Below are 57671 nucleotides of genomic sequence, written 5' to 3' on the forward strand. Positions count from 1 at the left end.
CCCAAGAGAAAAAAAAATAACCAGCTCCACTAAAAAAGTGGCTTAATAACTTGTAATTTATTAGAGTATATGAAAAAAGGGTCAGGCTCTAGAAAAGCCCAACCCCCGTTATTTTCAACTTACACACTTATTGGGATAGTGTCAATGGAGAAGAAACATTCCGTAAGCGAATCGACTATTATCCAAAATACGAGTTAATTTCCAGTCATATTTGTAGAAGGTCATTTGCAACAAACCACTATGGTAAGATACCCAACAAGACCATCAGAGCCATTACGGGCCATAGCTCTGATAGTATGTTGGAACGGTATCTTAAACAAAGCCACCTTGAACATGTTATTGAACTAGAGGAATATTGGGCTAAGCAATTTTCTGAACTTTAGTGCTTTCCTCAGTAACTTGAAACCATGGTTCAAAAACTATATTTGGTGCAATGCCAAGCATTCCGATAAAAATATCCATCATCGTATCATGAACATATTTCATATTATCAACAGTACAAATTATACTATCATGAATAGTTAGCATAAATAAGTCAGGTCTTTCTTCTGCGATTGTTTTGGTGATTATATCAATAATGAAGTAGGCCTCAATATTCTGTAGGATAAGTGCAAAATCATTTCTGTTGAATTTCTTCTCTTCGTCCTTGAATTTTAGCATGTTAACTATTCTATTTACGCTATCTGGAAAAATTCTACGTATCTCCTTGATTCTCTTTTCATGAGAGTTTGGAGAGCAGTATAAGTACTCTAAAACAGCTTTTTTACAATAATCTCTAAGTGTTTTAAACTGTTTACGTTGCTTATAACCCTTGCTTAAAACATAGAATTTATCCTGTATATGGCCGTTCGGTCCTTGGATTTCTTCCAAAAATTCTTCCGAAAAATTGTTGCCTACATGCTCATATATATCATTAGTGAGTACTAAATCAATGAACTCGCTAAGTTCTTCGTAAACAGTGTTTTGCGGCGTTGACGGAATCGTAACAGTATACACTTCACTTATCTTCTCTCTAAACCTTCTCTTCAACCCACCAAACACTAACCCTTCTCCACTTGTGTTTATCAACTCACTTATCAACCCACAGAGAAAATATGGTTGTGATGATTTTAGGTCAAGTGACACTAACTTGTCTCCTTTAAAACTTAAGAATGGCCTTAATTCTTTAGGCAAGCTGGTAATTGTTGTATGAAGTCTTCTGTCTTTTGCCAATCTCCTATAGTATATAAGGCCGTGACTGAGCTTTTCACATATTAACATTCTCTGATACTTCTGACGAATACTTAGGTCTGTACTGTTAGTAATAAACTTCATTGCTGACTCGTAATCGAAACTGATTTGATTTGTGTTTAGCCACTTGGTCAGATGCTCTGTGGTCTCATCGGTAATTTCACATGTCCTGTTTTCGAAATCAACAAGGTTTTTCGTGAATTCTGTTTGAGAACATAAGTGCTTTACAATTTTAAGTTTTTGATTAACGGGGTAAATTACCTTATATCCATGAGATAGGTTCTTGTTAATTATATAAGGACGTTTACTTATGAAGTCATTGGATTCTAGAAAATCAATGTGCCTTTTATAATTCCAAAAGTACTTTTTGAGATAGCTGGCTTTTAAACGTACATGTCCTTTAGTAAGGTTATCTTTATGTTCAATTGATTTTTGCTCTATTAAATCAATTACAAAGACTAAATAATCAATGTTTAGATGATTTCGGCCTTTTGGATATTTCCTGTTATTTGTGTTCACAAGCTTCTTCATTTTCTTATATAAACCCTGTTCAATAAGCATGAAATATTCTCTGTTAGCTAGATTAACTCTCATAATCATTCTTTTTTAAATAGTTCAACAATTCACTTTTAAGGAACACGGTTTTCGTATTCAGACGTCTAACAGGAATAGCTCCCTTTTTGTTGAGTCTCCATAAAGTGGTTTTGGAAATCCTAAGAAGCTCACAGGCTTCTTTTGTACTTAATACTTCGTTACCATCGTTTTGAGTCTTAAACTCATACTTAGGTAGTACATCATGTAGCTCTTTGGCCACTACCTGCCCGATGATTGATACAAGACTTTCTTGCTCAATTCCGATTACTTTAAGGTCATTTTCCCTCATAATTACTTTTCGATTCTGGTTTGATTTGCAGAATCGTTTGCAAGAACTTTAAAGGGAAAACAGGGAGAAAAAAGGGAAGAATGAAAATGAAAAAAGCCACTTAAAAATTTATAAGTGGCTGTTTATTAAATATTTATGCATTCGTAAAGTTATGGGGTAGGTGTTGCCTTCAATTTTTCCCTTCGGATTTTTAGTTTATTAACCACTTTATCTACTGTGGTACTTAAAGTTGTAAAGGGATAATGCTTAGAATCTACCTCGTTTTTATTGGAATAATACTTTTTAAACTGATTTTTCCATTTGCCCAAATCTGTTGTTGCAGAAGAAAGGCTTAGATACAAAAATTCATTTTCAGTTTCGAATGACAAAGATTTATCCTCTTCGTAAAAATCAAAAATGTAAAAAAGATAGCAAAGCCTAAAGAATTCAACAGCTTTAAAGTCAATATGTCTTATGTTTAGACTGTTATATTCGTTAAAAGATAGAAGGTTAATCACTATACGGATTTCATCATTGTCAAATCCTTTGTGGGCAAGATAATTTACCAAAGGTTTGTTACGCTCAATTTGTTTATAGAAGTCCTCAGATTGCACAGAGTCTTCATTTTCATTTTCTCCTAGTAGAGCTGCATGATACTTATAAAGCATCAAGCTACAATCAGATGGAACCTTTAATGAAAGTATGTCATAGCTTAATTTTAAACGTCTACTTATCTCAACCCATAGGATTAATGTTTTCCTATAGTCGATATAATACCCCTTTGCATCAAAAAAGCCGTCAAATTGGAATGGTTTTTCTTCAACAACATTGAAGTAATTGCTTTTGGATTTCAGTAAACTGTTTTTTTGGAAATCTTCTTTAATGTTATTGGGAATAAGTTGCCTGCTTTGAAGAACATCATTAAAACGAGTAATCTTTTCTTCTAATGCCCCATGTTGTATTTGCCACTGGTGAACGAAAATTTGATGTACGTAAGAAATGTAAATGTTAGGGTTAATCTTCGATAATGCGATGTAACTATTAAAGGTTTCGCCTAATTCAAAGGTAGATATGTTTAAATTATAATTCCCATCCAAAGGATTGCCTTCTTCATCACAGTCTGTTGGGAATCCGAATTGGAAATTCTCATTGATGGCGTTAATCAATGATTGTTGTTCGTTCTTGGAGAGTAAGTCATCCAAGCTTTCGATTGTAGACTTTAACTGTGGGTTTATTTTCAACTTTTTTAAGAAACCCAGTTCTTGTCTTATGTAGTCTAGGTAATTAATTTTTTCTTTCCCATCAAATAGCATAACCATACTCTCTTGATTGAAGAAATATCCAATAGGGGACAATAGCTCATCTTGTTGTAGTAATAGAAAAACAACAAAATCCTCTAGGATTTCTGAAAGGGATAATCTGTTCATACCATCCATCTTTCTAGTTTATCTTTAGTTTCCTTCCAATCTGGATATAACTTTTCCAGAAGTTCGTAAAAAGCTGAACTGTGATTCAGGTACTTTAAATGACATAGTTCGTGTACAATAACATATTCAATACACTTCTTTGAAGTTTTAATCAATTCCAGATTTAAATGAATCTTTCCATCCTTATCGCAACTGCCCCATCGTTTCTTCATCCATCTATAAGCCAGTATTGCGTGACCGTCGAAAAGACTCTTTGCTAATGGGCGTTGTTCCTCAAAAAGTTCTTTAAAGTGTATTTCGGCTTTGTCCTTGTACCAACCTTTAATTAACTCTTCTACAGTTTTCTTATTTTCAGGATTCTGACAATATACTTGTAAATAACCTCCTGAAAGCTTTACTACTGCTTTTTCAGATTCGTGAAGTTTTAATCTATATTGTTTACCTAGGTATAGATGGGTTTCACCATTTACAAACCTTCGAGGTGGAGTAATTGGTTGAAATGAAAGAAAGAAATCCTGCTGCTTAACTATCCACGCTGCCTTCTTTCTTACTTTGTCACGAACTTTCAGTAAGTCGCTGTTCTGAGGGGCGGTTACTCTAACCGATTTATCTGGATATACTTTAATCCCAAGTGTTTTACGCTGGGAGAATTCCAAGTCATAGGCTATAAGGGTTGTTCCATACTGGATTTCATCTCTCATAGGACTACTTGTATTTTATTATTGCAACTTTTAGACAATCCTCGATTAGTTGGTCTATTTTGTCCCAGTTGGTATCCTGTCCGTATTTCTTAAGGAGTTCATAGACAATATCACCGAGAGCAATGTTTATTTTGCCTGTAATGTCTTCGTTTTTATCCCATTCTACAATCTTACTTCCATTTAGATAAATATGCTCTTTTACTGTTTTATCAATATCCAAACTAGTTTCAATATGAAAACGTGTCTTAAGCAATTCTACATCATCAAATGTTGTTTTACTAAAATTGTAAAAAGCTAAGCCTGCATCGTTGTTTGCTAATTCTTTTGGAGCATCATCTGACCGTCCGTGTAAAAACTTATCCTCTAACTCTTTTGCCTTTTTCAAAAACTCGGCCTCCGAAATACGCTTTTGGTAATATTCTTCAATGGTTTCTTTAATAAGCTCGGCCAGCTTTTTGTAATAAACTGGGTCTTCCTGCATTTTTACATTAATAGCCTTAATGGTTCTACTGGCAATATGGTCAGCCTGTGCAGCCTTACCAGTAATTTTTTCGATTTCGGCTTCACGTTGTTCTTTGTCAAAGATGTCAACCAATTCAGTTACTTTCATAATCTCACCCTCAGTTGAAATATGTTGGTTAATTAGTTTCTGAATTTTAGGTTCAAACTCTTTATAGGATAAATCGTCATTGTACCTACGCTTCACATCAACACGTAACTTAAGAAAGAACTTTGCATCTTTTTTGTATTGGGCTATCTTCTTTTCATCAGTATTGTTGGCGAAATCCACAGAGGACAAGGCCATCTTAAGTAATCGAGCAAATTGACTAAGCTTTTCATAAAATTTATTTCGGATGTCCTCTGGTTTTAGAAGCTCTTCATAAGCAGTTGGTTCAAGGTTTTTGTCTTTCAGCTCTTTAAAAATGTCCCAGACTTCGGAGTGAGCTTGTGGAAGCTTCTTTATTTCATCATCCAATTTGGTCAAAGTGCCTTCAAGTTCCTCTTCGTCAAAATCAGAAAGGCCAGAATAAGTGGCCAATGCATTATCTAAGTTTTCAAGATTGCCATAATAATCTACGATATAACCATAATCTTTTCCTGGGTATACTCGATTTACTCTCGCAATGGCTTGTAATAGGGTGTGTTCTTTCAATGCCCTGCACAAATAGAGTATAGTGTTGTTTGGAGCATCAAAACCAGTTAATAATTTAGCTACTACAATCAATATTTCTGGATGTTCCCTCTTCTTGAATTGGGTTATGACGCTCTTTTCAAACTTCTTTAAATCTCCATACTTATCTATCCTAGAGTTGAAGTATTCGTCTTCGATTCGCTTCTCGTCATTTGTGTTGTAAAACCCATCTTCGACACCTTCACGTTGGTCAGATTGAGTAACGATAACTTCTGAAGTAACCATTCCTATGTCATCCAAAAACCGTTTGTAAATTAATGCAGCTTTGATTGTTGGAGCGACCAATTGTCCTTTTGGTTTGTATTTGTCACCTTCAGTTTGAAAAAAGTTCCTGTAGTGTTCCGAAATGTCCCATGCTCTGGCGTAAATAACCTTTTCAGTTTTATTAAGTTCATTAATGGTGTTGAACTTTCTTTTCAGGTTTGCTTTACCATATTCGGATAGGGGTTCAGAAAGTTTGTCAAAATATCTATTTACAGGGTCTTCATCAACTGTAATTAGGTTGTGTCTACCTTCGTATAAAAGAGGTACTACTGCACCATCGTCAACAGCATCCTTAACGGTATATGGGAGACCTATATAGCCACCAAACTTGTGGGCGGTACTCTTTTCCCTTTTCATTAAAGGTGTGCCTGTAAACGCAAGAAAACAAGCGTTAGGAAAAACCTGTTGCATACTAACATTAAAGCTACCGTATTGTGTTCTATGTCCTTCATCAATCATGACAAAAATATCTGATGAAAGAAAGGGGTTCTTTGTTTGTTTAACGGCAGCTTCAAACTTGTTTATGATTGTAGTGATTATGGCATCACTTTTATCATTTAACAGTTCTGTTAGATGTGTGCCAGTTTTTGCTTGCTTCACCTCTTTTTGGCACTTTTTAAAGGTGTCTGAGATTTGGTCGTCCAGATCAATTCTATCAGTGACCAGAATTATTTTTGGGTTACTTATTTCGGGGTTTGAGGCAATCATTTGAGCCAACATAACCATGGTGAGAGATTTGCCACTACCTTGTGTGTGCCATATTACACCACCTTGCCTTTTCCCTAAGTTGTCAAAATGGGTAACTCGTTTTATGGTATCCTGTATGGCAAAAAATTGTTGGTAACGAGCTACTTTTTTAATGCCCTCATCATAAACGGTGAAATTCCTGATGATTTCCAGCAAACGTTCTTTTCGACATAGAGAATACAACAATTCATCTTGGTTGGTTGTTTCTCTTTTTTCCTTTTCCAGTCCATCAAAATAGGACTTTACATATTTAAATCTTCCAGAAAACAAATCGTTTTTTTGAACCTCTTTTAATGGCTTGTTTTTAACACTGGAAAGCTCATTGGCAAAATCCTCCTTATCTTGCTTGCTTGAAAACTGCTCTTTCCATTTAGACCAAAACTCCTTACTTGTTCCTGTAGTGCCATAACTGCTATCATTAGTAGCGATGCTTAACAGAAGATTGGAGTACATGTACAAAGAACGGATGCCAGATTTACTGAAATTGCGAATATGTTGTTCAATTGCAAGTTCCGTTGGAGATTTAGTGCCTTTTAGAGAGGGACTTTTGCACTCAATAATTACCATTGGAATTCCATTTACAAATAGCACTATATCTGGACGGTAAGTATCGGTTCTGGCAGTTCTTAGAACACTGTATTCCTCAGTAACATGAAAAATATTGTTTTCTAGGTTTTCCCAATCTATGTATTGTAACGTATGGCTTTTTTTATCTCCATCTATGCTTTGCTCCATAGCTTTGCCTAAAGTAATAAGGTCATAGAATGCAGCGTTGGCATTTAAAAAACCATCCTGAATAGGTAAATCTTTTAGGGCTAAAATGGCTGAATTCAGGTTTGCTTCTGAAAAAGGGTACTCCTTACCTTTGCGATAAATAGTATTTATTTCGTGCAATTGTGTTTTAAGAATATTTTCGAAAAGAACCTGTGATTTTTTACCTCCTCGCCAATCTAATGCTTGTTCAGGTGTAACATAGTTATACCCCATGTTGATTAATAGCTGTAAAGCTGGAATTTGGGATATGTGGTCTTCTAAAAAGGAGGGTGTTTTCATACTTTCCAGTTTTTATAACTCCAACCAGTTGGTTGCAGTTCTTTCAACAATAAGGTCAAGTCATCCTTGGATTTCGGATAAAGTGAGCTGTTCCTAATTCTTTGTTTGCCTATCAATTCGTAAAATCCCTCAATTACTTTTAATTCTCCTGCATAGCTCTCAGGTTTCCCAAATACAGTTAGTAACAAATATCTATTAACAATAAATGCTACTATATCGGCTAATTGAATTGCGGGGGAAAGATGTGATTTTGAAAAAAAAGGAACATCAATGATTTCACCAAGTCTTGGAGGCTTGATTTTTGCTCTAGGTGGTACTGTATGGCCAGTAAATCCATCCGTAAAGGATAGGTCATCGCCCAAAATTTTCAACAAACTCTCATCATGTTTTTTCTGTTCATCAAAAATGACAACCGTTTTACCTTTATTTTTTTTCTGATTTTGGTGTTCCCGTTGTAATGCGAGTATTGTATGTAGAGCACTTATTTCATAAGGACTACCCATATAGTTAGCGATTTTACACCCTGCGCTCTTTTTGTTGAAAAATTCCTCACTGTTGATTGGTGAAACAATGAATTTGCATCCTCTTGATTCAGACCATTCTAAAATTAACAACAATATTTTTTGCCTTGTTTTTGGAGGAACTTTCGACCAAGCATTTCTTCCACGATAGATATCAGCAGACTTTAGCTCGCTCAGAGGAATTCCTATTTTTTTAAGTTCATCCATTATAATGTTTTGTTCCTTTTGAGTTTTAAACAACCCATAGAAATCCATTATGACACCTGCCATAACCTGTACTGGTTGGTTGGGGTTAAACTTAATCCCGCAATGCCCGCTTTCATCTAAGTAACATGCTTTCATATGGTGAGCTTCTGGTTTAACTCCTAGTTTTTTCTATCGCTAATCCTTTAATTTCACTCATAACTCTATGGTTTCAATAATTTTTGCTCGTCCTTTCCACTCAATAATTGACTCATATTCAAACCCTTCTTGGTCATGATAGTATATTTTCATTTTAAAAACTAAATCTTTTGGATGCTTGACTAATGATTTGCCAGATAACTCAATCCTTGCGTCCTTTTTTATTTCTATGGGTTCTTTCCATTTTTTGAATTCCACCTCGTCACCTTCGATAAATTCGTATCCATCATAAAAACAAAGCTCACCTCGATTAGCTAGATTGAGCCAAATTTCATAACTGTAGCCTGCGTAACCACTGTTGGGGATATATAATCTCGGTTTTACCGAAAGCCTAAACCTTTTATTTTCAATTTCGGCAAGTGCTCCTGAGCCACTTCCTGAAGAGATGAAGGTTTGAAGCTCGGCGAAATAATCTCGCATGACCGTATTGCCCTCAGTAATTATTCCATTTTGTGCCTCAATAGCTACTACAATACCTGATAGCTTATCTAATTGTTCTTGTGTGTCTTTATCACTTTGCCTTAATTTATAAATTGAATAAAGAGTGTAAAATATTGTGATTGCACCTAAAAATATACCTACCCAGAGTCCTATCTGTTCACCTAGAGACATTGGTTCTTTGATAGTGTGAACTACTAAATTTTCATCAGGCTTTTTAAGTTTAACCAAGTTTTCAAAATGCATGTTAATAGTGTCCTGTATAGTTACTATGGTATCCTTAACAATCCCGTTTTTTGTATTTTTTAGTATGATGATTTTATCCTGCATGCTACTTTGATTTTCTTTTTATTTTGACGAGATAACACATTATCAAGCCTGAATTTTCAGCTACTTCATCATGTGAGGTAAAGTCAGGGTCGTATTTTTTTTCTAATTCAGCAAGAGCTGCTTCCTTAACTTCAATTGGATTAATCATGTATTCTAATGATTGATTTTTATTCTTAAAACAATCCAATATCATCTCCCATTTTGATAGTTCATTATATTTCATTTCGGGGATTTCGGAATCTTTTACAATTTGATTCGGCCTATCCAACTTTTTGAAGAATAAAACGTACCCTGCTCTAATTGAATTCTTTTCAATATCATCAGTTTGAACCATTGCCTCCGATAGTCGAACAATATCCTTTTCCACAATGGAGTTGTTTCGAACAAAGGACTTTATTTCTATACCCACTAAGGACATATGTTTTGGTTTTCTATATAGAAATGACCTATAGGGCTCTTTTGTTAGTGCAATATCAATTCTACCTGATTTGTTTTTTGGGGGATTATGATTTTGTCTTTTGAGTTTTTTGTCCCATGAAAATTCAGGGAAAGCACCGTTATAATAGTCGTTAATTGGGTATTCGAGCTGTACATGTATAAAATTGTCCCATCCCCAATCAAAAAGTTTTTTAGCAATATTTACAACTATTAAATATTCTATAAGCCTAGATTTAAAATCTGTTCTTTGGTAAGACAATCTTAAATTTTCTTCATAAGAATAGATGGCAGACTCAACAATCCTTTGTTCTATCTCATTATAGTATTTGTCTTGCCATTCTGTGTACATAACTTTAAGTTATTTCAGTTTTTGAAACTCTACTCTATCGCCATTGGCCAATTCCAATATTATCGTGTTCTCTAGTAACATCCATACTTTTAGAGATTGGTATTCAGGTTTATCTTCTGTATAGATTATATCGTCAATTTGAATTGTAAAAGTTGTATCAGGATTACTGATTAAATCTACAACAGCTCCTTGCCACTCATACCAAACTTTGTTTCCTTTTGCATCAGTTCCATAAATTGTAAAAAGAGACAGTCCTTTATCGTGTTTAGGGTCAAACATCCTGATATTGAAATCTATTGTAATCCCTTCATTTATGCACCGCCATATCCCCAAAATATCTTTTAACTCCATTTTCTTTAATTTTAATTAACCCTTATTTTTCCCGTTAACAATTGCTGCATCAGACCTTTTTTCTGCAATTGTAAATGCTTTAAATAGGCTTCTTGATACTCTATTTCTTTGTCTACTTCGTTGAGAACATTTGCAATTGCCTTTTGTTCTTCGATAGTTGGGATTGTCAATTTTAAGTCAAAGAAATCTTTCAGTCCAATATTTAATAATCCATGAGCACGACCACCCTCCTGAGCGATTCTCATAAGGTTTTTAACCATGAGACCTGCTTCAAAGTAGTTTAACAGGAAATCGGAGTCAATATTTTCCTTAACAGAAAAGCAAATGTATAATGTGGTTACTACGGCTTTGTCAAAATCATCTAACCTTTTAAAAGCTCCCATGGGGTAACCTGAAGAGTAACTTTTGTTATAAGCAAAATCCCCTTTTTTGATTAAAAAATATCCTGAGAGGGTTGAACTAGCAACTCTTTTATTAAAAAAATCTTCCTGTTTTACAAAACCTCTTTGAGCGGAAATAGTTACAACAGTATCATTTAATTCCTCATTTTTATTTGTTATTCTATCGGTTATTTCGCCTAACGTTATTTCTTTCCATTCCTTAGAGAATCCAGTCAACCTAATATTTCCTGTCAATAACTGCTGACTCAATCCTCTCTTACGAAGCTTTAATTTATCAAGCAGGTTTTGATACGATTTAATAGCTTTATCCCAATCTGAGAGAATAGAAGCTATTTTTTGTTGTTCATCTAATGGAAAGTCTGGTATTCTGAAATTACTTAAATCCTTCAGATTCAGAACAGGCTGGGCTCCACCAACTTGATTAATAAGAATTAGTTTTTTTATGTTTTTTTCTAAAAAATATTTTACAAATTGAGGATTAGCTCTTGATGGGTCAATGCTTATTCTAGATACTGAACGTGAAATGTTTGCTCCATCTAAACACTTAGGCACGACATCCATTGTTCCAATATTACCTCCCACAACCGTAATCAATAAATCTCCTTCCCTTACTCTAGAACGTTCATAAGGTTTATCTACACTTTTGGAAATTTTGAATATCTCATCTAAATCACACCACCCTTTTGAATAGTTTTGGCTTCTAATCATAAATATGCCATCATTAGAATACTCTCCTGGTTGGACTACTCCGTAGGTAATTCTTTTTCCTTGGTTTAGTAAGTCAGATATTTTATTGTCCAATGTCCTCATCTTACAACCCTAATGCTTTTAAATGCTGATTTAATTCTTGTTCAATGACTTCAATCTTTTTCTTGGTCATTTTTATTTCTTCATTTAAAGCTTGGATATCAACTGGTTCTTCTTCTTCAAACGTATCAACATACCGAGGAATGTTTAAATTATATTCGTTTTCAAGCAGCTCCTCTTTAGTTGCTACATGGCTATATTTATCAATTGTCTCCCAGTTTTTATAAGTGGTTATAATTTTTTCAATATTCTTTTCATTTAGAATGTTTTGATTTTTACCAGAATCATACTCATTGCTGGCATCAATGAATAGGACATCAGTATTGTTCCCTTTGTTCTTATCGAAAATTAAGATTGTGGCTGGAATGCCTGTTCCGTAGAATAGATTGGCAGGTAAACCGATTACAGCTTTTAATAAATTTTCCTCAATAAGTTGTTTTCTTATCTTCCCTTCGGAACTGCCTCTAAACAAAACCCCATGTGGTAGAACCACACCTGCTTTTCCATGTTCATTTAAGGTTTCAATCATGTGGGTAATAAAGGCGTAGTCGCCTTTACTCTTTGGAGGTGTGCCTCTGTGAAATCTATTATACTTATCTGAACTGGCATTCTCTGCACCCCATTTGTCCAAAGAAAAAGGAGGATTGGCAACTACCACATCAAACTTCATTAGTGCATCCCCTTCTCTGAGTAATGGAGTATTCAATGTGTCACCCCATTCAATACGAGCATTGTCCATTTCATGCAAAAACATATTCATTCGTGCTAATGCCCAAGTACTACCATTTACTTCTTGCCCGTTTAAGGAAACGTTCTTACTTCCTATTTCGTTGGCAACTTTGAGAAGCAATGAGCCAGAGCCACATGTTGGGTCGGATATTCTGTCACCAGCTTTTGCTTCAACGAGTTTTGCCAATAAGATGGAGACATTTTTTGGGGTGTAAAATTCACCTGCTTTTTTACCCGCATCCGAAGCAAATTTTTCAATAAGGTATTCGTACGCATCACCAATAATGTCGTTTCCTTCCAAATTTGAAGGTCTAAGGTTCAGCTCGACAAAGTCACCCAAAAGATTCTTTAAACGACGATTACGGTCTTTGGTCTGGCCAAGGTTGGGTTCTGAATTGTAGTCGATATTTCGAAACACCTTTTCTAGCTTTCCTCTATTTGCATCTTCGATGTTTTCCAATGCAATATTGATAAGCTCTCCTAGATTAGGTGCGTTTCGGTTTTCATATAGGAAATCAAACGAGCTTTCTTCGGGTATCTTAAATCGTTCATGCTTCATGGCACGTTCAACTCTTTCAACATCTCCGTTGTATTTTTTTAAATAATCCTCCCGTTTTTCATTGCTTACATCAGTAATGTACTTTATAAAGAGCATGGTAAGGATATAATCTTTGTACTGTGTGGCATCTATTGTGCCTCTGAAGGTGTCGCATGCAGCCCAAACCTTATCGTTGATTACACTTTGTGTTAATTTATTACTCATGATTATTTTATTTCTTGATTCATTATTCTGTTCACTAACCCTCGCTTCAGTGTTGTTCGTTTTTCCAATAGGTTTTTGGTTAGTTCTATATTCTCATCCAAAACCCGTATTAGTTCAATAATCTCCTGTTGTTTTTTGATAGGGGGTAGGGTAATGGTTATTTGCCCCAATTCTTTTTTAGGAATCGATGTAATTGTGGCACCAGCTCCAATAAGTTTTAATTCGTATTGAATTTTTTCTGAATTTAGGTAATAGGCTAAATATTCTCCTAAGACATAGTCGGTGTTAGGTCGTATGATGTAGAAAAGAGAAGAAGGGATGGCTTTACCAAAATTGGGGTCGTATGGCCATGCGAAAATACGATGTCCCTTGCCAGCTAAAATCAAATCATTCGGCTGCAAAAGGAATCTATCATTTTTGCCATCTAGTTCAACAAAACTTTCTTCAAACTTGGTTGGGTGATATAGGTTGTCAAAATGACCAGCATGCAAGTACTTAATACTACCTGTATGATGGGGCTTTTCGTAAAGCCCAAACTGGATGTCGGCGATATTTTGGAGTTTATGCTTAATCAATGTATATTTATTTGAAACTTTCTACAACGAAAATAGTAAAATATATTTGTAGAGTATTTCAAAAAATACAAACATCGATGAAATGTAATAAAACATCGATGAAATGATATATTATCTTCTGTTTGCACGTTTAACTGCCCATCTTTCTTCTGGTTCAAGCAAAAAATCTTCTCCTTACAGCATAAAATGAAGCCTAACAGTGCGATTTCCAACGCTACAAATTCTTAATAAGGTTAATCCATTCATTAGTTTGTCGTAAACATTGAAGCTTGAAACCTTTAGTTTGTGAAATGCAATACCAGAATCCTCCGTACCCTTCACTTCATATTCTAGCCTATCATTTGGAGTGTATACAATTAAATCTACCCCATCAACATTATCCTCAAATTTTGGATTTTCGTATATACTATTAAAATAGTATTTGGCAATCTGAATAGCTTTATGGCCTATATGTGAATTCTTTCCTTGTTTAGGGTATTCATTATTGAGGTTCTCAAATTGTTGTTGGGATAGTCTGAAATCAATTGTTTTCATCGAAGGCCTTTTCTTTTATTCCGTCAGTTATGGTTTTCCAAATTTCATTCCTTGCATCTGATGAAATTCTTGCTTGTGGGTGGGGAACGGCTCCAAAGGGATATTTTGAGAATAATATTCCTGTGTAACCGTAAACCGTTTTTTTGTTTACATCATCCCAAACAGAAAATTCTTGTTTGCTGGATATATGTTGCGAAAGAGCATAATTTGACTTGCCTAGCATCAGTGTCCATGGAGGATTTATAAAGTCCACATATTCTTTGAACAATGGATAAGCAAGTTCCCAGTCAGTGTTTTCTAGTTGGTGTGCTTTTGGTGTTCTGAAGAAACAAAAGTTGGAATAATTTAAATCCTCTATTTCTGAGTTTAGATATTCTCTAAAGAACTTTCTGCTATGGGATATAAATTGCCAGTTCCTTTTACGATGCTTTTCAGGATAGGCGGTCTGTTGGCCTATATTGTCCCCTCCCCAATTCAAACCGAAAAACAAGCCTTTGCTTATTTGAATAGGTGTTTCGCATATAGCTGAATTCCAATTTTTGTCTTGATGTTTTTCAAATGTCTTGCTTTTCAGAAATAATGCTCTGGTCTTCCCCATAAGCTGATGAAAGAATCGTTCTTCGCTGGTCATAAAAAGAAATTATATTTTTTGTGGGGGAATGTAGTCCACGTATAATGGTGGGATTTCTGGTAAGAAAAATAGTCATAAAATTTCAGACTTCATACTACGCACCATTGCAATATCGCAATTTAGGTTACCCCCTCCTTGCTTGAACGCCCATGTTCAACCCCCGCCCTTTGGTTTGATGATTGGGGGCTACCCCCAGTAAGTTTGTTGTATGGACTGATTGTTTTTGGATATTTCTGAGTGAAGTTAAAATATCGGGAAAATATCGGGCACAAAAAAAGCCATTCGACTGATTTTCAAGTGAATGGCTTCTGATTTAGTAGCGGGGACTGGACTCGAACCAGCGACCTTCGGGTTATGAGCTTCATAAGCTATAAGTTAAATAATACTTAAGTATTTGAAAATAAATAAAATACGATTTTTTAAATGTTAAAGAATATCAAATAAATCCATTTGAAATCAATTTATTCTGTACCTATTCTGTACCCCTTTTTTTGTTTAAAGTTGTACCTTTATTAAGGATTAAAGTTGAGGATTATGGCCAGTATTAAGATTGTTCGACGGAAAAATAAAGAAAGAAAGGACGGTTCTGCACCACTTGCATTGCGGATAAGCGATAATTACAGAACAAGTTATCGATTTTTGGGCCAGTACATTCTTGAAAAGGATTGGGATAAAAGTTCTTCTTCGGTTAAAAGATCACATCCTAATTATAAAAAGTTGAACAACTTTCTTATGAAAAAGGTTATCGAGGCGAATGATATCTACTTTGATCTGAAGGAAGAAGGCCTAACTCCAAAACAGGCCAAGCAAAAGTTAAAGGGCGTAGAAGGTGAGAAAGCATTTTTTGTTCTTGCTGCAGAACGTATAAAGGATAAATATGATAGGGGAACCATTTCTGTTGCCAAGGCAGAAATGTCAATTCTTTTCAATTTAGATGAATTTTTAAACCTCAAACATTCCTTGAAGAAAGATGAAGTCATTGAGGGCATAAAAAGCCGAAGAAAAAAGCGCATCAGCGATGGACGAAAATCGGAAACCGATTTTTATGATTCGGTACGTTATTTCAAAAACAAACCCTCACTTAGATTTAAGGATATCAATGAGCGCTTTATTGAAAAGTTCAAGAATTTTTGTGCTATTTATCTCGGGCACAAAGAACGAACGATAACCAATCAACTTATCTTTATCCGTACCTTGTTCAATATAGCTTTAAAAGATGGCATAGTTCCATCTGAATACTACCCTTTTGCTGGTGAGAAGGAAAAAATAAGGATTGGTTCAGGCCATAAAATCGGTCTAACGATAAAGGAAGTTCAAAGTATCGAGCAATTGGAGTTAGAGCTAGGGACCTCTATTTGGCACACTCGTAATGTATGGTTAATGGCGTTTTATTTTGCCGGAATACGTATTTCAGATATTGTTCAGATCAAATGGAGTGATTTTAAAAACAACCGCTTGTTCTATGTTATGAGCAAGAATTCTAAACCAGTAAGTTTAAAAATTCCAGCTAAAGCACAGACCATTTTGAATTTATACGCGAGTGGAAAAGAATTGAATAACGGCTATGTGTTTCCCTTTCTGAAGGATGTCAATCCCAAAGACACTAAAGCTATTTTTGTAAAAACAAGAAATGCTACTAAGCTGTTCAATAAATACCTTAGAAGAATCGCTAAACTTTGTGAAATAGATAAACCCCTTTCAAACCATATTGCGCGTCATAGTTTTGGAAATATTGCGGGTGACAAGATCCATCCCTTGATGCTTCAAAAACTATATCGACATAGCGATTTAAAAACTACCTTGAACTACCAAGCCAATTTTATCCATAAGGAAGCTGATGAAGCATTGGATAGTGTAATAAATTTTTAATGTTTAAATCTAAGCTGAAACAATTTGCATTTAAAAACTATAAAAATCCACAGTTCTGGTGTTTAAAATAGCGAGTAAAGCGTATTGGCATCTTTCCATCCATTAAAACAATACAGATTGATACCATGAAAACTGACAAGGAAACAATGAATGAAAGATATCGAGCTTTCAAGGAATAAATATTCCAATGGGTGATAAAGCCAACAAACTTTAAATGATGCCATAGAAGAAGCATGTATTATGCTTTTTAACCCAAATCTTACCCCAAAACTTTGCGCATGGACCCAGTTCCAATTTTATAGCATTCGGGAAGATAAGCGTGAATAAAATTGGAATGGGGCGCACAACCTATTTTCTCTGTTGCATTGGGATGTTCAGGAAAGGGGCAAATCTCGGGATACGTAGTAGGCCGAGTTTGAATAGCGAGAGGGTAGCACGCCAAGGCGGTGCTACGTATTCAAATTTCGCCCAAAGAGCCAGTGGAACCAAGGCTTTTCATCATTGAATCCCATTGGTCAAGCTTACATTTTTTGCTGTAAAACCCCTGTTAACCCTTAAAAACACTAAAAAGATTTACTGTAAATATTTGAGAACATTGACTGGAACAGCGGTTTCTTGTGACCGATTCGGATGAATGGACATGCCATTGATTTCCATTGATTCTTTTCAAGAAAATGGTTCAAATCCTATTAAATACCATATGGACAGGAGATAATATTGACCGTATTGGCCGGAGTATTATCTTTTGCCTTGCTCAGTAAGGTTAGTTTGGCAAGATTTGGGGCTTGCAGCGCGAAACTTGGTTTCGCTTGCCTTTGTATTGATTTTTCAATTAATGCTTATTTTTCTTAACCCATTCAATTGTTAAGATTCATTTTTCCTTTCTACATCAATAGTATACACTCCGACGTTTACTTAAGGATTGAGGTTATGGATAAGTACAATTACGTACCGAAAAGAAAATCAACATACCACAACGGCTTGATTTGTAAGAATAATATGTATTTTAATGCTTTGTAAGCACGATGACCATTAAGCATATTACTTCATGAAAAAATTATTAATTGGATTTGTAACATTTTTAATTTTCGCTTGTAATACAAGCCCACGTAATGAATTTCAATTAAACGGAATTACCAAAGACTTTGAAAATGGAACCGTTCTTTACTTTGATAATACTAGTACCGGAACATTGATCGATTCTGCGGTTATAGAAGAAAACACCTTTTATTTCAATACCAAATTGCCAAAATCACCTTTGCAAGTGGTTTTAAGAACCAAAGATTTTTCCCATTATCGGTTTTTATGGTTGGAAAACAACCCCATGACTTTTGATGCCAGCAATTCCGATTTTAGAAATGCCATTGTCACGGGTTCTGTTGAAGAGAACCTGAGTTACGAGCTGAGCAAGGAAACCGATACGCTTTCCCGGGATGAAAGGACAATAAAAGAACAACGATTTGTTGAGAAGCATCCAAACAGTATCCACAGCGCTTACGTTCTTTCTGTATATTCCACAACATGGGGTAAGGAAAAGACCAAAGAACTTTACGACAAACTTTCAATCGAAATCAAGCAAACGGAGTTCGGAAAGGAAATAGCCAACTACATAAAGCTAAACAAGAACCCCGAAATAGGGGATAGTTATGTGGATTTTGAAATGGAGGATCGCTATGGAGAAATAAGAAGACTATCTGAATTTGAAGGAAAATTGGTTTTGTTGGAATTTTGGGGCTCCGGTTGCCTTCCATGCAGGCAGGAAAATCCAAACTTGGTGAAAACCTATAGAAAATATCAACCCAAAGGATTTGAAATATTTGCAGTATCACAGGATACAAAAAAAGAAAACTGGCTTAGAGCAATAGAAAAAGATGGTCTTCCTTGGACCCAAGTGAGTGATTTGAAAGGCCAGAGTAATATTGCTTCCTTAATTTATGGAATCAGTTATATTCCTGACAATTTTTTAATTGACCAAAACGGCGTCATAATAGGACGGAATATCCGAGGGGATGACCTTGACAGAAAACTGGAAGAGTTATTCAATTAAGAAATTCAAATAAAAGATGAGTAGTTTCGAAAAACAGGTTGATAGAAATTTAATGGGGAAACGGCTGGAAAAGGAAGGAAAAATAAGAGAGGCTAAAGCTCTTTACGAAGCCAATATTTCTGAAGATTTTGAAGGAAGCTTTCCATACAGGAGATTAGCAATTATCTATCGAAAGGAAAAATCTGTTGTAGATGAAATAAGAGTTCTCAATAAAGCTGTAGAGGTTTTTAATTCCCTAGTAAAATTTGAAAGAAAGGATGTTCAGCCGAAATTAAAGGAATTCCGTGATGCTCTACAAAAAGCTAAATCAAAATTATAAATAGTCTATTTTATAGATGAGGATTAATTTTGATTGTAAAGTTAAAATTAGGGTAGTCTACTTGTTTGATGGAAAATGGATAAGGATACTAAGAATATATAATCCATAAACACATTGTGTTTAATATGAATTATCTACTGGAAGGTCAAGAAACAGAACGAATAAAATTCAGGAAGATTATGTTGTCTGATTTTAGTCATTGGTTGGAATTTCATAAGGATTCATTAACTTCTCAACATTGGTTTTCCGAATATGAGAGCCCAGAAATAGAATGTAAAAAATGGTATGACAAACAGTTTTATCGGTACAAGAGAGGTTTAGGTGGAATGAATGCCTTGATTGATAAAAAATCAGGAAGACTAATCGGGCATTGTGGGCTTTTGATTCAACATGTTGATGACAAACCAGAGCTGGAAATCGGTTATTCCTTATTGCCTGATTTTTGGTTCAAAGGATTAGCAACAGAGTCAGCAAAAAAATGTCGGGATTTCGCCTTTGAAAATAATTTATCCGACTCTGTCATTTCGATAATCAGTTTGACAAATAGACCATCAGAAAATGTTGCAACAAAGATTGGAATGAATATCGATAAGGTTACCGTTTACAAAAACAACAAAGTGAATATTTTCCGAATTTTTAAATCGGAATGGAAAGAATTAAAGAAGAACGATTAACACTTATTAAAACAACCATTGCCCTGATAGTTCAAATAAATGACAACCTGTTTTAGGTCCAGTTAAAGTCAGACTAATGTAAAAAAACGTAAAAATAAGCGAATCATTGATGGTGAGCACAAACTGAACATCATGAGATTGACAATTCTGCAGGTTTTAATATTTTTCTTAGGTAACCTAATTGCCGCACAAACCTCGCTCGAGGAAATTGACCTTGAAAATGGAGCATACAAGGTTGGATTTCGACACTATACAGCCAATGACAGCACACGAACTTATAGTAGAGTCTTTGACTACACCAACAAAAAGTTCCCAAGACCAATTCCCGTAAGCATATGGTATCCTTCTAAGCAAGACATGGTTAACAGAGAGCCGCTGACAGTTTTAGATTACCTTGAAATTTTAAAAGAAGAAGAGGAGTGGGAACACCTACCCAATGAGCAAATACTGAATTGGTTTTATTATGCCAACACCCCCGCCAACCAAAAACACCTTTTGGAAACCACGACAGCATACGTTGGTGCAGGATTTGCAAAGGGCAAATTTCCCGTAATCATCTATGCACCCAGTTTCCAAGCTTCCTCCATTGAAAACTTTGCACTCTGTGAATACTTGGCCAGCCATGGTTTTGTGGTGGTATCCGGTCCGAGCAGGGGAACGGAAACCCGTTGGTTCAGCAATAACAATGCGAAAGAAATGGAGACCCAAGCCAGAGACGTTGAGTATTTGATGAAGGAGATAGGTAAGTATCCATTTGCGGATGATGATATTGCAATTATGGGTTTTAGCTTTGGCGGCCTGTCCAATATCCTGGTGCAGACACGTAATGACAAAGTAAAGGCCGTTGTCAGTTTGGACGGCACTGAAAGATACCAGTATGGCCTACTTACCCAATCACCCTTTTTCGATCCCTTTAAAATGGATGTCCCCTATATTCACATGGCACAAAAAGACATTCCTGAAATTGTCCTGAAAGAAGACAATATTGACGCTGCGCTGAACACCGAATTCAAATTGTACGATAGTATAACAAAGAGCATAGCATATCGGTTAAAGTTCCAAAACCTGACCCATAGCCATTTTAGCACGTTGGGCGTTCTTTTTGCCAATCGGGATAAGAGGCAGGATAAAAGCGATCCAGAGATAATGGAATCTTACAAATGGGTCGCTAGGTATGCCCTGCAATTCTTGGAAGCTACTTTAAGAAAGGATGATAATGCCAAAAAGTTCATCGATAATTATCCGCAGGACAATGGAGCTGGAGATGACTTAATAATGCTACAAATCAAGCAGCCAGAAAAAGAGGGGTACACCTTTCAGAATTTTAATGATCTGGCCTCAAAAAGGAATTACAAAAACTTGGTTCAACTCCATGATTCCATCCTAAAAAACTATCCTTCGTTCAAAATCCCGGAAGGTCATTTGAATACGCTCGGCCTACAACTTGTTTTCAATCCAAAAACATCCGATCAAGGCATACAGGTTTTTCTATTGGGGACAAAACTCTATCCCAATTCTGCCAATCTTTATGATAGTTTGGCAGAGGGCCATCTATTTATGGGAAATGACGAAATGGCAATTGAAAGCTTTGAAAGATCTTTGGAGTTGAATCCACAAAACCAGAATGCCATCAGCCGATTGGAGCAGATCAAGAAATAGGCTAATTAGAAATAAGGATATATTTTATTGGGTCACCACAGTTGATAAAAATGTTCATACAGATGGCCTAAAATTAAAACTGCCGATTTGTTAACTCTTGTTTTAATTGAATTGTTTAATACTGCATATATTGGAAATATGTTTGACTATGGCATAAATCTACAAAATGGTAATTCGAGGCGTTTTATCGTGACCATTATATTTCTTTTTCTTTCAACCAACATTTCTTTTGCGCAGGTTGAAGATGAAAAACTTGCTGATATTCTTGATTATCTTGAAGAGTTGTCCTATCCCGAATTTTCTGGCGTGGTCTTACTTGCGAAAAGCGATAGCCTTCTATTTGAAAAGGCTTATGGGTATTCAAGTATAGAATATGAAGTAAAAAACACTGTCAATACACTTTTCAATGTAGCATCAATAACAAAGACAATGACCGCTGTGGCAGCTCTTCAATTGGTTGATAATGGCCTATTGGATTTGGATGCTCCATTGGGCAAGTATTTGTCGGATTACCCAAATCCGACTGTACGAGATTCCGTAACCTCATATCAACTGTTGACCCACACCGCAGGGTTGAACAATTTTTTAGTTGATGATTTTAAAGATATGGGGAAATTAAACCTAAAGGCTCCCAAGGACTATTTGCCATTATTTGCATCCAAGCCACTTTTGTTTACCCCTGGATCTAAATATTCATATAGTGCTGCGGGATATGTTGTTCTTGGTCTCTTGATTGAAAAACTGAGTGGTGAGAGCTATCATAAATACATGAACCATAATTTGTTTAAAAAGGCTGGGTTGAAAACTACAATTGCCATACCGATAGATTCCATTGTCAAAAACAAGGCAAGTGGATATACCAGCTATTTTGGAGAATCCGCCCATTTGAGCAAGAACGATCCCTATCTTGGATATGCAAATCCAGCCGGATTTTATTATTCCACCGTCAATGACATTTATATGTTTTTTGAAGCTTTGAAGAATTATCGATTGATCTCTAAACCTTTGACTAAAAAAATGATGTCACCACTGGTAAAAGGATATTATACAGATTATGGCTTTGGGATTTCAGTAGATGAACGATGGGAACAAACCATTATTGGCCATACTGGTGGTTGGTATGGAGTTCAGTGTGAGTTGATGTATTTTGAGAAAGATAAAATCACAGCAGTGATACTTTCAAATGTCGATACAGCCGAAGGTGAGGGAATGAACAAAATTTCAAATTACATTAAGCATGTTTTGGCGAATAAAACAATTCCAAATTCTAATTAAACTATATCTGTTCAAAGGATAATAGTTTATACATTGGAATATATAAACTCTAGCGAATGTCAATAAAAACAAATAAAATGGGAGAACTTCAAACCCTATCAAAACAAACTGAAAGTGCATTTGAGTGGACAAACAAACTAGTTGTTTCAATACCAACGGAGAAATGGGACACAATTGCTGAAGGAATTGAATCAAATATAAGCTGGCAGGTTGGGCATCAAATAATCAGTATTTACTACCATACGATAATGACTACAGTTGGTCATATTCCGGAGTTAATTGAAAATCTGAATTTACGCCTTTATACAGAAATCTGTAACTACAATACTTTTGCAAAGGATATGGTCGGAAGGGCGGAACCCAAGCAGTTAATGGAGCATTTGAAAATAATGCAGGAACAATCTTTGACGGTCATAGGTTCATTATCAGAAAACGATTTGCAGAAAACCGTTGAACCAACCAAAGTTCCACATCCAGTGGCAAAAATCAAGTTTGAGGCGATTGATTGGAATATTAAGCATACGATGTGGCATTGTGGCCAGATAGCTACCATAAAACGGATTGTAGATAACTCTTATGATTATGGTATTAAAAGACCGAAAAATAGAGAAAGTTGAATAAATAAAAGTTGCAAAAATAAAGACCTGACTTGACCCAATTTCGAATAAAGGTTTTGTCTACCAGCATAATAGTCGAGCTCCAATTCATTAAATAGATGGTATCACATATGAAGCTAAGTTGTAATAATCTTTATTTAGCTATAGCCTTATTGTCAATTATTGCGTGCAATACTTCAAGCGATAAAAAGAATAGGAGTGAAATTGATGGTTGGATAAAAGTCGGTCAAGTAGAAAAAACCATCCGAAATATCCATTTTACATTTCCTGATAGTGGATTCGCCTATGACAATAAGGAAGATTTGATTGAAGAAAGCTTCAATGCCCTTGAAACCGACAGTGATTTGATTGGTCTAAAAGAGTATAATGATTTCATTTTTATACGATTCTTACGTTCTCGGGAAGAGATGTTCCCATTAACTGGCACAAGTTCCCTTGGTAATGCATACCCACATATCAAGACCTTATATGTCGTATCCAATGAGACGGTCAAGTCACCAATAAAGCATGAACTGATGCATTTGATAAGTATGTTGGAATGGGATTATCCAGAGACATCATCCAACTGGATGAACGAAGGTTTGGGAACCTTCGCAGAGAACGATTGCAGCGGATGGAATGTTTCCGAAATCTACAGATATCTGCTTGAGACAGACCAACTCCTTTCTATGGAATCATTAACAACTGATTTCTATGGTCAGCCCGAAATGCTTTCATATCACCAATCGGGATATTTGGTTGAATATCTTTTAAAAAATTATGGAATAGAACGTTTTTCAAAGCTTTGGAAAGGTGGATTTGGTGAATTTGAGCGAATCTATGGTCTTCCTTTTGAAAGGATAAAGGTTGAGCTGGAAAAGGAATTATTGGTCAAATATCCAAAGTCTCCTAAAATCGATCAAGACACATTCAATAACCCTTGTCAATAATTGTTTTTCGTTGAGATTAGTACCCTAGGGAAATATTAACGGTGTTAGCTCTAATGAATGACAAAGCATGTGCACTTTTAAATGCTACTAAAAGGATTTAAACCATCAAGTTTTTTTTAATAGTATGAGTATAAACCAGACTAATCTGTGGTATGCGAAGTTATGGCGGTTTTGTCGCTTAATTGTGTTCCGACTGCTTTTCTGTAAAACCAATTAAAGAATATGATAAAATCAGCGTGCTATTTCTTGTTCAATAGCTTTTCCAAGTAACTCACTTTGTCTTTTTCAGCCTGTAGTAAGCGCTCGTAGAGTTTCTTGTTTTCTTCGTGAGCTTCCATTAGCTTATCTAAAGGATTGAAAGTAGGCATATAATTAAAAAAGGCTGCATTATCATTATTGGTTACGGTGTTGCCAATAATATTGAAAACAGCTTCTTCCGAGAAATTCTCAATTCCCTCTTTGGTAACTCCCAAAGCCTTGGCAATCTCTTCCAACTTCACATCTTCCACTTTTTCACTGTTCTCAATGTTGGAAACGGCCTGTTGGCTGATGCCCAATTCTTCGGCAAGGGTTTCCTGTTTCATTCCCCGGAGTTCCCTTATCCTACTGATCTTTCTACCTATATGGTTGTTCTTGGTTTTTGTCTCCATAACTCAAATATAGGGTGTTTCCCACAATAATCCGATTGTAAAATACAAAACAGCATCAATAAAATACAAGTGCCCGTGGTGGGATACTTGGAAATGTGGCCTTAATATGATTGGTGATTCTCTAACCCTTTAAACCACAATCCAATGACACATGGCACAAACATACCAAAACACTTTGAAAAATCGGAAGAGCTTTCTGAATTGCTAGACAGCATCCTGAACATCATAACCATTGACAGGGCCTTTCTATCCCGTAAACAAAATGAAGGCAATTCTGAATATTATTTTCTGACCCTTTTTGTGGATGTCAACAATGACCCTCTTCCCAATGAGATCCGATCACTGGTTGCAAAGAAAGGCAAGAAGTATCCTGACTTCAGGATTAGGGTCTACACTGAAAACCAATCCGAAACAGGTCTTGAAAGAGGATCACTCTATTTCTTGGAACATTGCTGTCTTGGGAAGACCGTCTTCGCCCATCCGGAGGGGGAGAACATCATGGACTATTCAACAATGGCATACGAGACCTTAATGAAGAGGGCCACTCGGTATCATAAATCGGAATTGGCAAAAGTAAATGCCTTTGCCAATACTGCGAACATTTTGATTAAGGAAAGGGACTACGCCATTGCCACTTTCAACATGCACCAGGCCTTTGAACTTTCGTTCCGGTTCATCGAACAGATGTGCATAGGGAGAAGTATGGTTACACACAGTATCATCAGCCATATCAACTATTGCAAACAGTTCTTTCCCACCCTGCAACCTTTTTTGGAATCTTCCGATATCAAGAACAATGAACTGTTGCTCCTTTTGGAACATGCCTACAGTGTAGCCCGTTATGGCAATGAGTTTGAGATCACAAAGGTAGAGACCAAGACCATCCAATCACAGATGAAGGAATTCATCCAAGAGGTTGAATACATTTTCAATAGGCACCTTGACCAGTGCAAAGAGCATATCGAAGGAATCGAAAAGGATTTTGAGAAAGCATTCCCGAAAGTAGCCGAGGAAGTAGGGAACAATAATGAGGCATCATTAGTAGACCAATTGAAGGAACTGGAAAAGGAACACTTCTTTGCCCTTAAGCCCTATATTCCTGAAAAGGGGCTGTACAGCATCGACCTAATAACCGAGGGATATGGAGAAACTTCATTTATAATCTCCGACCTTATTAAGGTCTGTATCACTACTTTGGAAAACGAAAATTTCTCGAAACGTTCCGTTCCCCAACCTCACAGCAATATTAGCGGGGTTCTCGGATATATACTTGATCTGATACCCCATGATGAAATGGCTTTCTTGGACAAAGTCAGAAAACTGCTTTCGGAACAAAAGACAACCACAACTAAATAAATCCACAGATATGAAATCAAAGAGGCAAAGATTAAAGACCTTGGAAGAGATACAACAGCTCAGGAACAATCTTTCTGGACTATTGGGAAACAAAAAGTCCATCGACCCCAATGGAAATTATGTGACTTTCGAGGTCAAGGACAACAACCACCTTTTGACACAGATCATTAGTCTTTTGGAGGTTTGTGTGTTTGCGCTTGATGGGGATGGGATGATGTTGTTTCCAGCCAACCAAAATGCGTCAAAAGAGGACAGTGTGATCCAAGTATTGGAACTGGTATTGAGCATCCTGCCCGATACCCAATTGTACTTCATGGACAAATTGGACGAAAAACTTTCAGAATTGGATAACCAAAAAATGAACCAATGAAGCCGAACGAAGAGAAGCTAATCAAGGATTTGAGATTCCACTTAAATGACCATACTCCTACCTTGGTTCCCCATCCATATTTCAAGGAAAAACTCTAACCCACTTTCTTTTATCTTGATGGTCATGCCGATCTGTTATTGACCGTTCGTGCATTGATATACCTTTCCATGAGGGCTATAAATCCCGATCTTGGTTCGGATGATGTAATGGATAGGAACTAAGAGGAATTCATCCATCAGGCGATGACCATTGCAAACCGATTGATGCCAGTCGGTGAAGAAGCGTTGATGGACCATTTGAACTTATTTTACAGGGAAGAAAAGAAAGCCAAAGAAGAGGAATGATTAGAGGTGCCCAAAGCATTTTTGGGCCAAATAAGCAACTGATTTTTGATTTTTACGCTAAAAATAACATCAATCCTGAAATTTTTGACGGGCAAAAGATTTGAGACAAATCAAACCCTAATTCAAACCCCGAACAATCATTTTTTCACCAAAAATTCATTGATTTTACTGGGGTAAGCGCATTTTTTCAACAAAAATCGAACATCACCCATCAAACTTAATACTGCTAAGAAATGTCTTCATTGCACTTTAACCTTTATTTGAAAAAACCACTTTTTAGTCAAAAATCCATTGATTTTACTGGGCTGATGGCCTTTTTCAGTCAAAAATGCCATAAATCCCTTTATTTAATTTTTTTAAAAAACATCCTAATTAGGGGCTTTTCCGAAGGAAAATGAATCAATAGCATCGCGCCAGCGTGCTATCCTCTTGCTTTACCATTTCCACTTAGCCCTGCTAATGAAAATACAATGTTATTCAAATCTGGAATCTAAGTGTGTTTTTTACCATGATTGTTAATTGGATGAAATTATTTAAATCCTTTACGGAATTTCAGAATTATTAATCTATTGAAATTTCTTACATTTAGTTCCTTAACTCCCCCCTCAAAAGAAAAATTATCGAACAATAAAAAGCTATGCTTTGAATAAAAATGTAAAAATTGGTCATAGCAAACCATTCTGGAGATATATACCCAATAAAGTTAAGCATATAAAAAGGTTGACAACAATATAGACACAGGAATAATTAATGAAAATATCGAAATTAAAAGTACCTGAAGTATCAACTAAGCCAAAAAACTTAGAAGAGATTGATTTAACTAGAAAACCATTAGGTTCAGTGGTAGCACTAGTTGGGAAAAATGGGGCAGGAAAATCAAGAATTTTAGATTTCGTCAAATACTATATTGAATCGAATAATCCTGAAAATCTTTATAACGGACATATTGAGCATTTACCTGAATCAATAATTAGAAATAATCAAAGTAATCTAGATTCTGCGATAGAATCATTTAAACAGTCCCAGAACGATTCGTTAAACGAACAGCAAAAAAGACAAGCTAAACAACAAGCTGATAGTCACATTGGAGTAATCAATAATAGATTTAGACAATTAGGGCAAGCATACGTGAAAGTGGTTGACAATGATGATTTGAAGACTATCAAAGCAGTTGCAAACAATAACAATAGCCTATCATTTGAACAGATTTTAAATAACCAACATTTTAACAATCTAACTTCAAATCAGCAAAACCAAAGAAATCAATCACAAATATTAAATGAATTTTCCTCATTCAATAGTCAGTCAACAATTCAATACTTAACTAAACTTACCAATGAAATAGCGACTGATGAGTTTAATTTATACCTAAAAAATAGAGAAACACCTGAATTAGTAAATCCAGAAATAAAGAAAAAAAAGTCGTATCAATTATTCAGTATTTTTCAAGACTATGTAAGCAAGTTTTTAGGAAAAGATTTCTCTTATAAACAGACTGTTCAGGGAAACACTGTCAATAGCACATTGCATTATAATGACCAACCTTTTGACCTTAATCTATTTTCGCCAGGACAGAAAACTCTTTTCGCATATGCCATATTATTTTTCTATTTGGACGTGAATTCAAAAGCTAATTTGAAAGAGAGTATCCTAATAATAGATGAACCAGAAAAGCATCTTCACCCAGAAGCTCAAATTGATTTGATAAATGCGTTAAAGACTATTGTTTCAAAATCAGGACAATTATGGATAGCCACCCACTCTATTCACATTCTTTCTCATCTAGAATATGATGAGATATTAATGGTTGAAAACAACAGGATAATACCTCCATCTAGAACAACACCGGGAAAGTCGTTTAATGCGTTAATGGGTCTGGATACCCACATTTCGAAACTAGTTACATTCATAAATTCAATTTCTGATTGGGCATATGGAAACTTTATGCTTCAATGTTTTAAAGAACCTGATGTAATATTTGACAATAATCCAGATGACCCACAATTCAAACTATTCAAAAAGTTTTTATCGAAAAGAACAAATAGTAGACTATTGGATTATGGAGCTGGAAAAGGAAGAATTGGATATACTCTAAACGAAGATGAAACTATTTCAAAAAAGACCATTTATTCAGCTTATGAACCTGACAAAGGACACTATTCAATCCTCAACAATGTCCCAAATATCAAGGATACATTTTCTAGCTCAAATGAAATTCCAGACAATCATTTTGATTGTGTATTAATGTGCAATGTCCTTCACGAAATAAATCCTAATGATTGGAATGATTCTTTTAAAACTATTAAACGAGTACTCAAGGAAAGTGGTTATTTACTTATCATAGAAGACAAATTTTTACCTAAAGGAGAGAATGCCCACCAATTCGGTTATTTGATATTAGGAACTGATGAACTAAAGATTTTATTAAATTCTGAAAGTGTTTTAGAACTTAAACTAAAAGAGGAAAAATACAAGAATAGAATCTTGTTTAATGCTTTCAAGAAAGAAGAAATCAATCAAACTCACGAATCCATTTATAAAGCAATAGATAAATTAAGGGAAAACTCATTCAATAAGCTTAGATTACTTAGAAAATCGGAAAAGAATATTGACCAAGGGAGGCGATATGCTAACCAAACTCAATTATATATCAATGCCCAATTAGCTTTGGAAGGAATAAAAAATAATAATGTTGGCGACACGGTGTATAAGCGATAACAGCTTCAGTGATAAGGCTAAAGTTAAATACAAAACGAAGGGCAGTGCAAAAATGAAAAGTTTGTGTGTAGAAATCCACTACTACTCATACAATAGACCGTGGATATTAATGTAGAATGAAGAAACTTTATACAATATCAAAATTTAAAAAAAGGAATTCCTCTCGTTCTGCAAAAAGATTAAGAAACAGAATCAAAAGGAAAAACAAGGTCTATATCCCAAATATTGGCTCCAGTCATGCTATAGAGCGAAAAGAAAGAAAACCTGTACAAAATATTGAAGCCCCAAAAGAATTTAGCTTAATTAACAACACAGAAGCTGTTCTCACATACTTCAAAACTGCCAGAGAATACCTCAAAGAAGGTTTTCCAATTCGTTTTGACATTTCTAAAATACAAACTCTAACACCTGATGCAATCGCCTTACAGATTGCAAGAATAAAAGATGCAAACTTTCATAAGAACAACGGAATATTAGGCAATGCTCCTGACAACCCAGATTTACAACAACTTTTTCTTCAATCAGGATTTTATCAACATGTTCAAACTAAAGGACACAAACCACATAGCAAGGACACTCTAATTCACAAAGTGACAAAAAATAAAGTTGAGCCACAATTGGCAAAAGAAGCATGTTTAGTTGGCTTACGTCACACTTTTCAAAGTGAAGAAATTTTTGATCCTTTATTTGACATATTAATAGAAGTAATGCAGAATACAAACAATCATGCAGGTGAAACGCGTGGTGAGTATGATTGGTGGTTACATATTTTCAATGAACCTGAAACGAATGTTTCTAAATATACTTTTCTTGATTTAGGAGTTGGAATTTTTGAGAGTTTGCCAGCTCGAAGTTTTAAAAGAAAAATTGGAGATTTAGTAGGGTTAACTCATAATGCAAGTCTCATAGAGCCTTTATTTAATGGTGAAATAAAATCTAGAACAGGGCGACCAGAAAGGGGAAATGGGATACCTCAAGTATATGACTCGAGTAAGCATAAAGCATTTAATAGGTTTGTAATGATAACTAATGATGTATATGTAGACATGAAAACTCTTGAAATAAAAAAATTAAAGAATAACTTCAGCGGGACTTTGTTCTACTGGGAGCTAAAAAAGGATTGATATGGAAATTAAAGACACATTAATCATTGCTAAAGAATTTGGAGATACCGCAGGTGCTCGAGATTATGATGATGGAGATTATTCAGGTAAAGAATTTTACGATAAATTCTTATTACCAAGGTTTAATAAAGCTGTTGAAGGGAAGTATGCTCTTCTAATCGATATTGATGGATTTTGGGGATGGCCTTCTTCATTTGTTTCTGGCTCTTTCGGCTTGCTTTCTAAAGAGAAGGGGGCAAAAATAGTCTTAAGCCATTTAGAATTTAAATGTGACTCTAATCCAATGAAAATTGAAAAAGCAAAGTACATTATAAATAATCCTGAAAAGAAATGAAGGTGTTTTTAAGGTACTTTTTGCTTCCAGCAGTCACACTTTTAGTTGGTATATCAATTGGATTAGTAATTCGAGATATACCTAAGTTTTCAATGGACTACAATATAAAAATCACTGATGTATTTAGTGTTATATTGACTTTTGGCATAGGGGTTTTTATACCATTGCTAGTGAAAAAGTTGATTGATGATAAGCGTACCAAGAATGCTCATTTATTCGAAGAACTAAGCGGTTTTAGTAAAATGACAGAGAATATTCATGATTACATACAAGATGTATATAACAACAAGAAAATCCTAGTAAAGGATAAGGACTACATAAATATTCAAATGGACTTGCTAGGAAAAGAATTCAACGAATTCCATGCATTTATGATGGAAAACTGTCCAAAACAAGCAACTGAGTATTTAAACGAATTGAAAACGTGCTATATCGAATATTGGCAAATCTCAACTTCTATTGAAGTAATTGGTAGCTCGATCAAGAAAATTGATGACAAAACCTTTAAGACAATTTGCGAAAAGTACACCGAAATGAACAAACGAATTAGACGAATAAAAACGGAAATAATAAAACACTAATGCCAATATTTCATAAGAGCAATAGCGGATGAAGTGGTGAAATCAAGGGCCGTACATTTAACTAACTTTTGTGGTGGTGTACAGGTAATCGCATTGAAATCCGCTACTGTTCTTGTAAGCTCTCCCTAAAACCGAACTGTTTAAAGTAGAATAATAATCTTTAGTTGTAAACAGTATTAATCATATTGTACCAAAAAACGTTAAATTTTTTGTGCCAAAATAAAAAAGTTTGGATTCTGTACCTATTCTGTACCCATGGCAAAAAAGGAAGGCCCCCGATTTCTCGGAGGCCTTGCCTGCTCTAGTAGCGGGGACTGGACTCGAACCAGCGACCTTCGGGTTATGAGCCCGACGAGCTACCTACTGCTCTACCCCGCGATGTGGACGGCAAATATACAACGGTTTTTACATCATTTCCAAACATAAACCTAATATTCCTTTTTCCTTAACGTCAATCCCGCCCAAAATCCATAAATTCGGCCTTTTTACCTTATGGACAAGATCAACGATTTTATATCCTCACTTTTGCCCTACACCGAGTGGCCTATGTTCATTCTTCTTATTGGAGGAGGGCTATTTTTGGCGTTTTATTCCAAATTTGCTCCTTTTCGCCATTTTGGTCACGCTATAGCTGTGGTATCGGGCAAGTATGACGATAAAAATGCAAAAGGTGATGTTAGTTCGTTTCAGGCACTATCCGCAGCTGTTGCGGCCACTGTTGGGCTGGGAAATATATCCGGTGTGGCCATTGCCATACACGATGGCGGACCGGGCGTAGTATTCTGGATTTGGATGACCGCCCTTTTGGGTATGGGAATCAAATTTTATTCCGGGAGTTTGGCCATTATGTACCGCGGCACCGATTCTGATGGGAAAATGCAGGGCGGGCCCATGTTCTACATTACACAAGGAATGGGAAAATGGGCAAAACCGATGGCCATCTTTTTTAGTATCTGCGGATTGTTCGGGTTTTTGGGCGTGTTCACAGCCAATCAGTTTACCGAAGCATTTATGGGCGTAGTGGAACCCCAGGAGACCATTTGGGCGACCAGCGAATATAATTGGAAATTGGGCATAGGCTTTTTTCTGGCCATCATTACATCTATAGTAATTTTTGGAGGGCTAACGAAAATTGCTAAAGTAGCATCGGCGATAGTTCCATTCATGGTAGGCATTTATTTGTTGGCCGTCATTTTTGTAATGGCAAGTCACGCAGGGGAAGTTTGGCCAGCACTAAAAATGATATTGATCGAAGCATGGAACTTCGATACCATGGTCACAGGCGGATTCTGGGGCTTGGTCATCGTTGGCGTTCGTAGAGCTATGTTTTCCAACGAAGCTGGTTTGGGTAGTGCACCCATGTACCACGGACAATCCCGTAACGATGAACCCGCAAAAGAAGGTCTCGTAGCCATGTTGGGACCGTTTATCGATACAATTTTAGTATGTACCTTTACCGCGGTTGTTATTATTTTGAGCGGGGCCTATCTCGAAGAAGGTAGTGGAATAGTGATGACAATGTCCGCTTTTGAAACAACCCTTTACGGCATCGGAGATGTACTGTTGATGGTGATTGTGGCAGCATTTGCATTGTCAACACTGTTTACATATTCGTATTACGGTGTAAAGAGTTTGTCATTTTTGACCAATGCCAAAATTGGAAAATGGTACAATGTGTTTTTTATCATTATGATTGTTTTTGCCGCAATAGCATCATTAAAATTGGTAAAAAACCTGATTGACCTCTCTTATGCACTCATGGTTATACCCAATATGATTGCTGTGTTGTACCTTTCACCAAAGGTGAACGCAGCATCCAAACAATATTTTGAAAAAAGAAAGAAAGGTGGCTCATAAAGCAGGATTTGTAAATATTATCGGTAATCCCAATGTGGGTAAATCTACGTTGATGAATGCCTTTGTGGGTGAGAAACTTTCCATAATCACTTCCAAAGCACAGACTACCCGTCACCGTATTTTGGGCATCGTGAACGGTGATGATTTCCAAATGATTCTCTCCGATACCCCGGGAATCATAAAACCCGCATACGAACTGCAAAGCTCCATGATGGATTTTGTGAAATCTGCTTTTGAGGATGCCGATGTGCTGCTGTACATGGTGGAAATTGGGGAAAAAGCCCTCAAGGACGAATCTTTCTTCAAAAAAATACAGAACAGCAAGATTCCCGTATTGTTGCTCCTGAACAAAATTGATACATCCGACCAGCAGATACTGGAAGAACAAATGCAATATTGGCAAGAGCAATTGCCCAATGCAGAAATTCACCCCATATCCGCTTTGGAAAACTTTAATGTAACCGAAGTGTTCAACCGGATTTTGGAACTACTGCCCGAGGCACCTCCGTATTATCCAAAGGACCAAATTACGGACAAACCCGAACGCTTTTTTGTGAACGAGACGATTCGTGAAAAAATTCTACTCCACTATAAAAAAGAAATCCCTTATTCAGTTGAGGTAGAGACCGAGGAGTTTTTGGAAGATGAAGATATTATCCGGATTCGTTCTGTGATTATGGTGGAACGCGATACCCAAAAAGGAATCATTATAGGGCACAAGGGCGCTGCCATTAAAAAAGTGGGGGTGGAAGCCCGCAAAGACCTTGAAAAATTCTTTGCCAAGCAGGTCCATATCGAACTATATGTAAAAGTGAACAAGAACTGGCGTAGCAATTCCCAGCAGCTCAGGCGTTTTGGGTACAACGGTTAGGATTCATTGTTAATTTGTTCAAAAGGTGCAATGGTGTCCCTGATAAATTGTTTCAGTTGCTCCATCTGACCTTTTCCCTTAGCTCTTCCTAAGCGGCCAAAGGCGTAAAGTGCAAACCAGATTGCGACCAATAAACCCATGCCCACCAACCATAAGGAAACATCCTTTCCCAAAGCATAATTGGAATAAGCAAAAATGCCCAAAATGATAAAAAGGGTGCCAACGCCAAAATGCAGGAACATAAAAAAGGTCCAAAGCGTAGGATTGGGCCCAAACACGCCACGAATATTGCTCACACCTTCCTCAAAAGAAGAAAGTTCCAAGTGAAGTTGAGGTGACCAAAAGGTAATTTCAGCTTTTCTAAACGTTATAAAAATGTGTTCATCGAGCCGTTTGATCACAAAAGAATTGGCCGTATCGGTATCAAAAACAGCCTCTAATTGCTCTAAATTTGTTTTTAGGGAGACGCGGAAACGGGGCCGTAAAACCATCTCATTGGTCAAGTCGCTCATAATCATTTGAAAATGATCAAAAAAGGTATCATTTTTTCTTCATAATAAATGGTATTTTTGCCAAAAATTAAACCTAATGGGAGCTATCGTAGCCATTGTAGGAAGACCCAATGTTGGGAAGTCCACCTTTTTTAACCGACTTATTCAGCGCCGTGAGGCGATAGTGGATGCCGTTAGCGGTGTTACACGCGACCGTCATTACGGCAAAAGTGACTGGAACGGCAAGGAGTTTTCTGTCATTGACACTGGTGGTTATGTTGTGGGCAGCGACGATGTTTTCGAAAAGGAAATCGACAAACAAGTGGAATTGGCCATTGATGAGGCAGATGCCATCATTTTTATGGTGGATGTGGAATCTGGCGTAACAGGAATGGATGAAGATGTTGCCAAGCTATTACGTAGAGTAGACAAGCCTATTTTTTTGGCGGTAAATAAAGTCGATAATAGCAAACGTATGGCCGATGCCGTGGAATTCTATTCCTTGGGACTGGGGGAATACTACCCCCTGTCAAGCATCAATGGTAGCGGTACAGGAGAGTTATTGGATGCCCTTGTTAAAGTACTTCCGGAAGAGAAAGAAGAGGAAAGCGAATTGCCTCGTTTTGCTGTGGTAGGTAGACCCAATGCAGGAAAATCATCCTTTATTAATGCATTGATAGGAGAGGACCGCTACATTGTAACCGATATTGCGGGAACTACACGCGATAGTATCGACACCAAATACAATCGATTTGGTTTTGAATTCAATTTAGTGGATACGGCTGGAATACGACGTAAGGCCAAAGTGAAAGAAGACTTGGAGTTTTACTCCGTAATGCGTTCCGTTCGTGCCATCGAGTATTGCGATGTTTGTATTGTGATGTTGGATGCGACCAGAGGATTTGATGGACAAGTGCAAAACATATTTTGGTTGGCGCAGCGCAACAACAAGGGCATCGTGATTCTGGTAAACAAATGGGATTTGGTGGAGAAAGAAACCAATTCGGTAAAAGAATATACTGCCAAAATAAAAGAAGTGATTTCCCCTTTTGAAGACGTGCCGATTCTTTTTGTATCGGTTCTGAACAAACAGCGGATTTACAAAGCGATTGAAACCGCTGTGGACGTATACAAAAACCGTTCAAAACGTATCCCGACCCGCAAATTGAACGATATAATGCTTCCCATCATTGAAAAAACACCGCCACCATCTACCAAAGGGAAATACGTTAAGATCAAGTTTTGCACCCAATTGCCCACACCATACCCGCAATTTGCGTTTTTCTGCAATTTGCCCCAGTATGTGAAGGATCCTTATAAACGATTTTTGGAGAACAAAATCAGGCAGAATTTTGACTTTACCGGCGTTCCGATGACCATTTTTATGCGGAAGAAATAATTAATTATTCGCCCGACGCTGAGCGTACCTCTAACATCTGTTGAATTTGGTTGCCTTGATTGTCAACCGCTGTTAAGATATAGTTACTAGGTTTAATGTCTAAAATGAGTTCGTGGAAGTTTTCGGTCTTGCCCACAAAAGTTTCATCCAAATACCAATACACTACGGCATCGGATTGTTGGTGGGCCAATTTTAAAATGATTTCTGATGTTTTGTTGCCCAAATCTTTCGGGAGCAGAACCGCCTCGTTTTTTTTTGGGTAGATGAACTCCATTAAATTGTTTTCCAATATGGAACAACCATCTAAATAAGGCGGTAAAGGTTGGTAATTGGGATTGGAAGATGTATAATAATATTCCAAAATAGGAGGGAGTACAAACCAATTTTTGGCCACCATATCCTCCAAAGAATAACACTCGGAATTGACCCTAAATTTTTCCGAAGCATCTAAAAATACCTGCTGATGATACGGACAAGCTCCGCTTCGGGTGCCACGGGTCGGCACGAATTCCTTTTTTATGTCATCACAATAAATAGAAGCCCGAAATCCGCTTTGTGCACAAACTTCAATCTCGGTAAGGTCGTCAAACGGTTCTTGGAACCAACCGCTTTGGGGCAACGCATCCAAAACATCAAAAAGTAATGGAGCGGCTGCGGTGATGCCTGTAAGTCCGGGTCTGCCCTCTCCATCGGCATTGCCCGCCCAAACCCCAATGGCATATTTTGGCGTAACCCCTACGGCCCATGCATCCTTAAAACCAAAACTAGTCCCCGTTTTCCAAGCAATGGGTTGTGAGGAATCAAAAAACTGCCAATTTTCGTCACCTTCGGGGCGGTTGACCTCGTACATGGACTGGAATGTGCTGTAAATGGCGCCAGCCCCAAAAGCCAAGGGGTCAAATTGTTCTTCCCCAAAATCTTTGGTTCCATTTTGCAAATAGCTAGCCTCGGTAAATTCTTGGTTCCTGTAGGTGCTGGAATGGGTCAGAAAATAATTTAGACTGGAAGCCATGGAGGCATAAGTGGAAGTAACTTCCCAAAGGGAACTTTCCGCCCCACCCAAAATCAAGGAGAGGCCGTAGTGGGAAGCAGGTTTATCCAAAGATTCCATTTCTATTTTTTGGAGTTTGTTATAGAATTTTTGAAGCCCGTATTCCCGCAACAATCTAACCGCGGGTACATTCAGAGAGCGGGAAAGCGCTTTACTCGCAGGCACGGTACCTACATGTTTCAAATTAAAATTTTGAGGGTTGTATCCGTTGATCACCGTTGGAACATCCTCGACCAGACTATTCGGTAATAATGCTCCCTCATCCAATAAAGAAGCAAACAAAAAGGGTTTTAAGGTACTGCCCGTACTTCTTTTTTTAGTGATGATGTCCACGTAGTTTGAATGCTCTTCCGCTGAAGGTGAATTTCCTACATACCCAAGCACTTTTCGGGTTTCCACATCTAAGACCAAAATAGCCAAATTGTGGATTTCGTTACTTTGCAACTGCTGATAATGTCTTTCGGCCAAAAGATTCAATCGCTGCTGTAACGGTCTTTGCACAGAAGTGGTTATACGCTCGCCCGGATGCTCGTTTCGGATACGTTCCGTAAGATGGGGAGCTATATCGGGCAGGGGCATTGGCTTTTGTGGAAGCGGTTCGGCAAGGGCCAATACGTAGGTGGTTTTATCTATAATCTCTTTGTTCCACAGTTTTTTCAATAATCGGTTTCGTTTGTCCAGAAAGGTTTGTTCATTTCTTCCAGGGAAAATCAATGCCGGGGCATTGGGTAAAACCGCTAGGGCAGCCGATTGCCCCCAGCTCAATTCGTGGGCAGGAATCCCAAAATAACGCCATGCAGCCGTCTCCAACCCTACCACATTGCCCCCGTAAGGTGTATGGGAGGCATAGCGTTTTAAAATTTCTTCTTTGGAGTGCCGTAATTCCAGCCTAGTGGCCATAAAGACTTCGATGAGTTTTTCCCAATAGGTTCTGCTTTGATTTTTTCTGCTCAAACGGATGACCTGTTGCGTGATGGTGCTGCCACCCCGTCGGGTTTCTTTGGTGAGGTTGTGCCCAATGGCCTTGATAATGGAAATTGGGTTAAACCCGGGGTGACTATAAAAATACTCGTCCTCAAACAATAAAATACTCTGCTTGAAGCGTTCTGGAACAGCATCCATTTGCGGGAACCGCCATTGACCATCATCGGCAATGCGAGCACCGATCAGGGAACCTTCCGAACTGTCCACAACAGTTGAGGTGGGGTCTTTGAACAGATTTTTTGGCAAACAGAACAGCCATAAAATCAATACAATGGACAAAAGGGCAACCTTGATTCGATGTTTTAAAATGGTTTTTTTTAGGGCTGATAAAAAAAACTTCATCCACACCAAACTACTGAACAACTTTGACCCAATTGCCCTTGTTTCTAGCATAATAAGTGTTATCGTACATGGCTTCTACTTGTGCTCCGGGCAAATAGTATTCCCCCAAAAACGAAGCGTTCAGTTTTATGGTGAACGTTTTCGACTTTCTGCTGTCAATATCAAAATACAAATGGGTACGGTCGTCCCGAGTATCCACATAATCCGCTTTTGAAGCATTTGCGTTGCTGCCTCCGGCAAATGAAGTGTCCACAATTTCCCATCCGCTGGGCACGATATGGGTAAGTGCTACATTATCGATATAATCATCCGAACCATTAAATATTATAATCTGAGCTTGAAACTCTGTTCCCTGTTTCAGTTCATCCACATTGATGGAATTGCCAAGAGGGTCTTGGTAATTGACCGACAATCTTAGGTTTTGTTGCTGGGCCAATTCCTCGCCAACTGGTAATTTGCCAGTTTGGGTAAGGGTGGCATAAATGGTATTACCTTGATTGTTTTTCACCTTAATCTCCTCTTTGAACGAGCTAATTGCAAGTTCTCTTTGTGCAATGGCCCTATCCGTTTTTACTGCAACCTCTTTTCCATTGTTGGTAAAATTAATATCGATGGACCTACCGCCATTCTTCATCACCATTTTGGACATGGCCAAGAGGGCAAAAGCAGTTTCTTGGGTGCTGTACCATCTTTGAGACGACAAGTTTTTGGCCAAGGAAACGGCCAATTCCCTTTGTTGCGCGTCGCCCAAAATCACCATAGTTTCCAACGCCATGGCCCTGTTTCGGAATACGGAACCATAGGTTCTGTAATTGTAATTGTTGGGCGTAAAATTAATATTGGCCTTTTGTGCAATGGCTTGGGCCACTTCTTTTTTACCGACCAAGGCATACGCCGCTGCCAATCTCCATTTGGCCTCGTTGCTGAGGTTTTCGGTTTCCCGTAAACGGTTCATGGCGGCCAGTTCGGGTTGTTGGGCCAGGGCCAAGGTGTACAATCGGTACGCTTGTGAAATATCATCGTTGTAATAGGTGCTTTGATTGCTCCATTGTCTTGCCGCATTTTTTTGAAAGCGTAGCCAATTGCCGAGGAACGTCAACGGTAACTGATATCCTTCTTTTTTGGCTTCCAACATAAAATGTCCAGCGTAGGAAGTGCCCCAATCATCGGCATGGCCATAACCGGGCCAGTAGCTCAATCCGCCATTGGGAATCTGGAAATCGCCCAATTTATCAATGGCAGCTTTGATGTTTTTCTCGATGTCCTTCTTTTTATCAAAAGTAATGTCCAACACATCTGCCAAGAACAATTGTGGGAACGCTGTCGAAGTGGTCTGTTCCACGCATCCGTGGGGATAACGTAACAAGTAATCCATCCGTTTGGAGAAATCCATCGGGGGTAGTGTGGAAAACTCAATAAACGCTGTATTGGTGCCCGATGTGCCAAAAGTTTCCATCGAAATGGTCTGCGAACCATTGGCATCCAACGTGTACAATTCACTTTTGGTGGTTACAGGATTTGGATTTTCCACATCAATTTCCGTTTCGTTACTAGCACTTTCGCCAGCTCCCGAAGCGGTAACTTTTATGGTTTGGAAGGATGAAGCTGGGTTCACTTTAAAATCAAAATTCACGATTTGCTCCCCAACTGCATTGAAAGTGATATTTTTTGATGTTCCGTTGATGGGCTCCAAAGCTTTTCCAGCATCAATGGTAACTTTTACATTTTTTACCTTGGGTTCCATGGCAAAAACGGTCACTGGGATGGTTACTTTTTCACCAGGGGATAATTTTCGTGGAATGGAGGTCAAAACCATCAATGGTTTGCGCACCGGAGTCGTTTTTTCAGTATTGCCGTAGGCACTGTTTGGGTTTCCGGCAACGACCATGGTTCTTACGGAGCCTACATAATTGGGCATATCAATGGTGTGTGATGCTTTTTCTCCTCCCTTTAGGGTAAATGGCCCCAAATAAGTGACTACAGGTTTAAATCGCTGTGCTTTTCGGTTTTTGGCACCAGCACCAATACCGCCACCGCCAATAGCGTAAATATTATCCACACTCACGGAATAAGCTCCCATCACATCATCAAAAATATCAAAAGTCTTGACGCCCAATGCTTGTCTGGCATAAAACGAACCGTGAATATCCGGTGTGCTAAATTGGGTAAGGTCCAAAAGTCCTTCGTCCACCACGGCCAATGAATAGGTCATCGGTTTTTTACTGGTTTCAGAAACGGTGACCTTAAACGGTTTTTTAGGCTCCAAAACATCGGGCATACTGATTTGTGGTTCCAAAAGGGTAGCCGGGTTTTCAACCAATAGCGGTACCACGCCATACAACCGTATGGGAAGATCGTTTTTTACTTGACTGTGGGGTTGCAACAAGGAGATGTTGACATAGGCATTCGGGGCCATTTCAGCAGTTATTGGAATGGTTGCCTTGGTTTCTTTGGATGAGGTCTCAATCCATTGTTGTGATAGTACTTCGGTTCCATTTTCTATGCTTATTAAAGCACGTCCGCCTCTATCTGATGGGAAAGTGACCATAGCTTCTTCACCCAAGGTGTATTTTTCCTTGTCGGTGGAGAAAATCAAAATTTTGGAGCTTTCTGCATCTGCGGATGCGGGCCTTCTCCACCAATTGCTGTAAAAATAGGCGGTACGGCCTGTGGCGTGTCCTGAGACTTCGTCAATAACACGAATCAAGAAACGACCTCCCTGCTCATCGGGAACATTGATGTTGAAATTGCCCTTTCCTTTACTTCCGGTCGTAATCTCCATTTCCTTGAAAGGACGGTGTACAGTAGCATTTTCATAGCGGGACAGATTGTCGTAACCTCGGTTCCACCACCAGCGCCATTCGATTTTGAATACTTGTACTTTTAGCTTTCTATTGGATGATGGATTTCCTTGGGCATCCACAGTGACCACATCAAAGGTGTTGTTGTCATCCGTTAAGAAAGAGCCGTATTGTTTTGCTTTAGGGGAACGGAGTCCCACAAAATTTGAAAATGGGGCCAAATTCTTGGAGAACACATCAATGGAGAAATCACCTCCACCCTCAAAAACTTTGGTGGTGAAAGTTGCTTGCAACATTCCCGGTGCATTCCCATTTATCTCTATTTTTTTGTTGATGTCCAGCTCACCGTTGGCGTCCAACTTGGATGAAATCCACTGCAATTCGGTCTCATTGAAATCACGTGATGGGTCTTGGAACACATAATCTTTGAACTTTGGAAAGGCCATTGAAGCTTGCTTCAAAGTGGCATTGATGTCAATTTTCAGGTTTCGGGCAGGGGTACCGTGCAGCCATTTTACGCTTGCCTTGCCTCGATTGAAGGAATTGGCTTCCAGTACTTCGTCATCAAAAGCAAAATCCACTTTTAATCGGTTGGGCTTTACCGTGGCCACCTTTAAGGTTTTACTGAATTGTGCACCTCCTACGATCACTTTGGCCGACCAATTTCCTGTTGGGGCGTTTGCTTCAGTTGGGATTGGGAAATAATAGAAATTCTTTTCTTTTTTAGTATATAAGCCATCAGAAACTGGGGTACTACCTTCTTTTAAAACATTCCGCTGTACCAATTTCCCGCGGGCATCGCTAACTTCCAAAGTAACCGGGTGCCCTTTGGGCAAAGGATTGGCGTTATCGTCCAGAACAAAGGTCAAATGTATGACATCACCGGGTCGGTGGACACCTCTTTCAGTATAGATGAACCCTTGCAATCCTTTTTGGAGCTGCTCGCCAGAAACATCGAACTTGCTGAGGGATAATGCGTTGCCATCTGCCAGTTTGGCGTAGGCGAAATTGTTGTTGTGCTCGGTCACGGCAAAGGCAATGCCCTTGTCGCTGTCATAAACGGATAGGCCTTTGGCATCGGTAGTGGTCTCGCCGATAAGTTGTTGTTGGAAATTATACAGCTTTATTTTGGCGTCCGCTACGGGTTGTGTGGTGAGCAAGTTGGTCACCGCAAAGTGGTGTGAGTGGTTGCTTCCTTTTTTAACGATTAGCCCCAAATCGCTTCCCAATAGGTTGGTGGCTGCAATTCTTTCGTAATTGTAGTAAGCGGAGTGACAAGGGTTGTCGCGTTCTTCCCAATTGTAGTTATAATTTCTGTAATTATAGATTTCGTTGTCCCAATAGCGTTCTTCTTCTGAGGCTTCATCAGAACTTTGTTCCAATGCATATTCGGTTTTTGATTCTTCGGTTTCTGCACCATTTCCACAATCATAAGTGGTATGCTCTTTCTTAAAACTGAACTCTACGCGATATAAAGAACCTGGGTGGACCTGAATCAATTCGGACAAATCCAACCCATGTGCCTGCCAATAGCTGGTGTTTTTGTTACCGTTTTTAGTTAGTGGGATTACTTTGTATGCTACCCGGCGCCCTACGGGCCTAAAATCAGGATTATAATTTTCTGTGAGGTCATAATTTTGAAGGTATTGCAGCATGTTATTTTTATACACCTGGATTATCCGAACCTCGACGGCGGCAAGGTTGACCGTTTCAAAATAAATAGGTGTGGAAGCGGCATTGGGCAATATGGTTCCTTTGGAAATGAGGCGGACAGCAGGTTTTAATTGCTCAAAAGAGACCAGTTCGGAAAAGTTGTTCTTTAAAGTGAAGCCATACTCACTTTTAATACCTTGAAAGGCGTTGATGCGTACCTCGCCCATAATTCGGTTGGAGGGGTAAACATGCAGCACATTTCCATTGATTTCGTACCGAAGGCTTTCTGCGTTTTCAATGGTAACCAAACCATTCAGGTTTTGGTCTTGTTTTAAAGGTTCTGAAAAATTCAAGGTAAGTACGGCATTTGGGGCAGATGTTGTTTTGGCATCCACGATCACAAATTTGTTCTTTCCCGGAATGGGATAGGTTTCCGAACCCTCGTTATCAATATTGTAAGCTTTCCCCGTCCAATTTACGGTCAGTTCACTGTCTTTTGTTATTCTGGAGATACTATCAATCTTAAAGCTGTAATATTGTGCATTGTCCGAAGTGTTGTCCCATTTTACGGGAATGTTCTTGTCTCCTTGTTGTACCGAAAGGACCGAGTTTATTTTTGATGCCTCCAGAATGTCCGAAGCATCCAATGTACCGGTAACATATTGCCAATCCTTACTATAAGACTGTAAATTGACCAGATTGATTTTAAAATTCGGTGCAATGGTCTTAAAACTGAAGGTGTAGGTTTTGAACTCGTTATCAATATCTTCAAAGAGTTTGTTAAGTTTCAGGTGGATAGTGTACTCCGTGTTGGGTTTTAAATATTCCGAGGGCTGGAATATGAGCTCCCTTCCGTTTTCAATCACTAAATCACCTTTAACCTTTGGTGAAATGTCCAAATATTCTGATGGTAACTCCTGAGTCAGTTCAAACTGCTCCAATTGTTGGGCCAAGGCAATGGTGATGGGTGTGGAAATACTTTGGTTGCCATTGGTGTGATAACTTATGTAGTCTTTGAACTTAAAAAGGTTGTCGGTTTCGGAAACACCATCCTTTTTTTTGCAGGATGCAACAAGAATTAGTAGGGAAATTAGAAACGCTATGAATGACCGGGACATGAAAAAGGAGTGTTTTTAATTACTATTAGCAAGATAGTTAAAATTGAACATCAGAGCCATGTTACTTGATGGATAGTTGGAATGAATTTATGAATGAGGCCAAAGGCTCATAACAAAAAAACAGATCCAAGGTTTATGAGGTTATAACCTATGTACTGGAAATGTAGAAAGTAATGGAAAGCGGCAGAGCGCCATATTTTTCCAATGTGTGGTCATAGGGAATATTTGCCTCCACACCTTCTATTGAGGTATAGGGGCCGCAACATTCTCCTTGCCTAAAACTTGTGTTGAAACTTACAAATGATGACTCACCGTCTTTAATATTTATTGTGAACGATTTTTGACCGAATTCTTCGCTTGAAACCGGTACGACAATAACCATTCCTGTGATTGGGTATTGTTCTATAGAAAATGTAACGGTTTGGTTTTGTTCATTCAAAATTTGGATAGTTCCTGAATCCAAAGTTCCATTGGCTAGTAAATTCTCATCGTTTTCCAGACTTAAAAACGTTAATCGGATGATGTCTTCACCAACAAAGCAATCCACTAAAGAACAATCTATTGAGTTGTCATCTGATTTACACGATAAAACGAATACTGAAATAAATAAAAGCAGTAGTTTTTTAGACATGGAGTCTTTTTTTAAAAAGATGAAGATATGCCGTTTTGGTTGCTTTGTTTTCGACTACCATCCACCGGAAGCACCGCCGCCTCCAAAGCCACCGCCACCGAAGCCGCCACTGAATCCACCTCCACCACCGAGGCTTCCGCTACCAAAACCACCTGAAGAACCTGAGCTGCGACCCATATTGCTGAGGATGATCATATCCCAAATGTCAAGTCCGCCGCCCCTGCGACCACCATTGCGACCACCACCTTTGTTTTTACGGCTCCATAAAATGATGATGATGATAATGAAGATGATGAAAGGAAAAAGGGAATCAATAGGGAATTTTTTACCACTCCCAAAGGTGCGGTCTTCGGTAAATTCGCCCGTAAGTACTTTGAAAATAGCATCGGAACCTTTGTCCAGACCACTATAATAGTCCCCTTTTTTAAATTCTGGAATGATCACGGTTTCGATAATTCGTCTCGACATTAAATCGGTAAGACGGCCCTCTACACCATAACCGGTATTTATGGCAATCCTACGGTCGTCTTTGGCCAAAAGTACAAGGACCCCATTGTCCTTGTCCGCTTGTCCAATGCCCCATTTTTGTCCCCATTGTGCTCCTAAAAAATTAATGCTTTCACCTTCGGTGGAGCTAATAATGGCAATGACAATCTGTGTGGAAGTACTATCGGAATATCGAACCAGCTTTTGCTTCAAGGTATTGCTCTGCGATGGGGATAGCAGGTTCACATAATCGTAAACGCTGGTTTGTTTTTGCGGTTTTTCGGGTATGGTAAACTGCCCCCAAGCAAGGGAAACGTATAAAAAAGCCAGAAATAAACTACCCTTTGGATATCGCATCGTTCAGTTCATTGGTGTCGTTATGGTTCCATGGAAAGTGGGCTTCCAGTTCTTTGCCTGCCATAAGGATTCCCTCTACGATACCTTGTTTAAAATCTCCTTTTTTAAAATGGGATGCCATTACATCTTTGGTGGTGTCCCAAAAGCCTTTGGGAACGGCTCGGTCGATACCTTGTCCACCGTAAATCACAAATTTTTTATCGTCCACAGCCACATAAACAAGTACACCATTTCCTTCTTTGGTGTTGTCCATCTTAAGGAAGTGGAACACCTGTTGTGCCCGGCTAAAATGATCTATTTTGGTGGAGGCTTCAATATGTACCCGTATTTCACCAGAAGTATTTTTTTCGGCCTCAACAATGGCCTCAACAATTTCCTTTTCTTCCTCGGCGGTCAAAAACTCTTCTACGTGCGACATAATTTAATTGAATTCAAAATCCACTTCGGGAACATCTTCCGAACCGGCATCTGATTTAAAAAGGGCCATCGGGTCAAAATTGGCTATGCTGGCTACAATATTGGTTGGGATTTGCTGTATTTTAATATTGTATTCCCCGGCCAGATCGTTAAAACGGTTGCGTTCTACATTGATTCTATTCTCTGTACCTTCCAATTGGGACTGCAGTTCCAAAAAGTTCTGATTGGCCTTGATATCGGGATAGCGCTCCACGGTAACCAATAAACGGGATAGGGCGGAGGAAAGTCCTGTTTGGGCCTGTTGAAACTCTGCCAATTGTTCGGGGGTAATATTGTTGGCGTCAATACTGGTTGAGGTGGCTTTTGCCCTTGCTTCGATAACGGCCGTTAGGGTTTCCCGTTCGAAATCGGCGGCGCCTTGCACTGTTTTTACCAAGTTCCCGATCAAGTCGCTCCTACGTTGGTAAGAACTCTCCACATTGGCCCATTGCTTAGTGGCCTGTCCTTTCATGTCGACAAGCTTGTTGTTGGTGCTTACGTACCATCCTACAACGATTACCCCTAAAATCCCGAGGGCAATAATGGCTATAATACCTTTCTTCATTTTCTATTGGTTAAAGTGTTTATAGTTGTTCTTTTATTTTGAGGAGTTCTGCTTTTACTTTTTGTAACTTCTGAATCACCTCAAAGTTTGAAAGTGCTTTCTGTTTTTCTTCTTTTAAATGGATTTTGGCACCATCCAAAGTAAAACCTCGCTCTTTTACCAAATGGTAGATCAACTGAAGGTTTTGGATATCCTGCGGTGTAAACTTACGATTGCCCTTGGCATTTTTTTTGGGTTGGAGCACGTCAAACTCTTTTTCCCAAAAACGGATTAGGGAGGTGTTTACCCCAAAGGCCTTGGCCACTTCGCCAATGCCATAATATCGTTTTTCGGGTAGGTCTACGTGCATTAATCCAGTGATTGGTTCTCTTGATTGGCCAATCTGAGCATATTCTCAAATTCTTCCGTGGACAAACTTCCGTAGTAGAAGTTAATGGGGTTGATGCGTTCCCCATCCTTAAATATTTCGTAATGGACATGGGGTGCCTGAGAACGTCCCGTGCTACCAACAAAGCCGATAAGGTCTCCTCTCTTTACTTTTTGGCCAACAGTAACATTGTATTTGCTCATATGCCCGTATAGTGAGATGTAACCGTAGCCATGGTCGATTCGTACATGTTTTCCATAACCGGACGACCTATTGTCGGCACGTACCACTTTTCCATCACCGGAGGCATATATTGGAGTGCCTCGTGGAGCGGTAAAGTCCATGCCCCAATGCATTTTACGTGCTTTGGTAAAGGGGTCCGATCGCCAACCATAACCAGAGGCCATACGGGTAAGGTCTTCGTTGCTCACGGGCTGAATGGCCGGAATGGCCGCCAGTAATTTTTCCTTTTCTTCCGCTAATTTGGCAATTTCATCCAACGATTTGGATTGGATTACCATTTGTTTTTGGATAATGTCCAATCGTTTTACTGCATTGATGATGATTTCCGAATTGTTGAAGCCTTCAAGGTCTTTATAGCGGTTGACACCCCCAAAACCCGCTCTACGCTGTTCTTCGGGTATTGGGTTCGCTTCAAAATATAATCTGTAAATATTGTTGTCTCGATCTTCAATATTGGCCAAAACCTGTTCCATTTGGTCCATTTTCCTGTTCATGATATCAAACTGAAGTTCATAATTTCGAACCTCGCGTTCAAGGGAAAGTTCCTTGGGCGTATTTACCCATCGGGTGTTCAAAAGAATGATCAGTCCAAGGAAACCGAACAGTGCGGAGCCCAGCAAGAACAGGAAAATATTCCTGTACTTTTTGGATTTCTTCGGCTCAATCTTTCTGTACGAAAGGGTATCCGGATCGTAATAGTACTTTACTTTAGACATGAATGGATTTTATCCTATTTTTGCTCACTCATTTTAATCAGAACAAACAAATATAAAAATTGTTTTGCTTAAAGTGTTAAATTTAAGAAAACCCTAGGAATTCAATGACATCCCAAGAAGTTAGAAACCAGTTTTTAAGCTTTTTTAAAGAAAAGAACCACAAAATTGTGCCATCGGCGCCGATGGTGATGAAAGACGACCCTACCCTGATGTTCACCAATGCCGGTATGAACCAGTTTAAGGAGTACTTTTTGGGGAATTCCGTTCCAAAGAGCAAAAGATTGACCGATACCCAAAAATGTCTTCGGGTGAGCGGTAAGCACAACGACTTGGAAGAAGTTGGGAAGGATACCTACCACCACACCATGTTCGAAATGTTGGGGAATTGGAGTATTGGGGATTATTTTAAGAAGGAAGCTATTGCGTGGGCATGGGAATTGCTCACGGAGGTATTTAAAATTGATAAGGACAGTCTTTACGTTTCCGTTTTTGAAGGAAGTGAGGATGATGGATTGCCATTGGATCAAGAAGCTTACGATCTGTGGAAGGCAATTGTACCTGAGGATCGAATCATAAAAGGAAACAAAAAGGACAATTTCTGGGAAATGGGCGACCAAGGCCCCTGCGGACCATGCTCCGAGATCCATGTGGATATAAGACCCAAGGAAGAAAAACAAAAAGTTGATGGGGCTTCGCTCGTAAACCGGGACCATCCGCAAGTAGTGGAAATTTGGAACTTGGTTTTTATGCAGTTCAACCGTAAGGCGAATGGAAGTCTGGAACCCCTTCCCGAAAAGCACATTGATACCGGAATGGGCTTTGAACGCTTGTGCATGGTGCTTCAGGGCGTGCAATCCAATTACGATACCGATGTTTTTACCCCGCTGATTCGCGAAGTGGAAATCATTACAGGGAAAAAATATGGCAAGGATGAGCAAACCGATATCGCAATCCGTGTGGTGGCCGACCATGTGCGTGCCGTGGCATTTTCCATTGCCGATGGGCAATTGCCCAGCAATACAGGAGCAGGTTATGTAATCCGAAGAATATTACGCCGAGCTATTCGCTACGGATTCACCTTTTTGGACACCAACAAACCATTCATCTACAGATTGGTGAAGGTGTTGGGCGAACAAATGGGCAAAGCGTTCCCAGAGTTGAAGGAGCAATATCAACTGATCGAAAATGTAATCAAAGAAGAGGAAAGCTCATTTTTGAGCACCTTGGAACAAGGATTGGTGTTGTTGGATTCCGTGATAAAGTCCTCCAAGGATAAAACCATAGCAGGTACAAAGGCCTTTGAGCTGTACGACACTTTCGGGTTTCCCATAGATTTGACGGCACTGATTTTGGAGGAGAAAGGGTATCAACTGGACACGGAAGGGTTTGAAAAAGCCTTGAAGGCCCAAAAAGACCGCTCCCGGGCAGCTTCCGAAGTGTCCAAGGGCGATTGGAATGTTTTATTGACGGATGCTGAGCAAGAATTTATCGGTTACGATAGTCTCGAAGCCAATGTGAAACTGGTAAAGTATCGCAAAGTGACCAGTAAGAAAGAGGGAGGCCAATACCAGTTGGTGTTCAATCTTACCCCATTTTACCCCGAAGGAGGTGGTCAGGTTGGAGATAAAGGCTATTTGGAAGCTACTAATGGTGATGTCACTTATATCATTGACACCAAAAGGGAGAATAACGAGATTGTTCATTTTGCAAAATCGTTGCCAAAAGAAGTTTCAGGAACTTTTAAAGCCATTGTGGACAAAAAGCAACGTTGGAGAACGGCTTGCAACCATACCGCTACGCACTTGCTACACCAAGCCCTGCGCGAAGTCTTGGGAGCCCATGTGGAGCAGAAAGGCTCTGCAGTGCATTCCAAATATTTACGATTTGATTTCTCTCACTTTTCAAAATTGACGGTGGAAGAGCTACGGAAAGTCGAAAATTTTGTCAATGCCCGTATTGATGGACACTTGCCTTTGGAAGAAAACCGCAATGTTCCCATGAAAGAAGCCATGGAGCAAGGCGCGATGGCACTTTTTGGTGAAAAATACGGCGATACGGTCCGTACCATCCGTTTTGGACAATCCATTGAACTTTGTGGAGGTACCCACGTAAAGAATACTGCCAACATCTGGCATTTCAAGATAGTTTCCGAAGGAGCCGTTGCCGCTGGAATTCGAAGAATTGAGGCTATTACTTCTGATGCTGTTAAAGAATTTTATTTCAACAACAATCGTATGCTCTTCGAGATCAAGGATATGTTGAAGAACTCGCAAGACCCTGTAAAATCGGTGGCCAGTTTGCAAGAAGAAAACCTTGCCCTTAAAAAACAAGTGGAGCAATTGTTGAAGGATAAGGCCAAAGGACTCAAAACCGAACTGATTTCAGAATTGGAAGAGGTAAATGGAATCCAATTCTTGGCCAAAAAAGTGGATTTGGATGCAGGTGGCATCAAAGATTTGGCTTTTGAAATGAGCGGTCAAGTGGATAGGTTGTTCCTATTTTTGGCCTCTGAAAAAGACGGAAAAGCCGTTTTGTCCTGCTACATTTCCAAGGATTTGGTGGCAGAAAAAGGCCTGAATGCGGGAACCATTGTTCGCGAACTGGGGAAATACATCCAAGGTGGTGGTGGTGGACAGCCGTTCTTTGCTACTGCTGGTGGCAAGAATCCTGCAGGGATTCCCGAGGCGCTGGATAAAGTCAGGGAATATGTCTAATAGTTTCTTGCATCGAGGTGTCATCCTGAGCGCAGTCGAAGGAGTTACCGAGATGTTTTTAAGTTCTCGACTGCCCGCCCGCCCGGCAGGCGGGCTCTCGAACTGAAATTTGTAACAAAGCCAATGGAACTACAGACCAAAATACCTTTAAAGTCGAGTGATAATCCCATCGACTATCATAGTAAATTGGTGCTTTTGGGTTCTTGTTTTGTGGAAAATATGGGCAAGAAGTTGGACTACTTCAAGTTCCAGCAAATGCAAAATCCCTTTGGGATATTGTTCCATCCCTTGGCAATAGAAAATCTGGTTCAACGAGCTATTCAAGAAGAATCTTATCAGAAAGGAGATATTTTTGAGCAAGATGGCATCTGGCGTTGTTTTGAAGCCCATTCCTATTTACGCTCCAAGGATTCAGGAGAATTATTGCAACTTCTCAACCAAAGGTTGACAGAAACCAAAATAGGGCTGGAAGCTTCATCGCACATCATCATCACCCTCGGAACGGCTTGGGTGTATGAGCATCGGGATTCAAATAAAATAGTAGCCAATTGCCATAAGGTGCCCCAAAAGCAATTCACTAAAAAATTGTTGAGCGTAACCGAAATCGAGTCCAGTCTCAATAATTTGGTGGGAATGATTCGCAAAATGAATTCCCTTGCACAAATCATCTTCACCATTTCGCCCGTTCGTCATGTAAAAGATGGTTTTATGGAGAACCAGAGGAGCAAGGCGCATCTGTTTGCTGCCCTTCATCAAATAATAAAAGGACACAGTGTGTCCTACTTTCCATCCTATGAAATTATGATGGACGAGTTGCGCGACTACCGTTTTTACGGAAAAGATATGGTACACCCCAACGAACTGGCGGTCGATTATATATGGCAAAAATTCAAATCCGTTTGGATTGCTAAAGATGCTTACCCTATTATGGACGAGGTGGAAGCCGTTCAAAAGGGCTTGATGCACCGACCTTTTAACCCCGATTCCGAAGCGCATCAAAAGTTTAAAACATCGCTCCGCACAAAAATTACGTATCTTCAAGAAAGGCATTCTTTCATGAAATTTGATTAAATGAAAAAAGTTTTAGCAGGAGCAGTAATTGCCTTGGCCTCGGTTCTGATCTATAAATCGTGCACCGATGACCGAGAGCAAAAATCCATTCTTGAAGAAAACTCCATGCTCATTCAGCAGGAATTGCGAAACGTAGCCAAATTGGTGGTTTCCGAAGGGCATTTTGCCGAAGTCTACAATTACAAAGATTCCAAAGAACTGTTTGGGCCGTTGGTAACCGCCCACAAAAAGGCATTGGTTGTGGTAAATGCTAACGTTTCCATTGCCTATGATATGTCTAAAATAAACTACGAGTTGGACGAGGCGAATAAATTGCTGAAGATTACCCAAATTCCAGAGCCGGAGATAAAAATCAGTCCCGATTTTGAGTACTACGATGTTACCGTAGATTACTTGAACCCTTTCAACGCTGGGGATTACAATGCCATTAAGCGCAATGTGAATGCTTCCTTAATGAAGAAAATAGAGGCTTCCTCTTTGCGTTCCAATGCAGAAAATCGACTGGTCAGCGAACTGTCACGTATTTTAGTGCTCACCAATACCATGGGCTGGACTTTGGTCTATGAAAACACTCCTGTGGAAAATACCGAACAGTTGAAAACTTTTTTGGATTAACCTGTCACATTTTGGGGTTTGATGCGTCTATAAGATACATCAATCAATCAGAACCATGTTTAAAAGAGTATTGCTAACCACCCTTTTAGCCACTTTTCTATTTTCCTGTCAGCAAAACCCCGAATCAGATATCAGCTACACCATTGCACCCATAATGGGCGACAGTATTCCGCAGCTTAAAATTAAAATGATCTTGAAGGCCAGTCCCGATGGCACCACCACGCTGTCTTTTCCGAATGATGTTTGGGGGCAGACCGACCTATATAATTCCTTGGGCAGCATGCAATTGTTGAATGTGGAGGGAGTGGTAGAAAAGGATTTGGATAGCGGTCGCATAGTTTTGATGCACCCCAAAGATGCAAAAGAACTTGAATTTGAGTATTTCCTGAAACAGGATTTTGATGATGACCTTTCAACGGATAAGGTTTATCGGCCCGTCATAAATAAACAGTATTTCCATGTGTTTTCGCATAATATGTTTATGGTGCCCGAAAACGCGGAGGATACATTGGGCATTTTTTTGGATTGGACCGACTTTCCAGAGGAATACACCATCCACAACAGTTTTGGGAGTCAAGAAAGAGAACAACTACTGGCAGATATGGACCTGGAACTTTTTGGGAATGCCATTTTTGTTGGGGGCGATTTTAGAATCTTCAACGGGGACATTCAAGGAAACAAAATTAGTTTGGCTACGCGAGGTGAATGGATTCCCTTTAAAGACGAAAATGTTTTTAAAGTACTGGAACAAACCCTGACCTATCAGCGTAATTTTTGGAATGATCACTCGCAAAAATATTTTACCGTGACTATGCAACCTTTTCCACAAGAAAATGGAAGCAGTTTTCAAGGCACAGGACTTACCAATTCTTTTGCCACCTCGGTTTCCAACAATGATCTAACGGATATTGGTCAAATGGTGTATTTGTTCAATCACGAGTTGATGCACAATTGGATTGGGCATGCCATAAAAAATGTAAATGAGGAGGAGCAATATTGGTTTAGTGAAGGGTTCACCGAATATTATACCTTCAAGAATATAGCGAAGAACAAAATCAACGGTTTGGATGGCACCTTTTTTATTACTGAAATGAATAGGACCATCCGCGATCTTTATGCTTCATCTGTTGGAGATTCGCCAAACTCCGAAATCAACTACGATAACTTTTGGACCAATTATGAATACTCCAAATTGCCTTATTGGAGAGGGGCCATTTTCGCCTTTTATTTGGATCAAAAAATTCAACAAAAAAGTGAAGACAAACAAAGTTTGGATGATGTAGTGCACCGGATTTATACAGATGCGACCTCCAAGGAACAAAAACTCACCCATGATTATTTTATTGGTGTGATGGATGCTTATTGGGATGGTGATTTTGAAGCTGTTTTCCAGAATCATATTGAGGAAGGGCAAAAAGTGGATTTGGTAGCCCTGTTTGATGAGCTCGACTTGGATTACAGTCCCAAAAGTGATATTTACGACCTCGGATTTGTATTTACCGAGGACAGAAAAAGAATACAAAGCGTAACTGAGGGCAGCAAAGCCTGGGAAGCTGGTATTCGAACAGGAGATGAGGTGTTTTCCCGCAGCATTTGGCAAGGCAATATTGAACACGAAGTGGAGCTGGGTTTAAGAAGAAACGGAGAGGAAGTCAAAATTTCTTTTTACCCTGTTAAAAAAGGAGAAGTGCCACAACTGAAACCTAGTGCCGAAAATGTGGAAAAATTAGGATTCTAGTTTACCAAGGCCGTATCCACCAGTTGGAGACCGTCATCAATTAAATGGCCTACCTTGGGATTTTCCAGTTTAATGTTTTCCAAGTGTTCCAAAATCTCTTGCTGATACTCTTGATTGTTGTCCTGTTTGGCCAGTTCGTACAATTCTACGGGCAGTAACCAATCTTTTGGATGTTCTTTTTTAAGGGCTTGAAAGACCTTGTTTCGTGAAATCGTGGTGTTTTTCCCTTCCCTAAAATGCCTGATTTGTTCATAATACCGCTCCAAATGCAACCTTTTTTCGTCTTTTTTGGATTTTATGGTGCTTTCTGTAATCTGATGGCTGGTTAGGTCGAAACTATTAAGGTCTGCGGGACCATTATACGCTGATACAATGTGTTGGCCAACAGCCATGTGATACAATCCCCATTCGGGTTGGAATAAGATTTTATCGTTGTGGGTAACCGTGCAATTTTCAAAAGTGATAAGAATGATTTTACCCATTAAGTTTCGGGTGCCCGTTACTATGGTTCCTTCAACTTTGATGCCCCCTTCGAACTCCAAGACGATTTGTTCCCCTTCATAAATTTTATAGGCTTTAAGGTCGCGTGGCCCCATATCTTCAATGGCGATGTTGATGCCTTTCAACTTTCCGATAGGTGAACCAAAACCATCGGCATGGTGAGCAATACTGTGCCCGACCAATTCTTTTTCACGATAGGCAAGGGCCGTGCCGCCCTTGGTTTGTATATAGATAGGTTTCCCGTCGTTTTGAATTACATTGTTGAATTCCCCAGAGATTTGCAGTCCCGTACTCAATTCGATGGTACCGAGCGCTTTGGAACCAATCAACTTTTTGATGCCTGAAAGTCCTCCCCTTCGCACGGCCATGGTATTGGCAAAATCTTCCAAAACCTGACTTAAAAAAGCAAAATCGGGTGTCACAAAAAGCTGTGGTTGTGGTTTGGTGATATCAAACTCGGTGCGGGCTGCTTCAATGGAGTATGGAATCTTTTTCACTTTGTCCGTCATGCACCACGTACTTTCACCAATGGACGAAAGTAGCCCTGCTCCATAAATTTTTGGGTTGTCCACCGTGCCGATCAAACCATATTCCACGGTCCACCAATGTAGGTTTCGTATTAGGGCCATTTCACTGGGTTCCCCCATATTTTCTTGTAGTTGCTCAATATGCTTTTCGGCTTCTTCTATTTCACTTTGCGGGGTGCCATGTGCTTCTTTTATTATGGAAAGATGTCGCACCGCATTGTAAAGTTCATAATCCTTGGCGCTGGAAATGGCCTTGCAGCCAATCTCACCAAAACGGCGTAAATATTCTGCGTATTCTGGATTGGCGATAATGGGAGCGTGTCCAGCACCTTCGTGAATAATATCTGGTGCAGGGGTATATTCTATATTTTCAAGCTGTCGAATATCCGAAGCGATTACGAGTACATTGTAGGCTTGGAACTCCATAAAGGCAGAAGGTGGGATAAAACCATCCACCGCAACGGCAGCCCAACCAATTTCCTTGAGGATTCTGTTCATGCCGTACATATTGGGGATATGATTTATGGAAATCCCCGTTTTTTTCAATCCATCCACGTAGGAGTTGTGGGCCACTTTACTCAAATAATCCACGTTTTTGCGCATCACGTAGCGCCAAACCGCTTGGTCAATGGCCGTGTACGCTTCATAATTTTGTGGTTTTATGAATTGTTTGAGGTGCTTAGGTAGTTTGTCCAGTATAGGATTGGATTCGTAGCTCATGAGTCAATCATTTGTGCGACTTAAAGATATGAAATAGAGCGTGGATTTTCTCTTAAGGAAAGTTAAGGGAAATAAAAAAGAAGTTGTCTGAATGGGTTTTTATTGTCAATTCGAGCGTAGTCAGTCGAGAATTTATGGCGTTGATGCCTTAAAAAGGTTTCGACTGCGCTCAACCTGACATTGTTTAATTCATTCAGACAATCTCTTGTAGGATTTAGTTGGAGGCCACTGTCATTTGCGGCGGGTACTCTTCCAAAATCTGCGAAACAAATTCTTTGATGCGTTGTTCTTTCTTTTCAATGTTTTTGGTATTGTTCAGTGTACCTACGCCACGACCTTGCCATACCAGTTCTTTTTTATTGGCATCGATCAGGTCGATGTACAAAGAACCTTCGGTACGGGTACTGACATTGTTGCCATAGCCTCCCCAGCCCCAGCCCCAACCGGGACCCCAGGCCCATGGGCTATAGAATCCGCCCCAGCCCCAACCGAAGTTGTTGTAGACGTCCACACGTTCGCGCTCTTTGGTAAAAATGCTGATCAATACATCGGGGTTGTCGGATTTTACAAATCCACGAGAACCCATTTCAGCCTCAATGGCCCTTAAAATTCTTTTCTTGTCCAAATCCGAAATTTGGGCTTTATCTATACCAGTTTTGTAAAAAGCATAGCTTTTATAGGTGTTAAAGTCAGCTTTTTGGTCGTAATCGGAAACCACCCGTACGGAAGTACAGGAGGTCAACAAACCAAAGGAAAAGACAATCAGTGCAAAACGTTTTAAACTTTTCATAGTACTTTTTTTAATTTCTTGAGATATAATTAAATAATCCACAAATATTATGCCGAATACCTAATTTCGGGTGTTTGTTTTGGCATTATATCCATAGGGACAATGGCGGCAACCACTTTCGCAACAATAACCACGTTTTAGGTGGTATTTTTCGGTAAACACCCTATACCCTTGTTTCGAAACGTAATAATCACCCTCTTCCAAGGGAATATGCTCTTTCATGTGGTTTGCGCCATTTTACTCGATAATCGAGATTTAACCCTAACTTCCATCAGGCAAGTTGCCCCGATTCCTCGTGGGGTTGCCCCGAGGTAATTTACTATATAAATTTACGGTTTTCGCGGGAATAGAACGAAGGTTTTAAGACTTTCAAAACAAGGTTATTCACCGAAAATGTTGATGGATTTCTCCTAACCACCCAATTTTGAGCACTTTTTGCAGTTATATTTGTTAGAATAACCAAAGGAATGGGATCAAGTGATACTAGTCTTTAAACATTTCTTCTATAAAAATTATGTGGGGCTCTCACTATGGCCTTTCATTATCCTAAAGGAAAATGCTCTAATGGCCGATGAGGTGCTTATCAACCACGAACGTATCCACTTAAAGCAACAGCAAGAACTCCTCATATTGCCGTTCTATTTGCTCTATGTTTCGGAGTGGTTGTTTAGGACCGTCCTTTATTTGGATAGTTACCGCGCATACCAAAACATCAGTTTTGAACGTGAGGCCTATGCCAACGAAAAGGATATGCAATATCTATCCAACCGCAAAACCTTTGGTTTTCTACATTATTTGACGAGATAATATTCCTTGCTAAATATGGTTGGTTGCCCAGTGGTTAACTGAGAAGCTTTTCAATTTTATCAGGGTTTTGGAAATTGCCCCAAAAATACTCCACCTCGATCAGTTCATCCAAAACCCTATAAAACATTGTGGTGTGTTTGGTAATGTGGGCCTCACGGCTTGCTCCGTTATATTGGGAAACTTTGAACA

At 38.8% G+C, this 57671-nt stretch carries 50 protein-coding genes and 1 tRNA gene (1 of these 51 running past the window's edge); 22 read left to right on the forward strand and 29 right to left on the reverse strand.

Translation table 11 applies throughout. The features are described 5' to 3' along the window. Positions 1–360 precede the first annotated feature (360 nt). The 14 genes from VM932_RS13310 to VM932_RS13375 all read right to left on the reverse strand — a co-directional run bounded on the left by VM932_RS13310 (position 361) and on the right by VM932_RS13375 (position 14745). A complete protein-coding gene (locus VM932_RS13310; RefSeq protein WP_326279251.1) occupies positions 361–1824 on the reverse strand; it encodes a hypothetical protein in 1464 nt (487 codons plus the stop codon). Continuing rightward, positions 1814–2113, reverse strand: coding sequence for a helix-turn-helix domain-containing protein (locus VM932_RS13315; RefSeq protein WP_127136687.1), 300 nt, complete (start codon positions 2111–2113; stop codon positions 1814–1816). The genes VM932_RS13310 and VM932_RS13315 overlap by 11 nt, the downstream gene beginning before the upstream one ends. A 149-nt stretch (positions 2114–2262) precedes the next feature. Continuing rightward, positions 2263–3519 (reverse strand): hypothetical protein, encoded by a 1257-nt coding sequence (locus VM932_RS13320; RefSeq protein WP_326279253.1) that lies wholly within the window; start codon positions 3517–3519, stop codon positions 2263–2265. Next, positions 3516–4220: a M48 family metallopeptidase gene (locus tag VM932_RS13325; RefSeq protein ID WP_326279254.1), complete on the reverse strand. Its 705-nt coding sequence runs from the start codon at positions 4218–4220 to the stop codon at positions 3516–3518. Before VM932_RS13325 ends, VM932_RS13320 begins: the two co-directional genes overlap by 4 nt. 4 nt (positions 4221–4224) lie before the next feature. After that, a complete protein-coding gene (locus VM932_RS13330) occupies positions 4225–7476 on the reverse strand; it encodes a type I restriction endonuclease subunit R (protein WP_326279255.1) in 3252 nt (1083 codons plus the stop codon). After that, the gene (locus VM932_RS13335) at positions 7473–8339 is read right to left on the reverse strand and encodes a DUF3800 domain-containing protein (protein ID WP_326279256.1); all 867 of its coding nucleotides are present in this window, start codon (positions 8337–8339) and stop codon (positions 7473–7475) included. The genes VM932_RS13330 and VM932_RS13335 overlap by 4 nt, the downstream gene beginning before the upstream one ends. A gap of 57 nt (positions 8340–8396) precedes the next feature. Continuing rightward, positions 8397–9167 carry a hypothetical protein gene (locus VM932_RS13340; protein ID WP_326279257.1) on the reverse strand — a complete coding sequence of 257 codons (771 nt, stop codon included), beginning with the start codon at positions 9165–9167 and terminating at the stop codon, positions 8397–8399. Position 9168: 1 nt separating this feature from the next. Next, positions 9169–9954, reverse strand: coding sequence for a hypothetical protein (locus VM932_RS13345; protein ID WP_326279259.1), 786 nt, complete (start codon positions 9952–9954; stop codon positions 9169–9171). A gap of 9 nt (positions 9955–9963) precedes the next feature. After that, positions 9964–10305 carry a hypothetical protein gene (locus VM932_RS13350; RefSeq protein ID WP_326279260.1) on the reverse strand — a complete coding sequence of 114 codons (342 nt, stop codon included), beginning with the start codon at positions 10303–10305 and terminating at the stop codon, positions 9964–9966. A gap of 11 nt (positions 10306–10316) precedes the next feature. Continuing rightward, complete coding sequence (locus VM932_RS13355) at positions 10317–11507, reverse strand: restriction endonuclease subunit S (protein WP_326279261.1); 1191 nt, start codon at positions 11505–11507, stop codon at positions 10317–10319. Between the two features lie 10 nt (positions 11508–11517). Then, positions 11518–13005 (reverse strand): type I restriction-modification system subunit M, encoded by a 1488-nt coding sequence (locus VM932_RS13360; protein ID WP_326279262.1) that lies wholly within the window; start codon positions 13003–13005, stop codon positions 11518–11520. A gap of 2 nt (positions 13006–13007) precedes the next feature. Continuing rightward, positions 13008–13580: a restriction endonuclease subunit S gene (locus VM932_RS13365; protein ID WP_326279263.1), complete on the reverse strand. Its 573-nt coding sequence runs from the start codon at positions 13578–13580 to the stop codon at positions 13008–13010. Between the two features lie 174 nt (positions 13581–13754). Further along, complete coding sequence (locus tag VM932_RS13370) at positions 13755–14114, reverse strand: hypothetical protein (RefSeq protein ID WP_326279265.1); 360 nt, start codon at positions 14112–14114, stop codon at positions 13755–13757. Further along, a complete protein-coding gene (locus VM932_RS13375; RefSeq protein WP_326279266.1) occupies positions 14101–14745 on the reverse strand; it encodes a hypothetical protein in 645 nt (214 codons plus the stop codon). Before VM932_RS13375 ends, VM932_RS13370 begins: the two co-directional genes overlap by 14 nt. 534 nt (positions 14746–15279) lie before the next feature. Between VM932_RS13375 and VM932_RS13380 the strand changes: the two genes are divergently transcribed. The 8 genes from VM932_RS13380 (at position 15280) to VM932_RS13415 (ending at position 24134) form a co-directional block, all read left to right on the forward strand. Next, positions 15280–16614 (forward strand): site-specific integrase, encoded by a 1335-nt coding sequence (locus tag VM932_RS13380; RefSeq protein ID WP_326279267.1) that lies wholly within the window; start codon positions 15280–15282, stop codon positions 16612–16614. Positions 16615–17662: 1048 nt separating this feature from the next. Further along, positions 17663–18661, forward strand: a complete 999-nt coding sequence (locus tag VM932_RS13385) for a TlpA disulfide reductase family protein (RefSeq protein ID WP_326279268.1) — start codon at positions 17663–17665, stop codon at positions 18659–18661. A 16-nt stretch (positions 18662–18677) separates the two neighbouring features. Continuing rightward, positions 18678–18980 (forward strand): hypothetical protein, encoded by a 303-nt coding sequence (locus VM932_RS13390; RefSeq protein WP_326279270.1) that lies wholly within the window; start codon positions 18678–18680, stop codon positions 18978–18980. Between the two features lie 125 nt (positions 18981–19105). Continuing rightward, positions 19106–19654, forward strand: coding sequence for a GNAT family N-acetyltransferase (locus tag VM932_RS13395; RefSeq protein WP_326279272.1), 549 nt, complete (start codon positions 19106–19108; stop codon positions 19652–19654). Between the two features lie 132 nt (positions 19655–19786). Continuing rightward, a complete protein-coding gene (locus tag VM932_RS13400) occupies positions 19787–21313 on the forward strand; it encodes a dienelactone hydrolase family protein (protein ID WP_326279273.1) in 1527 nt (508 codons plus the stop codon). A gap of 87 nt (positions 21314–21400) precedes the next feature. Continuing rightward, positions 21401–22588, forward strand: coding sequence for a serine hydrolase domain-containing protein (locus VM932_RS13405; protein ID WP_326279274.1), 1188 nt, complete (start codon positions 21401–21403; stop codon positions 22586–22588). A gap of 56 nt (positions 22589–22644) precedes the next feature. Continuing rightward, positions 22645–23205 carry a DinB family protein gene (locus tag VM932_RS13410; protein ID WP_326279276.1) on the forward strand — a complete coding sequence of 187 codons (561 nt, stop codon included), beginning with the start codon at positions 22645–22647 and terminating at the stop codon, positions 23203–23205. A 110-nt stretch (positions 23206–23315) separates the two neighbouring features. Beyond that, positions 23316–24134, forward strand: coding sequence for a peptidase MA family metallohydrolase (locus tag VM932_RS13415; RefSeq protein ID WP_326279277.1), 819 nt, complete (start codon positions 23316–23318; stop codon positions 24132–24134). 239 nt (positions 24135–24373) lie between these two features. Here the strand turns inward: VM932_RS13415 and VM932_RS13420 are convergent, their stop codons facing one another. Then, positions 24374–24784, reverse strand: coding sequence for a helix-turn-helix domain-containing protein (locus VM932_RS13420; RefSeq protein WP_326279278.1), 411 nt, complete (start codon positions 24782–24784; stop codon positions 24374–24376). Positions 24785–24928: 144 nt separating this feature from the next. Between VM932_RS13420 and VM932_RS13425 the strand changes: the two genes are divergently transcribed. The 6 genes from VM932_RS13425 (at position 24929) to VM932_RS13450 (ending at position 31611) form a co-directional block, all read left to right on the forward strand. Beyond that, positions 24929–26140, forward strand: a complete 1212-nt coding sequence (locus tag VM932_RS13425; RefSeq protein WP_326279279.1) for a HEPN domain-containing protein — start codon at positions 24929–24931, stop codon at positions 26138–26140. Between the two features lie 10 nt (positions 26141–26150). Beyond that, positions 26151–26510, forward strand: a complete 360-nt coding sequence (locus VM932_RS13430; protein ID WP_326279280.1) for a hypothetical protein — start codon at positions 26151–26153, stop codon at positions 26508–26510. A 1094-nt stretch (positions 26511–27604) separates the two neighbouring features. After that, complete coding sequence (locus VM932_RS13435) at positions 27605–29572, forward strand: AAA family ATPase (protein WP_326279281.1); 1968 nt, start codon at positions 27605–27607, stop codon at positions 29570–29572. 116 nt (positions 29573–29688) lie between these two features. Next, entirely contained in the window at positions 29689–30696 is a 1008-nt protein-coding gene (locus tag VM932_RS13440) for a hypothetical protein (RefSeq protein ID WP_326279282.1), read from the forward strand. Between the two features lies 1 nt (position 30697). Then, on the forward strand, positions 30698–31030 hold the full coding sequence (locus VM932_RS13445; protein ID WP_326279284.1) for a hypothetical protein: 333 nt from the start codon (positions 30698–30700) through the stop codon (positions 31028–31030). After that, positions 31027–31611: a hypothetical protein gene (locus VM932_RS13450; RefSeq protein ID WP_326279285.1), complete on the forward strand. Its 585-nt coding sequence runs from the start codon at positions 31027–31029 to the stop codon at positions 31609–31611. Before VM932_RS13445 ends, VM932_RS13450 begins: the two co-directional genes overlap by 4 nt. A 305-nt stretch (positions 31612–31916) precedes the next feature. Here VM932_RS13450 and VM932_RS13455 read toward each other — a convergent pair. Further along, positions 31917–31989, reverse strand: a tRNA-Met gene (locus tag VM932_RS13455). A gap of 114 nt (positions 31990–32103) precedes the next feature. On the opposite strand from VM932_RS13455, the gene VM932_RS13460 reads away from it, so the two are divergent. Both VM932_RS13460 and era read left to right on the forward strand, forming a co-directional pair. Beyond that, positions 32104–33468 carry an alanine/glycine:cation symporter family protein gene (locus tag VM932_RS13460; protein WP_326279286.1) on the forward strand — a complete coding sequence of 455 codons (1365 nt, stop codon included), beginning with the start codon at positions 32104–32106 and terminating at the stop codon, positions 33466–33468. After that, the gene (era, locus tag VM932_RS13465; protein ID WP_326279353.1) at positions 33458–34339 is read left to right on the forward strand and encodes a GTPase Era; all 882 of its coding nucleotides are present in this window, start codon (positions 33458–33460) and stop codon (positions 34337–34339) included. Before VM932_RS13460 ends, era begins: the two co-directional genes overlap by 11 nt. Here era and VM932_RS13470 read toward each other — a convergent pair. Next, complete coding sequence (locus VM932_RS13470) at positions 34336–34851, reverse strand: GTP-binding protein (RefSeq protein WP_326279288.1); 516 nt, start codon at positions 34849–34851, stop codon at positions 34336–34338. The genes era and VM932_RS13470 overlap by 4 nt on opposite strands. Before the next feature lie 76 nt (positions 34852–34927). On the opposite strand from VM932_RS13470, the gene der reads away from it, so the two are divergent. Then, entirely contained in the window at positions 34928–36229 is a 1302-nt protein-coding gene (der, locus tag VM932_RS13475; protein WP_326279289.1) for a ribosome biogenesis GTPase Der, read from the forward strand. Between the two features lie 4 nt (positions 36230–36233). On the opposite strand, the gene pbpC is transcribed toward der, so the two are convergent. The 8 genes from pbpC to VM932_RS13515 all read right to left on the reverse strand — a co-directional run bounded on the left by pbpC (position 36234) and on the right by VM932_RS13515 (position 47999). Beyond that, positions 36234–38606, reverse strand: a complete 2373-nt coding sequence (gene pbpC / locus VM932_RS13480) for a penicillin-binding protein 1C (protein WP_326279291.1) — start codon at positions 38604–38606, stop codon at positions 36234–36236. Positions 38607–38616: 10 nt separating this feature from the next. Then, the gene (locus VM932_RS13485) at positions 38617–44178 is read right to left on the reverse strand and encodes an alpha-2-macroglobulin family protein (RefSeq protein WP_326279293.1); all 5562 of its coding nucleotides are present in this window, start codon (positions 44176–44178) and stop codon (positions 38617–38619) included. A 148-nt stretch (positions 44179–44326) separates the two neighbouring features. Next, positions 44327–44809 (reverse strand): hypothetical protein, encoded by a 483-nt coding sequence (locus tag VM932_RS13490; protein WP_326279294.1) that lies wholly within the window; start codon positions 44807–44809, stop codon positions 44327–44329. A gap of 54 nt (positions 44810–44863) precedes the next feature. Continuing rightward, positions 44864–45652 carry a TPM domain-containing protein gene (locus VM932_RS13495; RefSeq protein WP_326279295.1) on the reverse strand — a complete coding sequence of 263 codons (789 nt, stop codon included), beginning with the start codon at positions 45650–45652 and terminating at the stop codon, positions 44864–44866. Beyond that, positions 45633–46070 carry a TPM domain-containing protein gene (locus tag VM932_RS13500; protein ID WP_326279296.1) on the reverse strand — a complete coding sequence of 146 codons (438 nt, stop codon included), beginning with the start codon at positions 46068–46070 and terminating at the stop codon, positions 45633–45635. The genes VM932_RS13495 and VM932_RS13500 overlap by 20 nt, the downstream gene beginning before the upstream one ends. 3 nt (positions 46071–46073) lie before the next feature. Continuing rightward, positions 46074–46673, reverse strand: coding sequence for a LemA family protein (locus VM932_RS13505; protein ID WP_326279297.1), 600 nt, complete (start codon positions 46671–46673; stop codon positions 46074–46076). A gap of 19 nt (positions 46674–46692) precedes the next feature. Continuing rightward, entirely contained in the window at positions 46693–47022 is a 330-nt protein-coding gene (locus VM932_RS13510; protein WP_293169330.1) for a MerR family transcriptional regulator, read from the reverse strand. Then, positions 47022–47999, reverse strand: coding sequence for a M23 family metallopeptidase (locus VM932_RS13515; protein ID WP_293169332.1), 978 nt, complete (start codon positions 47997–47999; stop codon positions 47022–47024). Before VM932_RS13515 ends, VM932_RS13510 begins: the two co-directional genes overlap by 1 nt. Before the next feature lie 104 nt (positions 48000–48103). Here VM932_RS13515 and alaS point away from each other — a divergent pair, with 104 nt between their 5' ends. The 4 genes from alaS (at position 48104) to VM932_RS13535 (ending at position 54137) form a co-directional block, all read left to right on the forward strand. Next, a complete protein-coding gene (gene alaS / locus VM932_RS13520; RefSeq protein ID WP_326279298.1) occupies positions 48104–50713 on the forward strand; it encodes an alanine--tRNA ligase in 2610 nt (869 codons plus the stop codon). 123 nt (positions 50714–50836) lie between these two features. Continuing rightward, complete coding sequence (locus VM932_RS13525; protein ID WP_326279299.1) at positions 50837–51784, forward strand: GSCFA domain-containing protein; 948 nt, start codon at positions 50837–50839, stop codon at positions 51782–51784. Further along, positions 51785–52399 (forward strand): DUF4230 domain-containing protein, encoded by a 615-nt coding sequence (locus VM932_RS13530; RefSeq protein WP_326279300.1) that lies wholly within the window; start codon positions 51785–51787, stop codon positions 52397–52399. Between the two features lie 55 nt (positions 52400–52454). Then, positions 52455–54137, forward strand: coding sequence for a hypothetical protein (locus VM932_RS13535; protein ID WP_326279301.1), 1683 nt, complete (start codon positions 52455–52457; stop codon positions 54135–54137). Here the strand turns inward: VM932_RS13535 and VM932_RS13540 are convergent. The 3 genes from VM932_RS13540 to VM932_RS13550 form a co-directional block, all read right to left on the reverse strand. After that, positions 54134–55885: an aromatic amino acid hydroxylase gene (locus tag VM932_RS13540; protein WP_326279302.1), complete on the reverse strand. Its 1752-nt coding sequence runs from the start codon at positions 55883–55885 to the stop codon at positions 54134–54136. The two genes, VM932_RS13535 and VM932_RS13540, sit on opposite strands and share 4 nt — an antisense overlap. A 214-nt stretch (positions 55886–56099) precedes the next feature. Then, on the reverse strand, positions 56100–56675 hold the full coding sequence (locus tag VM932_RS13545) for a DUF4136 domain-containing protein (protein WP_326279303.1): 576 nt from the start codon (positions 56673–56675) through the stop codon (positions 56100–56102). Between the two features lie 60 nt (positions 56676–56735). Then, positions 56736–56897, reverse strand: a complete 162-nt coding sequence (locus tag VM932_RS13550; protein ID WP_326279305.1) for a C1orf53 family protein — start codon at positions 56895–56897, stop codon at positions 56736–56738. A 255-nt stretch (positions 56898–57152) separates the two neighbouring features. Between VM932_RS13550 and VM932_RS13555 the strand changes: the two genes are divergently transcribed. Further along, positions 57153–57482, forward strand: a complete 330-nt coding sequence (locus VM932_RS13555; protein ID WP_326279306.1) for a hypothetical protein — start codon at positions 57153–57155, stop codon at positions 57480–57482. 34 nt (positions 57483–57516) lie between these two features. Here VM932_RS13555 and VM932_RS13560 read toward each other — a convergent pair whose 3' ends face one another. After that, on the reverse strand, positions 57517–57671 hold the 3' portion of the coding sequence (locus VM932_RS13560; protein WP_326279308.1) for a type II toxin-antitoxin system RelE/ParE family toxin. 145 nt of this gene lie beyond the right edge of the window; 155 of the gene's 300 nt are visible here — the last part of the coding sequence; its start codon lies beyond the right edge, outside the window — the gene reads right to left on this strand; its stop codon occupies positions 57517–57519.

The sequence above is a fragment of the Flagellimonas halotolerans genome (assembly GCF_035818535.1).
GTDB lineage: Bacteria > Bacteroidota > Bacteroidia > Flavobacteriales > Flavobacteriaceae > Flagellimonas > Flagellimonas halotolerans.

Coding starts and splice junctions, on each gene's coding strand:
- VM932_RS13310 (WP_326279251.1), bottom strand. CDS start 1,824: ATGAGAGTTAATCTAGCTAACAGAGAATATTTCATGCTTATTGAACAG.
- VM932_RS13315 (WP_127136687.1), bottom strand. CDS start 2,113: ATGAGGGAAAATGACCTTAAAGTAATCGGAATTGAGCAAGAAAGTCTT.
- VM932_RS13320 (WP_326279253.1), bottom strand. CDS start 3,519: ATGAACAGATTATCCCTTTCAGAAATCCTAGAGGATTTTGTTGTTTTT.
- VM932_RS13325 (WP_326279254.1), bottom strand. CDS start 4,220: ATGAGAGATGAAATCCAGTATGGAACAACCCTTATAGCCTATGACTTG.
- VM932_RS13330 (WP_326279255.1), bottom strand. CDS start 7,476: ATGAAAACACCCTCCTTTTTAGAAGACCACATATCCCAAATTCCAGCT.
- VM932_RS13335 (WP_326279256.1), bottom strand. CDS start 8,339: ATGAAAGCATGTTACTTAGATGAAAGCGGGCATTGCGGGATTAAGTTT.
- VM932_RS13340 (WP_326279257.1), bottom strand. CDS start 9,167: ATGCAGGATAAAATCATCATACTAAAAAATACAAAAAACGGGATTGTT.
- VM932_RS13345 (WP_326279259.1), bottom strand. CDS start 9,954: ATGTACACAGAATGGCAAGACAAATACTATAATGAGATAGAACAAAGG.
- VM932_RS13350 (WP_326279260.1), bottom strand. CDS start 10,305: ATGGAGTTAAAAGATATTTTGGGGATATGGCGGTGCATAAATGAAGGG.
- VM932_RS13360 (WP_326279262.1), bottom strand. CDS start 13,005: ATGAGTAATAAATTAACACAAAGTGTAATCAACGATAAGGTTTGGGCT.
- VM932_RS13370 (WP_326279265.1), bottom strand. CDS start 14,114: ATGAAAACAATTGATTTCAGACTATCCCAACAACAATTTGAGAACCTC.
- VM932_RS13375 (WP_326279266.1), bottom strand. CDS start 14,745: ATGACCAGCGAAGAACGATTCTTTCATCAGCTTATGGGGAAGACCAGA.
- VM932_RS13380 (WP_326279267.1), top strand. CDS start 15,280: ATGGCCAGTATTAAGATTGTTCGACGGAAAAATAAAGAAAGAAAGGAC.
- VM932_RS13385 (WP_326279268.1), top strand. CDS start 17,663: ATGAAAAAATTATTAATTGGATTTGTAACATTTTTAATTTTCGCTTGT.
- VM932_RS13390 (WP_326279270.1), top strand. CDS start 18,678: ATGAGTAGTTTCGAAAAACAGGTTGATAGAAATTTAATGGGGAAACGG.
- VM932_RS13395 (WP_326279272.1), top strand. CDS start 19,106: ATGAATTATCTACTGGAAGGTCAAGAAACAGAACGAATAAAATTCAGG.
- VM932_RS13400 (WP_326279273.1), top strand. CDS start 19,787: ATGAGATTGACAATTCTGCAGGTTTTAATATTTTTCTTAGGTAACCTA.
- VM932_RS13410 (WP_326279276.1), top strand. CDS start 22,645: ATGTCAATAAAAACAAATAAAATGGGAGAACTTCAAACCCTATCAAAA.
- VM932_RS13415 (WP_326279277.1), top strand. CDS start 23,316: ATGAAGCTAAGTTGTAATAATCTTTATTTAGCTATAGCCTTATTGTCA.
- VM932_RS13420 (WP_326279278.1), bottom strand. CDS start 24,784: ATGGAGACAAAAACCAAGAACAACCATATAGGTAGAAAGATCAGTAGG.
- VM932_RS13425 (WP_326279279.1), top strand. CDS start 24,929: ATGACACATGGCACAAACATACCAAAACACTTTGAAAAATCGGAAGAG.
- VM932_RS13430 (WP_326279280.1), top strand. CDS start 26,151: ATGAAATCAAAGAGGCAAAGATTAAAGACCTTGGAAGAGATACAACAG.
- VM932_RS13435 (WP_326279281.1), top strand. CDS start 27,605: ATGAAAATATCGAAATTAAAAGTACCTGAAGTATCAACTAAGCCAAAA.
- VM932_RS13440 (WP_326279282.1), top strand. CDS start 29,689: ATGAAGAAACTTTATACAATATCAAAATTTAAAAAAAGGAATTCCTCT.
- VM932_RS13445 (WP_326279284.1), top strand. CDS start 30,698: ATGGAAATTAAAGACACATTAATCATTGCTAAAGAATTTGGAGATACC.
- VM932_RS13450 (WP_326279285.1), top strand. CDS start 31,027: ATGAAGGTGTTTTTAAGGTACTTTTTGCTTCCAGCAGTCACACTTTTA.
- VM932_RS13460 (WP_326279286.1), top strand. CDS start 32,104: ATGGACAAGATCAACGATTTTATATCCTCACTTTTGCCCTACACCGAG.
- VM932_RS13470 (WP_326279288.1), bottom strand. CDS start 34,851: ATGAGCGACTTGACCAATGAGATGGTTTTACGGCCCCGTTTCCGCGTC.
- der (WP_326279289.1), top strand. CDS start 34,928: ATGGGAGCTATCGTAGCCATTGTAGGAAGACCCAATGTTGGGAAGTCC.
- pbpC (WP_326279291.1), bottom strand. CDS start 38,606: ATGAAGTTTTTTTTATCAGCCCTAAAAAAAACCATTTTAAAACATCGA.
- VM932_RS13485 (WP_326279293.1), bottom strand. CDS start 44,178: ATGTCCCGGTCATTCATAGCGTTTCTAATTTCCCTACTAATTCTTGTT.
- VM932_RS13490 (WP_326279294.1), bottom strand. CDS start 44,809: ATGTCTAAAAAACTACTGCTTTTATTTATTTCAGTATTCGTTTTATCG.
- VM932_RS13495 (WP_326279295.1), bottom strand. CDS start 45,652: ATGCGATATCCAAAGGGTAGTTTATTTCTGGCTTTTTTATACGTTTCC.
- VM932_RS13500 (WP_326279296.1), bottom strand. CDS start 46,070: ATGTCGCACGTAGAAGAGTTTTTGACCGCCGAGGAAGAAAAGGAAATT.
- VM932_RS13505 (WP_326279297.1), bottom strand. CDS start 46,673: ATGAAGAAAGGTATTATAGCCATTATTGCCCTCGGGATTTTAGGGGTA.
- VM932_RS13510 (WP_293169330.1), bottom strand. CDS start 47,022: ATGCACGTAGACCTACCCGAAAAACGATATTATGGCATTGGCGAAGTG.
- VM932_RS13515 (WP_293169332.1), bottom strand. CDS start 47,999: ATGTCTAAAGTAAAGTACTATTACGATCCGGATACCCTTTCGTACAGA.
- alaS (WP_326279298.1), top strand. CDS start 48,104: ATGACATCCCAAGAAGTTAGAAACCAGTTTTTAAGCTTTTTTAAAGAA.
- VM932_RS13525 (WP_326279299.1), top strand. CDS start 50,837: ATGGAACTACAGACCAAAATACCTTTAAAGTCGAGTGATAATCCCATC.
- VM932_RS13530 (WP_326279300.1), top strand. CDS start 51,785: ATGAAAAAAGTTTTAGCAGGAGCAGTAATTGCCTTGGCCTCGGTTCTG.
- VM932_RS13535 (WP_326279301.1), top strand. CDS start 52,455: ATGTTTAAAAGAGTATTGCTAACCACCCTTTTAGCCACTTTTCTATTT.
- VM932_RS13540 (WP_326279302.1), bottom strand. CDS start 55,885: ATGAGCTACGAATCCAATCCTATACTGGACAAACTACCTAAGCACCTC.
- VM932_RS13545 (WP_326279303.1), bottom strand. CDS start 56,675: ATGAAAAGTTTAAAACGTTTTGCACTGATTGTCTTTTCCTTTGGTTTG.
- VM932_RS13550 (WP_326279305.1), bottom strand. CDS start 56,897: ATGAAAGAGCATATTCCCTTGGAAGAGGGTGATTATTACGTTTCGAAA.